This is a genomic window from Blastococcus sp. SYSU DS0510 (genome assembly GCF_054050835.1).
In genome coordinates, this window is record NZ_JBJHAC010000031.1 from 1 (window position 1) to 47,850 (window position 47,850).

The following is a 47,850-nucleotide window of genomic DNA, read 5'->3' on the forward strand; positions in this document are numbered from 1 at the left end:
GCGAGCTGACACTCGCGATATCAATCAACCAAAGGAATCCCAGCCACGACCACAAGAATCGCGGCACGGGGTATTACTTGGCACTGACTTTCGGCACGCTGTTGAGTTCTCAAGGAGCGGACGCGCAAGGAGTCCGGCCAATTTCTTGGCCCTCGTCCTAGGCGGTTTCTCCACTGTACACCGAGTTCCGCAGCAGCTCGCCCTCAGGGGCTCCGCCGGCGGTTTCCCAGGCCTCGCGGCCCGGTCCGTTCTCGCTCGGTGCATGGAGAACGATACACGCTCTGGAGGGGGGTCTGCAGGGGGGGTCCCTCGGTCGCCTCCGGGGCTCCCGGAGCCCCGTCGTTCCGGGCCTTCCGGGGTTCAGGCGACGCCGCGGGGGCGGAACTGGACGCTGACCCGGGGACCGACCGGCTTCGTCGTCTTCGGGATGCAGTGCTCCCACGTGCGCTGGCACGAGCCGCCCATGACGACCAGGTCGCCGTGGCCCAAGGGGAAGCGCAGCGACTCCCCGCCACCGACCGGGCGCAGCAGCAACGGGCGCGGTGAGCCGAAGGAGACGATGGCGACCATCGTGTCCGCCGACCGGCCGCGGCCGATGCGGTCGCCGTGCCAGGCCACGCTGTCCCGCCCGTCCCGGTAGAGGCACATGCCGGCGGTGACGAAGGGCTCGCCCAGTTCCGGCAGGTAGTGGCGGTTCAGCAGGTCGCGGGCGTCGGTGAGCAGCGGGTGCGGCAGCGGCTCGTGCCCGGAGTACCACCGGAGGAGCCGCGGAACGGCGACCTCTCGCTCGTACATCTGGCGGCGGTCCGCCCGCCAGCCGATGTCCCCCAGCAGCACCTCGAGCACCTCGTCCGAGCCGGTCACCCAACCCGGGAGATGGTCGACCCAGGCGCCGGCAGACAGCCGGTGCCGGACGACGTGCCCGGCGAGGGGCGCGACCGCGGCCTCTTCGGCGAGGTCCCACATCGAGGGCTGATGCGCCACGTGCATGCCGGCACGCTACCCCGACTTTTCGCACATGTGTGCGAAAACCTGTGGAGAACTCAGGCGGTGAGAGCCAGGGCGAACGGGAGCACGGCGACCGCACCCGCCCGGCGCAGCTCCCGGCCGGCGACCGTCATGGTCCAGCGCGAGTCGGCCAGGTCGTCGACGAGCAGGACCGGCCCGGTCACCTCCGCCAGCCGGGCGCGCAGCTCCGGGCCCACGGCGATGCGGTCCCAGACCGCGGCCAGCCGGAACGCGCTGTTGCCACCAGGCTGTCCCGTCGGCCCGCCGTGGGCGAGCGAGAGCTCCCCGAGGTAGGGCAGCCGCCCCATTCGGGCCAGGCCCTGCGCGACGCCGTCCACCAGTTGCGGGCGGCGTCGCGACGGCATCGCCACCACGGCCGCCGGGCGCTCCGCCCAGTCCCAGGCGGCGAGCACCCGGCCGCAGGCCCGCAGGAGCTCCTCGTCCGGCGGCACGTCGGAGACCGACCGGCGCACCGGGACGTCGAAGGCGGCGTCCGGGTCCTCCTCGATGCTCGGCGCCTCGAGGTCGAGCTCGACGACCCCGCCGACGCCGTCGTCACCGAGGAGGGAGCGCAGCCGTTGACCCCAGCCGAGGTCGGTGAGCCGGGCGACGGCGCGGCCGGTCTGCAGCTGCTCCCCGGGCGCGATCTTGCCCTTGACGTCGACACCGAGCCGGTCGGCGCCGGTCGGCCACATCGCGCGGGGCGCCAGCTCCACACCGGGCCGGTCGAGCGCGGCCGACGCCGCCTCGGACGCGGCCTCGGGCACGTCGGTCGCGTACCAGGGGCCCGCGCAGACGTCGCAGCGGCCACAGGGGGACGCCGTCGGGTCGTCGAGCGCGGACTGCAGGAAGGCCATGCGGCACTCGGCCTCGTCGACGGGCTTGGCGTAGGCGAGCATCGCCCGCTGCTCGGCCTCCCGGGTGCGGGTGACCCGGGCGTAGCGGTCGGCGTCGTAGACCCACGGCCGCCCGGTGGACCGCCACCCGCCCTGCACGCGCTCGACCGCGCCGTCGACGGCGAGCACCTTGAGCAGCAGCTCGAGCCGCGAGCGGCGGACGTCGGCGACCGTCTCCAGCCGCGCCACCGACCAGGCCTTGCCGTCCGCCATGGCGGTGAGCACCGCGGCCGCGTGGTCCTCCCGCGGCATGGAAGAAGTGGCGAACCACTGCCAGATGGCGATGTCCTCGGGCCCGGGCAGCAGCAGGACGTCGGCGTGCTCGACGGCGCGGCCCGCGCGGCCGACCTGCTGGTAGTAGCTGACCGGCGACGACGGCGCACCCAGGTGGACGACGAAGCCGAGATCGGGCTTGTCGAAGCCCATGCCGAGCGCGGAGGTGGCGACCAGCGCCTTCACCCGGTTCTCCCGCAGCGCCTCCTCGGCGTCCTTGCGGTCGGCGTCGTCGAGGCGGCCGGTGTAGGCGCGCACCTCGTGGCCGGCGTCGCGCAGCAGGTTCGCCGTCTCCTCCGCCGCCGCCACCGTGAGCGTGTAGACGATGCCGCTGCCCGGGAGGTCGCCGAGGTGCGCGGCGAGCCAGGCCAGGCGCGCGCGGTCCGACGGCAGGCGCAGCACCCCGAGCCGCAGGGAGTCCCGGGAGAGCGGGCCGCGGACCGTGGTCACCTCGACCCCGCCGGCGCCCAGCTGCTCGGCGACGTCCTCCACCACCCGCTCGTTGGCGGTCGCGGTGGTCGCCAGCACCGGCGTCCCCGTGGGCAGGGTGCCCAGCAGGTCGCGGATGCGGCGGTAGTCGGGCCGGAAGTCGTGCCCCCAGTCGGAGACGCAGTGCGCCTCGTCGACCACGACCAGGCCGCACCGGGCGACCAGGCCCGGCAGCTGCTCCTCGCGGAAGCGCGGGTTGGTCAGCCGCTCGGGGGAGACGAGCAGGACGTCGACGTCGTCGGCGGCCAGGCGGGCGGCGATGTCGTCCCACTCGGTCATGTTGGCGCTGGAGATCTCGACCGCCCGGATGCCGGCGCGGGCCGCCGCCGCCACCTGGTCGCGCATGAGCGCCAGCAGCGGCGACACCAGCAGCGTCGGCCCGGCACCGCGGCGGCGCAGGAGCGCGGTGGACACGAAGTACACCGCGGACTTGCCCCAGCCGGTGCGCTGGACGACCAGCGCCCGCTGGGAGCGCTCCACCAGCGCGGCGACCGCGGCGTCCTGGCCCTCGCGGAAGACGGCGTCGGGGCGCCCGGTGAGCTCCCGGAGGATCTCCAGGGCCTCGTCGGCGATCGAGGACGGCGGTGCGGCGGTGCTCATGCCGACGACAGTAGGCACGAGCAGGGACGGAACGGGTGGCCGCGCGCCACCTGGGGACGGCGGGGGAGAATCCACAGGCGATGGCACAGGACAGGGCACAGCGCGGGACGCACCAGGGGCAGCTGCCGCCGGACAACCACGTGCACACCCACTGGTCGTGGGACACCCCCGACTCGTCGACCATGCGCAGGGCCTGCGAGCGGGCGATCGCCCAGGGGTTGCCGGCGGTCGCGTTCACCGAGCACCTGGACTTCACCGTCTGGCACGACGAGGACCGGGCGACCGCCGAGGGGCTGGTCGACCGCCACCCGGCCCACCAGCTGCCGATCGACGTCGAGGGCTACGTCGCCGAGCTGGCCGAGGTGCGCGACCGGTTCCCGGAGCTGCGGATCTGGTCGGGCGTCGAGACCGGTGAGCCGCACCTCTTCGCCGCCAGCATCGCCCGCCACCTCGAGGACTCCCCCGTCGACCGGATCCTGGGCTCGCTGCACTCGCTCTCCGACGAAGGGCGGCTGGTCGGGGTGGGGCGGCTGCTGCACGTCGACGCCGACGCGACCATGCGCCGCTACCTCGGCGAGATGGTCGGGATGATCGAGAGCAGCGACGTCTTCCAGGTGCTCGCCCACGTGGACTTCCCGCGGCGCTACTGGCCCGGCGGCAGCCACCGGTACGTCGAGAAGGACTACGAGGAGGAGTACCGCGCGGTCTTCCGGGCCCTGGCCGGCAGCGGCCGCGCGCTGGAGATCAACACCAGCAGCCCGCTGGCGTCGGCCGACCAGGTGCGCTGGTTCCACGAGGCCGGCGGCGAGGCGGTCAGCTTCGGCAGCGACGCGCACGCGCCCGCCCCCGTCGGGCAGAAGTTCGACCTCGCCGTCGCCGTCGCGGAGGCCGCCGGCTTCCGGCCCGGGCGCGACCGCTTCGACTTCTGGCGCCGCTGAGGGGTCAGGCGACGGCCGGCGCCGGCCGGTACCAGGCCCAGAAGGCCAGGCCGACGACGAGCGACCAGAACGCCGATCCGATGCCGCCCACGGTGACGCCGCTGATCGCCACGAGGAAGGTGGCGACGACGGGGATCCGGTCCTCCGCCCGCGCGAGCGCCCCGCTCAGCGACGCCGCCAGCACCGGCCACAGGGCCAGCCCCGCGGCCGCCGCGACGAAGCCGGCGGGAGCCGTGACCACGAGCGCGGCGACGGCGGCCGAGACCAGCGCGAAGCCGACGTAGGCGAGGCCCGCGGTCCGCGCGGCCAGGTAGCGGCGCGCCGGGTCGGCGTCCGCCTCGGGGCCGGCGGCGAGGGCGGCGCTGATGGCGGCCAGGTTCACCGCGTGGCCGCCGAACGGGGCGCCGAGCACCGTCCCGGCGCCGGTCACCGCCATGGCCGACCGCCAGGGCGCCCGGTAGCCGTAGGCGGCCAGCACCGCCATGCCCGGCACGTTCTGCGAGGCCATGGTGACCAGGAACAGGGGCAGCGCCAGCCCGATCACGGCCGTGGAGGTGAAGTCCGGCGTCGTCCACTCCAGGGCCGGGACGAGCGCGGAGACCTCGACCCCGCCCTCGCGGTGGGCGAGCACCCCGATGATGCCGAGGGTGACGGCGAACGCGGCCGGCACCGCCCAGCGCGCGGAGAACCGCAGCAGCAGCGCCCAGACGAGGACGACGGGCACCACCAGCCACGGCATCTCCAGCGCGGACCGGACCGGCTCCAGGCACAGCGGGACGAGGACGCCCGCCAGCATCGCCTGGGCCAGCACCGGCGGGATGGCCGCGATCGCGCCGCCCAGCCGGGGCCACGCCGCGGTGAGCAGGACGAGCGCGCCGACGACCACGAAGGCGGCGACGGCCACCTCCCAGGAGGGCGCGGAGGCCGTCGCCAGCAGTGCGGCGCCGGGCGTGGACCAGGCCACGGTGATCGGCATGCGGGTCCGCTGGGCCAGCAGCACGGTGGCCAGCCCCATCGCGAGCGAGAGGACGACCAGGCCCGAGGCCGCCTGCCCCGGGGTGGCGCCGACCGCCCGGAGGCCGGTGAGCACGACCGCGAAGGAGCTGAGGAACCCGACGAGCGCCGTCACCAGCCCCGCGACGGTCGTCGACGAGGGGGCGGCGGGCACGGCGCGGGACGCTAGCCCAGCGGCCCCGGGCGCCCCGCCCACGGCGGGCCGAGGTGGCCGACCTCACGCCCGCGCGAGGACGCACCGGCCTTACGTTTGCCGATCATGGGCCTCGCTCCGACCGTCCGGGACGCCACCGTGGCCGACGCCGCGGCCTGCGCGGCGATCTACGCGCCCTACGTCACCGGCACGGCGATCACCTTCGAGACGGAGCCGCCGACGGCCGAGCAGATGGCCGGCCGGATCGCCGCGGCCCTGCGCACGCACGCCTGGCTGGTGCTCGAGGGCGACGGCGCCGTCGTCGGGTACGCCTACGCCGGGCCGTACAAGGAGCGCGCGGCCTACCGGTGGTCGTGCGAGGTCAGCGTCTACCTGGCCGAGGGCCGAGGACGGCGCGGGGGCGGGCGCGCGCTCTACGCCGCGCTCTTCGAGCGGCTCGCCCGGCGCGGCTACCGCACCGCGATCGCCGGCATGACCCTGCCGAACGAGCCCAGCGAGGGGCTGCACGCGGCGATGGGCTTCGAGCCGATCGGCACCTACCGGCGGATCGGGTGGAAGCACGGCCGGTGGCGGGACGTGCTGTGGGCGCAGCGGCCGCTGGGCCCCTACGACGAGGACCCGGCCGAGCCCACCTGACCGTGCTCAGACCCGGGCGGGGAGGCCGTCGAGCAGGGTCCGCAGCTGCGCCCGGCGAACCGGCTTGGTGAGCACGCCCTGCATCCCGGCCTGCAGGCAGGTGGCCCGCTCCTCCTCGGCGGTGGCGGCGGTGAGCGCGAGCAGCGTCGTCCCGGCCGCGGGGCCGGGCAGGCCGCGGATGGCGCGCGCCGCCTCCGGGCCCGACATGCGGGGCATCTGCATGTCCAGCAGGACGAGGTCGAAGTCCCCGAGCTCCACGGCCCGCACGGCCTCCTCGCCGTCCTCGACGGTGACGACGTCGGCGCCCTCGGCACGCAGCAGCGCCTCGGCGACGCGCAGGTCGATGTCGTTGTCGTCGGCGACCAGCACCCGGATCCCGCGGAGCGGGACGGCCGGGGTGGTGCCGGCGGGTGGGGCGGGGAGCTCCGGAGCGGGCGCCGGGGCGTCCGGCCGCGCGACCGCGGCGGGCAGGTCGACGACCAGGGTGGACAGCGAGCCGGCGCCGGGCCGGCTGACGACGTCGATCCGCCCGCCCATGCGCTCCCCCATCTGCCGGCTCAGGGCATCGGTGTCCGGGGACAGGTCCTTGAACACCTCCCCCACAACTACTTCACCGCTAAGGGAAATGCGGCTAAGGTCCCCGGGGTGACGTCGACGCGCGTGGTGATCGCCCTCGGCGGCAACGCCATGACCGGCGCCGACGGCTCCGCGACCCCGGATGCCCAGCGCGACGCGATCCGGGAGGCCGCCGGGCACGTCGCCGAGGTGGTCGCCGCCGGTGTCCAGGTGGTGCTCACGCACGGCAACGGGCCCCAGGTCGGCAACCTGCTCGTGAAGAACGAGCTGGCCGCGCACGAGGTGCCGCCCGTCCCGCTGGACTGGAACGTCGCACAGACCCAGGCCACGATCGGCTTCACCGTCGCCGACGAGCTCGACGCCGCCCTCGCCGCACGCGGCCTCGCCCAGCGCACCGCGGCACTGGTCACCCGCACCCTCGTCGACGCCGACGACCCGCACTTCGCCGAGCCCTCCAAGCCGGTCGGCCGCTTCCTGCCCCGCGAGCGGGCGGAACGGTTCGTCTCGCTCGGGCAGCGGTGGGAGGACCGCGGGGAGAAGGGCTGGCGGCGCGTCGTCGCCTCCCCCGAACCGCTGGCGGTCGTCGACTCCCCCGCCATCCACGCCCTGGCCGCGGCGGGGTTCGTCGTCGTCTGCGCCGGCGGTGGCGGCATCCCGGTGGTCGACGACCACGTGGACGGACACGCGCTGCGCGGCGTGGAGGCGGTCATCGACAAGGACCTGACCGCCGCGATCCTCGCCCGTGACGTCGACGCCGACACCCTGGTGATCGCCACCGACGTCCCGAACGTGATGGTCGACTTCGGGATGCCCGGCCAGCGCCCCCTGGGCCGGGTGACCGCCGCCGAGCTGCGGGAGCTCGCCGAGGCCGGGCAGTTCGCCCGCGGCTCGATGGGCCCCAAGGTCGAGGCGGCCCTACGTTTCGTGGAGGCAGGCGGAACGCGCGCCGTCATCACCTCGCTCGACCACATCGCCGACGCCGTCCGTGGCGACGACGCCGGCACCGTCCTCACCTCCTCCTGAAGGGAATGCGCATGCCCGCACCGATCGAGGTCCGCAAGGTCCCGCTGCACAACGTCAGCGACGCCTCCGAGCTCGCCAAGCTCATCGACGACGGCGTGATGGACGCCGACCGCGTCGTCGCCGTCATCGGCAAGACCGAGGGCAACGGCGGGATCAACGACTACACGCGGATCATCGCCGACCGCGCCTTCCGCGAGGTGCTGCTGGAGAAGGGCTCGCGGAGCAAGGAGGAGGTCGGTGACATCCCCATCGTGTGGTCCGGCGGCACCGACGGCGTCATCAGCCCGCACGCCACGATCTTCGCCACGCTGCCCGAGGACACCGTCGAGAAGACCGACGAGCCGCGGCTGACCGTCGGCTACGCGATGAGCGACGTCCTGCTGCCCGAGGACATCGGCCGCGTCGCGATGGTGGAGAAGGTCGCCGAGGGCGTGAAGAAGGCGATGGCGGCCGCCGGCATCACCGACCCGTCCGACGTCCACTACGTGCAGACGAAGACGCCGCTGCTGACGATCGACACGATCCGCGACGCCCACCAGCGCGGGGAGACGACGATCCTGGAGGAGCCGCACGGCTCGATGGACATCTCCAACGGCACGACGGCACTGGGGATCGCGGTGGCGCTCGGCGAGATCGAGATGCCGACGCAGGAGCAGATCATGCGCGACCTCTCCCTCTACTCCTCCGTCGCCTCGTGCTCGTCGGGCGTGGAGCTGGACCGGGCGCAGATCGTCGTCGTCGGCAACGCCCGCGGCCACGGCGGCAGCTACCGCGTGGGCCACTCGGTGATGGAGGACGCGCTGGACCAGGACGGCATCTGGGCCGCGATCCGCGACGCCGGTCTGGAGCTGCCCGAGCGGCCGCACCACACCGATCTGGGCGACCGGCTGGTCAACGTCTTCCTCAAGTGCGAGGCCTCGCCCGACGGCAAGGTGCGCGGGCGGCGCAACGCGATGCTCGACGACTCCGACGTCTCGTGGCACCGCCAGATCAAGGCGTGCGTCGGTGGCGTGACGGCGTCGGTGACCGGCGACCCGGCGGTCTTCGTCTCGGTGGCCGCGGTGCACCAGGGCCCGTCCGGCGGCGGTCCGGTCGCCGCGATCGTCAAGGCGTGACGACAGCCCCGGGAGCCTCGCAGCGAGGAACGAGCGAGGAGCGGACCGGGGCGCGGAGTCACCCCACGAGCAAGGCGTGACGACAGCCCCGGGAGCCTCGCAGCGAGGAACGAGCGAGGAGCGGACCGGGGCGCGGCGTCGCGCCACGAGCAGGGCGTAAGAGAGCCCACAGCACGACTTCGGGGGAGCGGGGGTCCGGACGGCGGTCCGGGGCCCTGCTCCCCCGAAGTCGTCCCCGGGGGCGGTCCTCCCCACCCGGCGCGCCTTCCCGGGCCCGGCGACCAGCGACCTACGGTTCCGGGACGGCCCGTCCGCGGGCCGGTCCGCCGGTCGACCGCAGGGAGGAACGGGTCGTGCGCTCGTCCACGTCGTCAGGCTCCGCGCCGCTCCCCCCGGCGGTCGCCCCGGCACCCCCGACGCCGCGGCGCGCGCCCGAGCGCGACACCAGCATGGAGGACGCGGCGCGGCAGGCAGGCGTCCTCGCCCAGGCCTCGCGCGAGGTCTCCGACACGTCCGCGGAGGCCGCCGCGACGCTCGCCGAGCTGCGCGCCGCGATCGGCGACATCTCCACGAGCACCGGCCGGGCCTCCGCCATCGCCGAGGAGGCGGTGCGGGACGCGCGCGCCGTCGACGAGCGGATCGCCGCCCTGCAGACCGCCAGCGAGTCGATCACCCAGTTCGTCCGCCTGATCGGCGCGATCAGCCAGCAGAGCCGCTTCCTCGCGCTCAACGCCTCGGTCGAGGCCGCCCGGGCCGGCGACCTCGGCCGCGGCTTCGCCGTCGTGGCCGACGAGGTCAAGGAGCTCGCCGACCGCACCGCCCAGGCCGCCCACGACATCGCCGCCCAGATCACGGCGGTGCAGCGGGAGACGCAGCAGGCCGTCGAAGCGGTGCAGCGGATCACCGGGACGCTCGCCTCCATCGCCGAGGCGCAGGACACGATCGCCGCCGCCGTCGAGCAGCAGCGGGCGGCCACCGACCGCGTCGTCGAGAACGTCGAACGCGCCGCCGGTGGCTCCGCGCGGATCAGCGACGCCGTCGGGCAGCTGGCCGAGAGCCAGCGGGTGGTCTACGTCCGCCGGGCGCTCGCGGTCGCCGAGCAGCACCTGGCCGACCTGGGCGGCGCGGGCCTCGGCGAGGGCCGCACCTCCCTGACCGTGCGCGACCAGACCACCGGCGCGACGCACACCGCCGCGCTCCCCGACCTCCTGATCGGCGGGCGGCCGCTGGAGCGCAGCGACGACCCCCGCCGGCCGGCCCCGCTCGTCGACGACGTGGTGCGCCAGGTCGGGGGCAGCTGCACGCTGTTCCAGCGCCTGGACGGCGACGGCGGCATGGTCCGGGTCGCGACGACCGTCCTCACCCCGGCCGGGCGGCGCAACGTGGGCACCGCCATCGGGCGCACCGGCCCCGACGGCCGCCCGAACCCGGTGCTCGCGGCGGTCCTCGCCGGCGAGACCTACACCGGAGCCGCGACGGTGGCCGACCGGCCCTACTTCACCGCATACACCGGACTGCGAGCCCAGGACGGCGCCCTGATCGGCATGCTCTACGTCGGGCTGCCGATGGACGCGATGCCCGGCACCGCCCCGTGACGACGTCCTCCGTCTAGGTTGTCCACCGGACGCGCCGCGTCGCTGGGCGAGCACGAGGGGGATGCGGTGAAGCGGTCACGTCGCGTGAACGCCGCGCTCCCGGCCCTGGTGCTGCTGCTCGTCGTGATCGCCGAGGTCGTCAGCGGCCGCGGGCAGGTGGTCCTGGGGCTCAGCGTCATCGCCCCGCTCGCCTCGGCCACCTTCCTCGGCCGCCGGACCACGGTGCTCTACGCGGCGGCCGCGTTCGTCGTCGCCACCCTGCTGGGCCTCTACAGCCAGCAGTACACCGCCGAGACGGCGGTGGCCCAGACGATCCGCCTGGTCGCCGTCGCCCTCGGCGGCGCTCTCGCCGTGGTCACCTGCGAGCTGCGGCTGCGCCGGGAGGCCCACGTCGCCCGGCTCGGCGCGGAGGCCGCCGCGACGCGGGCCGCCGTCCGGACCGGGGAGACGCTGCAGCGGGCGCTGCTGGGCGAGATCCCCACCGTGCCGGGGCTGGAGACGGCCGCGCGCTACCTCCCCGGTGCCCGCGACGCGCAGGTGGGCGGGGACTGGTACGACGCCTTCCCGCTGGCGGACGGGCGGACGATGCTGGTCATAGGCGACGTCGCCGGCCACGATGCCCCCGCCGCGGCGACCATGGCGCAGACGCGCGGCATGCTCCGGGCTCTGGCCCGCGTCGGGCACGGCTCCCCCGCCGCCGCCCTGACCGTGCTGGACGACGTCCTGGCGGGCCTGGGCCTGGAGACGCTGGTGACCGTCGCCGTCGCCACGATCGACCCGGAGGGCGTCCCCGCGGGCTCGGTGCCGCTGCAGTGGTCCAACGCGGGTCACCCCCCGCCGGTGGTCGTGCGGGCCGACGGCCGCGTCGAGGTGCTGGAGCGGATGCCCGACCGGCTGCTCGGCGCCGGCCCGGGCGACGGCCCGGCGCGCACCGACCACGACCTGGTGCTGCACCGGGGAGACACGCTGCTGCTCTACACCGACGGGCTGGTCGAGCGCCGCGGCATGACCCTCGACGACGGCACGACCTGGCTGGTGCGGACGCTGCGGGAGCTCGGCCGGGAGCCGCTGGACCGCATGTGCGACGGGCTGCTCAGCGCCCTGGGCAGCCGCGGCGACGACGACATCGCGCTGCTGGCGGTCCGCCTCCCCGCCTGACCGGCGGGCGCGGGTGCCGCGGCGGCCACCATGCCGCACGATGGGTGCCACCGCCGGACACGGACGGTCACCCGCCCGGGACGGCGATGCCGGCATCCCCACGTCAGGAGCCCTCATGCGATCAGCCCGCGTGCCCGCCGCCCTGCTCACCGCCGCCCTGCTGACCGCGTGCGGCGGCGACGACCCCGGACCTGGAGGAGGGGACGCGGCCGGCTTCCCCACGGAGAGCATCCGCCTGCTGGTCCCCTACACCGCAGGCGGGCCGACCGACATCGCGGCGCGGGCCCTGGCGGCGCACATGGAGGAGGAGCTCGGCGAGACCGTCGTCGTGGAGAACCTCCCGGGGGCCTCGGGCGCCACCGCGTACCAGCAGCTGATCCAGTCCGAGGCCGACGGCCACACCCTGTCCATGACGGCGCTGCCGACGGCGGTCCTCAACTACCTGACCAACGACGTCGGCTACACCCGTGAGGACTTCACCCCGATCGGCGTCGTCACGCGCGTGCCGTCGGGCATCGTGGTGCCGGCCGACTCGCCGCACCAGGACCTGGCCTCGCTGTTCGGGGCCGCGCAGTCGGATCCCGACTCGGTCACCGTCGGCACCCCCGGCGCCACCAACACGCACGCCGCCGAGACGCGGCGGATCACCCAGCTCTACGACGTGCCGCTGACGGTCGTCCCGTTCGACGGCAACTCCGAGGTGCAGACGGCGCTGCTGGGCGAGAACGTGACCGCCGGCTTCCTCAACCTCTCGCAGGACGTGCTGCCGGCGATCGAGTCCGGCGACCTCCGCGTCCTCGCCGTCGGCAGCGAGGAGCCGCTGCCGTACGTGGACGCCCCCACCTTCGTCGAGGAGGGGTACCCCGAGCTGGTCCAGAGCACGACCACCTTCGGGGTCATCGCCCCCGCCGGCCTCCCCGACGACGTGCGGCAGACCCTGGAGGACACGCTGCGCAGCGCCGGGGAGGAGCCGGCCGTGGTGGAGACGCTCGACGAGCGCTACGTCCCCGAGGAGTTCATCGGCAGCGCCGGGCTGGAGGAGCTGTTCGCCGAGACCGAGGAGACGTTCCGCGGCGTCCTGGACGACTGAGCCGGTCACCCTCCTCCGTCGGGGCCACCGCCCACCACGGTCAGGTACCGCTGGGGGACGTCGTCCACCAGCCACACGCCGTTGGCGGAACGGCGGAAGGCGAACCCGTCCGCGGCCATGCCGGCCGCGTCCACCCGGAGCACCACCGCGCGGCCCCGTCGTCCCCCGACGGCCCGGGCGGTGGCGACGTCGGCCGAGAGGTGCACCGCGTGCCGGCGGCCCGGCCGCAGCCCCTCGGCCAGGATGGCCGGGAGGAACCGCTCGACCGTGCCGTGGAACAGCTCCTCCGGCGGCGGCTCGGGCAGGTAGCCGAGCTCGACCGGGACGCTGTGCCCCTGGCTCGCCCGGATCCGGGTGCCCGTGTCGTCGAAGGCGAACCTGCGCTTGTCGTTCGCGGCCACGACGTGCTCGAGCTCCTCCCGCGAGATGCCCAGCGCCGCGAGCAGCCGGTCGACGTCGGCCCAGCCGGCCGCGTCCAGGGTGAGGCCCGCCGCGTCGGGGCGGTGGCGCAGCAGGAACGACAGCCGCTTGCTCGTCCGCACGACGTCCACCCCCGCTCCGCCCGCCTCAGCCCCGGCGGAGGATGACGAAGGCGACGTCGTCGTCCGGGGCGTCGCCCAGCAGCCGCTCGGTGAGCAGGGTCTTCAGCTCCGCGGGGCCCAGGTGGCGGCCCTCCACGAGCGCCGCCGTGGCCCGGTCGATCCCCTCGTCGAGCACCTCGTCCCGCCGCTCCACCAGGCCGTCGGTGTAGAGCAGGAGCGTCGAGCCGGCGGGCAGCGGCCGCTCCGCCTCCGGGCGGGCGCCGTCCACCACGGCGAGCGGGAGGCCGCGCGCGTCCTCCAGCAGCAGGCTGGTGCCGTCCTCCTGGACCAGCACCGCCGGCAGGTGCCCCGCGCTGCTGTAGCAGAGGGTGCCGGCGTGGACGTCGATGACGGCGCAGAACATGGTGCTGACGGCGGCGCCGGGCACCATGGCGGCGAACCGGTCCAGCGCCTCGAGCACGTGAGAGGGCGACCGGCTCTCGAGCAGCAGCGCCCGCCCGGCGCTGCGCAGCTGACCCATCACCGCGGCGGCGGGCAACCCGCGACCGACCACGTCGCCCACCACCACGCCGTAGCCGCCGTCGGGCAGGTCCACCACGTCGTACCAGTCGCCGCCCACCTCGAGGGTCCCGGTGGCCGGCTCGTAGTGGACGGCGAACCCCTCGGGCAGCACGGTGGGGCCGAGGACCGCCCGCTGCAGGGTGACGGCGACGTCGGTGAAGAACTGCGCCCGCACCCGCTCGGAGCGCGCCCGTTCCTCGGCCCGCCGGCGCTCGGCCGCGACCGCCTCGGCATCGCCGACCGCCGCGGCGACCTGGCCAGCGGCCAGAGTCATGAAGATGCGGTAGTCGTCGTCGAGGGGGAGGTGAGGGCTGGCACCCAGGACCAGCGCGCCGATCGGCCGCTCGGCGCCGGCCGCGGTGAGCGGCAGGACGACGGCGGTGTCGACGTCGGCCTGGCCGGCGGGGCTCGCACCGGCGCTGGACAGTCCGGGCAGCCGCGCGGCGAGCCCGGTCACCGTCTGCGCTTCCCCGGTCGCCACGGCCCGGCGCACCCGCTCGGGAATCGCGCTGGCGGCGAGCTCGCCGTCCACGGCGAGGCCCTGGCCGGCGACGAACCGCGGGGCACCGTCGCCCCCGTCCGACAGGTAGACCAGCCCGAACGGGCAGTCGGCCCGGGCGTCGGCCAGCACCCCGAGGGCCGTGGACACCGCCTCGGTCATGTCCCCGTGCGCGGCCCGGGGGAGGCTGCCGAGCCGCTGGAGGACCTCGAGCCGGCGGGCGGCGAGCACGCGGTGGGTGGTCTCCACGACGGTGTCGAGCAGGCCGACCACCGTGCCGCCCGGCTCCACCACCGGGCTGAACGAGAAGGAGAAGTAGGTCTCCTCCTCGAACCCGTTGCGCGTCATGACGAGGGGCAGGTCCTCGGAGTAGGTGGCCCGTCCGGCCATCACCTCCTCGACCATGGGGTCGAGGGCGCTCCAGATGTCCGACCAGACCTCCCGCGCCGAGCGACCCAGGGCGGCGGGGTGGCGGGCCCCCAGCATCGGGGCGTAGGCGTCGTTGTAGATCATGACGAGCTCCGGGCCCCACATGAGCAGGAACGGGAAGCGCGAGTTCAGCGCGCTGCTCAGTGCGGTCCGGAGCGTCGAGGACCACTCTGCCTGCGGCCCCAGGGGGGTGGTCGACCAGTCGTGCTCGAGGACCATGCGCTGGAGCTCCGACCGCGGACCGCCGGGGATCAACTCCGCCAGATGCCTGTTCAGCGCTCCGCTCCCCGCCCGCCCGGGCACGCCTCGCGCCGCCGTGCCGGCGGCCGTTCGCTCGTGCTGCCGGGCATCTTCGCACTTGCGACCGCAGCCGGCGTATTGGGTGCGATCAGAAGCCACCCCGCCGGGTTGCCGCCTCGGCCCGGGCGGGGTCGCCGCACCGGCCCCGCCGAACGGGCGACCGAGGCCGGTGCGCAGGTCTCGCATCGGTCAGCGGGAGTAGTACTCCACCACGAGCTGCTCCTCGCAGACGACGGGCACCTCCTCGCGGGTGGGGGTCCGCTCGTAGCGGCAGACCAGGTCGGCGAGGCGCACCGCGAGGTACGTCGGCGCCTCGGCGTGCGCCCCGGAGGCGGCGACGACGAACGGGTCCTTGGCACGCGACTTCTCGGCGATCTGCACGAAGTCGCCCGGCTCGAGCCGGTAGGAGGGGCGGTCGACGCGCTTGCCGTTGACCAGCACGTGCTGGTGGGTGACGAACTGGCGGGCCTGGTAGATGGTGCGGGCGAAGCCGGCGCGCAGCACGGTCGCGTCCAGGCGCGACTCGAGGTCCTGGATCAGCGCCTCGCCGGTCTTGCCGCCGGCGCGCTTGGCGCGGTCGAAGGCGGCTCGCAGCTGGGTCTCGCTGATGTCGTACTGCGCCCGGAGCCGCTGCTTCTCCTTGAGGCGGGTGGAGTAGTCGCTGTCCTTGCGACGCTTCCGCCCGTGCTCGCCCGGCGGGTAGGGGCGGCGCTCGAAGTACGGGATGCACTTCGGGGTGAGCGGGATGCCCAGCGCGCGGCTGAGCCGGACCTTGGGACGGGGGGTGTTCACTGGGGACCTCCGGTTTGGTTAGGCTCACCTTACTACTCGTCCACGAGCTCCCCGAGGTGGTCCATGACGGCCGGCCCGACCCACTCGCCCACGGCCGTCGACCGGCAGCCGCCCGCCGCCGAGCGCGCCCGAACCGTCGCGATCCGCCCGGCCGCCACGCTCCACGTGGCGGGGGTCGGCTCCTGCCAGGTGCGCGCGGCGACCACGACCGCCGGCGGCGACGTCCTGCTCGTCGTCCCCACCGACGGCGGCGCGATGGCGGCGCTGCGCCACTCGCCGCTGGGCGACGCCCCCGCCCGGCTCACCGTCGCCGACCGCGCCCCCTTCCCGCTGCGCTCCCCCGTCCGGGGGCTGGTGCAGCTGACGGGCTGGCTCACGCCGGTGGCCGAGCCGGAGGTTCCGCGGCTGCTGCTCGACTTCGCCGAGTCCAGGCCGGCGGACGCGCTGTTCGAGGTGGGTCTCGGTGCGGCGCTGGTGCGGCTGGACCTGGCCGAGGTGGCGCTCGAGGAGTCCGGCACCCGCGCCGCGGTGGACCCCGACGACTTCCGCGCCGCCCGGCCCGACGCGGTCAGCGGCGCGGAGACCGAGCTGATGCCTGCCCACCGGGAGCCGCTGGGCCGGCTCTGCGCGCGCGTGCAGGCCTGGGCCGGGCGGCACGACGACGTGCGGCTGCTCGGGCTGGACCGGTTCGGCGTCCGGTTCCGGGTGCAGGGCCGCAGCGGCTGCTACGACCTGCGGGTCCCCTTCACCGGGGCTCTGGACGACGTCGACGGGTTCGCCGCCGCCGTCGACCACCTGCTCACCTGCGGCCCCGCCTGACCGCGCTCAGCCTTCCCGGTCGCTGATCGCGACGACACGCCGAGACGGGCGTTCGCCGTCAATGCAGCCCGATGCCCTGCTCGCCCCACTAGCCTGCGCGCGATCCAAGACGCGTCCGTTCTAGAAGAAGGAGGGGCCAGGGATGCTGGAGAACCCGGGGGTGGACTACCCCGAGGCGCGCACCGTCGTCGACCTGCTCGCCACGAGCAGGGGCGACGTGCTGATCAGCCTCGTCGAGTCCTCGGACCCCACCGAGATCGTCGTGTCCATCGGCGAGGACCGCACGCGACGGCGGGTCCGCCTGGACGTCGGCGAGCACGTCGAGGTGCTCTGGCGCGGACCCGAGGAGCTCCGGTCCCTCCCCACCGAACTGGTCGCCGCGGAGCTCCACCCGGCGCAGTGGCGGCTGCGCCCCGTCGGCCCGTCCACCCGGGGTCAGCGGCGGTCCGCGGTCCGCGCGCCGCTGAGCCTGCAGGTGCAGATGACGGTCGGACCGGATGTCCTGAACGGCCTCACCGTGGACATCAGCGAGGGCGGCATCCGGGCGCTCTTCTCGCCGCCCGACCCGGCGCGCGCGTCCGCGTCGCAGCCCGCGGCCGAGCAGCCCCCGGCCGAGCAGCCCGCGGCCGAGCAGCCGGTGGCCGACGACGCACCCCCCGCGGAGACGGAGAGCCCGCTGCGCCTCGGGGCGGTGCTCCCGCTGGTCGTCTGCCTCGAGGACGGCGAGCAGCTGCCCTGCCGCGGTGAGGTGATCCGGCGGATCCCGCGGCAGGATCGCGGCATCGAGCTGAGCCTGCGGTTCGTCGGCATGCCGGAGAAGACCCAGGACCTGGTCCGCCGGCACGTCTTCGCCGGGCTGCGGTCGCTGCGGGCCCGCGGCCTGCTCTGATCCGGCCCCCGTCCGGCGGCACCGGCCGCCCCTGACCCGACGCTCCCCCGAGTGCGACGAACCCGTGGTCATCAGCCCTGCCCATGGCCACGGATTCGTCGCATGGGGGGGCTCAGGCGGTGCGGGCCTCCTCGGCCAGCGCCGCCAGCGCCTGCTCGAAGCACTGCTGCGGAGGCTGCACCAGCCCGGCGCCCACCTGGCCGGTCCCTGCGACCCGCCCCGCCATCCCGGTGTTGATCTGCGGCAGCCAGCCGGTGCGGGCGACCTTCAGCACGTCGATCCCGGTGGGCGAGCCGCGGAAGCCCATGATCGGGATCTGCATCGCCGGGTTCTCCGCGAGCGTCAGCTGGTACATGCGCTCGGTCGTCGCCAGCGCGTCCGGCACCGTGCCACCGACGAACCGGACGATCGCCGGCGCCGCGGCCATGGCAAAGCCGCCGATGCCGTAGGTCTCCATGATCGCGGAGTCGCCGATGTCGGGGTTGGCGTCGTCCGGGCCGTAGTCGCCGAGGAACAGGCCGACCGGGGTGTTCGCCGGGCCGGTGAACCAGCGGTCGCCGGTGCCCGAGGTCTGGATGCCGAACTCGGTGCCGTTGCGCGACATGACGGTGAGCATCGTGGAGCCCGGGATGTTCCTGGCCGCGTCCAGCGCGAGCTTCGCCGTCGGCATGCCGAGGTTGAGGAAGAAGTGCTCGTTGCCGCCGATGAAGCGCAGCACGTCGGCGATGTCGGACGAGGGGGCGCCGCTGGCCACGATCGACGGCGAGAGCTCGCGCAGCGCCATCAGTGAGCCGGCGCGGTTGCGGTTGTGCCCCTCGTCGCCCATCTGCAGCATCTGGGCGAGCACGCCCTTGACGTCCAGCGGGTCGTTGCCGGCGTCGATCGAGCCGCGCACGGCCTTGGACAGCACCGGGCCGAGGACGTCGCGCATCCACCGCAGCCGGATCTGGACCTCCTCGTTGAAGGCACCCATGCGCAGCACCTTGCCGAGGCCCTCGTTGAGGTTGCAGAACGCCTGGCCGCCGGTGACCGGGTCCTCCAGGCACCACATCCACATCGACGGGCTGGTCACGCCGGCCATCGGCCCGACGGTGCGGTGGTGGTGGCAGGGTTCCAGGGTCACCGCACCGGTGGAGAGGAGGATCTCGGCCTCCTCGACGTCGTCGGCCCAGCCCTCGAACAGGCAGGCCCCGACCAGCGCGCCGCGCATGGGGCCCGAGGCGTTCTCCCACTCCAGTGGCGGGCCGGAGTGCAGGAGCGTGCGGTCGGTGAGGCCGATGACCTCGCGCGCGGGGCGGACGTCCACCAGCAGCGAGCCCGCGGCCATCAGCCGCTCGACGGCGGTGCGGTTCGCGGTGGCGCGGCGGGCGTCGAGCGCGAGCGCGGCGAGGTCGGCCGCGTCGCCGAAGCCCGGCGGGCGCCAGTCGACGTCCTGGACGTCGGCGCCCTGCGCGCGCAGCGCATCGGAGAAGACGTCGACGCCGGCGGCGACGATCGCCGGCGGGCCGGAGAGCAGGTTTCCGAGGCTCATGCGGTGGCTCCCAGCAGGTCGAGGGCGTACCGCGTGGCCGCGGCGTTGGACGAGAAGACCGCGGCTCCCGCGGTGGCGAGCGCGTCGGCCTGCCGGGACCAGCCCTGCGGGTCGCCCTCGGTGCCGATCAGCGCGACGACGACCGGCAGCGCGCGCCGCTCGCGGGCGGCGGTGAGCGCGGGCACGAGCGCGCCGGCGGGGTCGGGGTCGGCGCCGTACCCGAGGACGACGTCGAGCAGCAGGACGGCGGGCTCGTCGGAGGCGGCCAGCGCCTCGATCGCCTCCAGCCGCAGCGTCGGGTCGATCATCGGGTGCGCGCGGCCCACCGTGAGGGCGTCGTCGCCGAAGTCGACGACCAGGTGGCCGGTGGCGGACAGGTCCGTACCCAGGTCGAGATCGGGCCGCAGCGGGATGTTGGAGCGGATGCCGCCCAGCGCCGGGGAGGCCAGCAGCATCGCCTCGTCGGCGAGCGTGCCGCCGGAGTAGAGCCCCTTGAGCGCCGCGCCCGGGACGGCGGCCTCGGCGGGGCCCGGGCGCGACGGCCACACCGGCACGTCGAGCCCCATGTCGGCGAGGAGCGCCTCGACGGCGGCGGTCAGGTCGGGGGTCTCGGGCGAGAGGACGGCGGAGCGCACCGGCACGGAGAGCTGCCCGGCGGCGTCGGTCACCGCGGCGGCGACCGAGGGCGCGGGCGGCTTGGAGACCAGCAGCACCCGCTCGGTGGCGGGGTCGGCGTCGAGGGCGGCGAGCGCGTCGAGGGTGGCCAGCCCGCCGACCTCCTCCTTGAGGTCGCGCCCGCCCACGCCGAGCACGTGCGAGACGCCGACCCCGGCCATGTCCAGCAGGCAGGACACCTGCTGCGCACCGGTCCCGCTCGCCGCGACCAGGCCCACCGGGCCGGGGCGGACGACGTTGGCGAACCCCAGGGCGACGCCGGAGACGATCGCCGTCCCGCAGTCGGGCCCCATGACCAGCACGCCGGCCTGGTGCGCGGCGCGCTTGAGCGCGACCTCGTGCTCGACCGGGACGCCGTCGGAGAAGACGAGCACGCTGCGCCCCGCGGCGATCGCGTCGGCGGCCTCGGCGACGGCGTACTGCCCGGGCACGCTGACGATCGCCAGGGCGGGCGACTCGGGGGAGAGCTCGTCGAGCCCCGCGCCGATGGTGCGGTGCGGGACCGCGGCGGCGCTGCCGGTGGAGCGCTCGCGCTCGGCCAGCGCGGCGTCGACGTCGGCGAGCGCGGCGGCGAGCGTCTCGTCGTCGGCGGCACGGACGGCGACCAGCAGCTGCTCGGGGCTCGTCGGCTCCTCGGGCGCCAGGCCCATGCCGGCGGCGAGCTCGAGGTTGAGCGGGGTGGCCATGGCGACGAGGACGGCGGAGACGCCCTCGCGCGCGCCGATCCGGCGGCTCACCTGCATGAGCTTCACCGAGTCGGCGTAGACGCCGGATCGCAACTGCACCGAGACCGCGGCGTCTCCACCGGAGGGGGTTGAGGGGCTCATCCTCGGAACCGTACCGATGGATCTCTCAGCGGTGAAGTATCGGCATCTCAGTGCAACAACGATTTAGCACTGAGGTACTTCCGCGACACCTGGGAGCCGTGCCACATTGGCGCCTCCCGGTGCGGGCACACCCCCGTCGACCAGCACCGGACCACATCGCAAGTGCACGTCGAGGAGGCACTCATGTCGTTCGGGTGGAAGCTCTACGGGGACGGTAAGACGCCCCCACTGGGAGAGGCCGTCGCCCCCGACGAACGCCTTTCCTGGCCGCGCACCGCCGGGATCGGCGCGCAGCACGTCGTCGCGATGTTCGGGGCGACCTTCGTCTTCCCGATCATCATGGGCCTGGACCCCAACCTCGCCATCATGATGAGCGGCGTCGCCACGATCATCTTCCTGCTGATCGTGAAGAACCGGGTACCGAGCTACCTGGGCACCAGCGCCGCCTTCGTCGGCGGTGTGGCGGCGATCCGGGCCAACGGCGGTGACTCCAGCGACGTCGTCGGCGCGCTGCTGATCGCCGGCATCGTCCTGGCCCTCGTCGGTGTGCTCATCCACTTCGCCGGGCTCGGGCTGATCAACAAGGTGCTGCCCCCGGCCGTCACCGGCGCCGTCGTCATGCTGATCGGCTTCAACCTCGCCCCGGTCGCCGCGGGCATCTACTGGCCGCAGGACCAGTGGGTCGCCCTGGCCACGATGACGTTCGTGATCGTCGCCTCGCTGGCGCTGCGCGGCTTCCTCGCCCGCATCTCGATCCTGCTGGGCCTGATCTTCGGCTACCTGCTCTCGGTGCTGCTGGACGTCACGGCCGGCCCGATCACCTCGCCCGACGGCACCGGCGCCGAGTCCACCCGCGACCGGATCAACTTCGACTCGGTCGCCGACGCCGACTGGTTCGGCCTCCCCGACTTCACCGGGCCGACCTTCTCGCTGAACTTCAGCCTGCTGGTCATCCCCGCGGTGATCGCCCTGGTGGCGGAGAACGCCGGCCACGTCAAGGCGGTCGCGGAGATGACCAAGCGCGACCTCGACCCGTACATGGGCCGCGCGGTCGCGGCCGACGGCATCGCGACCGTCGTCGCCACCTCGGTCGGCGGTTCCCCCACCACCACCTACGCCGAGAACATCGGCGTCATGGCGGCCACCCGGGTCTACTCGACGGCGGCCTACTACGTCGCGGCGCTGGTGGCGATCCTGCTGGGCCTGATCCCCAAGTTCGGCGCGCTCATCAGCATCGTCCCCGGTGGGGTGCTCGGCGGGATCACCGTCGTCCTCTACGGGATGATCGGCCTGCTCGGCGCCAAGATCTGGAAGGAGAACCGGGTCGACTTCGCCAACCCGATCAACCTGGTGCCGCTGGCCGCCGGGATCATCATCGGCATCGGCAACGTGACCCTGGTCTTCTCCGACGAGTTCTCGCTGACCGGCATCGCCCTCGGGTCGATCGTCGCGGTCGTCGCCTGGCACGTCGCGCGGGCGCTGGCGCCGGCGGACATGAAGGCCGCCCTGCTCCGCGAGGGCGCGCACCCGGCCGCGGGCAGCACCTTCGGCCACGACGCCGGCGACGAGGTCAGCTCCGACCCGTCGTCGGTCGACGAGGTGGGCCGCCCCGGCGTGCTGGGTGGCAACACCCCCGGGACGGACACCCGCAACCGCTGATCCGCTCTCCTCGCCGCCCCCGGCGCCCGGACCTCGCCGTCCGGGTGCCGGGGGCGGCGTGCGTCTGCGGACGGGCGTCGGCCACCGGCGCCACCGCCCGGAACCGTCCGCGACGGAAACTCGCAACGAAGTTTTAGCGCTGAGGTACTTTCGCCCACCCTCCCGCCGGTGACAGAGTGACGTCTCGCAGCGAGCACGGAGGTGACCGGAGCCGGTGAAGCCCGCCCCCTTCCGCTACGCCGATCCCAGCACTCTGGGAGAGGCCCTGGCGGTCCTGTCCGACGAGGGCGCCAAGGTGCTCGCCGGTGGCCAGTCCCTGCTGCCGCTGCTCTCCATGCGCCTGGCGGCGCCGGCCACGCTGGTCGACATCAACCGGATCCCCGGTCTGGACGCCGTCGAGGTGACCGACGACGGCGTGACGGTGGGGGCGCTCGTCCGCCACGGCGCACTGCTCCGGCACGAGGGCGCCGCCGGGGTGCAGCCGCTGCTGGGCCGGGCCACCGCCAACGTCGCCCACCCGGCGATCCGCAACCGGGGCACCACCGTGGGCTCGATCGCCCACGCCGACCCCTCGGGGGAGATGACCTCGGTGCTGGCGCTGACCGACGGCTCGGTCACCGTGGCGACGACGGCCGGCACCGAGCAGGTCGGCTGGCGCGACTTCTTCGTCGGGCCGCTGGAGACCTCGATCGCCCCCGGCGCCGTCGTCACCGCGGCCACCTTCCCCGCGCTGCCGCCGCGCTCGGGCACCGCCTTCGCGGAGGTCGCGCGGCGCAAGGGCGACTACGCGGTCTGCGGCGCCGGCGTCGTCGTCACCCTCTCCGAGGACCGGCGGGTGGAGCGCGTGCTGGCCTCCTACGTCTCGGTGGGGCTGACCCCCGAGGTGCACGACCTGACCGAGGCCGTCGCCGGGGTTCCGGTGGAGAAGGCCGACTGGGCCGCCGCCGGGGCGCTCGCGCGGACCCTGGTCGACCCGGACACCGACATCCACGCCAGCGCCGACTACCGGCGCCTGCTGGTGGGGGTGCTCACCGAGCGAACGCTGACCTCGGCGGCTGCCGAGGCCGGGGAGAAGGTGGCATGACCAGCATCGACACCGAGCGGACCATCACCGTCACCGTGAACGGTGTTCCACGCGAGGCGACCGTGCCGGTGCGCCGGCTGCTCTCCGACGCGCTGCGCCACGACCTCGGGCTGACCGGCACGCACGTCGGCTGCGAGCACGGCGTCTGCGGGGCCTGCACGGTGGTCGTGGACGGGGCCCCGGTGCGCTCGTGCCTGATGCTCGCCGTGCAGGTGGACGGCGCGGAGGTGCGCACGGTCGAGGGGCTGGCGCGCGAGGACGACCAGGGCGGGCAGGTGCTGCACCCGGTGCAGGAGGCCTTCCGCGAGTGCCACGCGCTGCAGTGCGGCTTCTGCACGCCGGGCTTCCTCATGACGATCGCAGCCGGGCTCGAGGGGCGCGACAACTCCGAGGAGCTCACCGAGGAGGAGGTCGACGACATGGTCGGCGGCAACCTCTGCCGGTGCACCGGCTACGCCAACATCAAGAAGGCCGTGCACCACGCGGCCGCCGCGATGCGGGACGGCGACGCATGACCACCAAGCTCTTCGGCGAGCCGGTCCGCCGGCGCGAGGACCAGCGGCTGATCACCGGCAAGGGCCGCTACCTGGACGACATCGGGCACAACGCCCTGGCCGCCGCCTTCGTGCGCTCACCGCACGCGCACGCCCGGATCGTCTCGATCGACGTGGACGAGGCGCTGGACGTGGAGGGCCTGGTGGCGATCTACACCTACGAGGACCTCACCGGCCCGATGGCCGAGCCGCTGCCGGTCCTCATCCCGCACCCCCAGCTGCACTCACCCCGCACGGGGTTCCCGCTGGCGAACGGCGAGGTCAACCACGTCGGCGAGCCGGTGGTCATGGTGGTGGCCACCGACCGGTACGTCGCCGAGGACGCCTGCGACCGCATCGTCGTCACCTACGAGGAGCTGCCCGTCGTCGTCGGGGTGGACGCCGCGCGCGCCGCGGAGCACGTGGTGCACGAGGAGATCCCCGACAACGTCGCGGCCCGGCACCACCAGGAGACCGGCGACGTCGAGCCGGTGCTGGCCTCCTCGCCGCGGACGCTCTCCTTCACCCAGTACATCGAGCGCAGCGCCTGCATGCCCATGGAGGGCAAGGGCGTGCACGCGAAGTGGGACGCCGACGACGACTCGCTGCGGGTGTACACGAGCACCCAGGCGTCGACGTCGGTGCGCGCGGCGATCGCGGCGAAGCTGCAGCTCTCGCTGGACAAGGTCGAGGTGATCGCCCCCGACGTCGGCGGCGGCTTCGGCGTCAAGATCATGCACCCGTGGCCGGAAGAGCTGCTGATCCCGATGGCGGCGATCGCGCTCGGCCAGGAGGTGAAGTGGGCGGAGGACCGCCGCGAGCACTTCATCGGCTCGGCGCACGAGCGCCAGCAGCGGCAGGAGATCACGGTCGGCTACGACGACGACGGCCGGATCACCGCGCTCGACGTGCACATCTGGCACGACAACGGCGCCTACACGCCCTACGGGATCATCGTGCCGATCGTGACGGCGACCCAGCTGGTCGGGCCGTACGCGATCCCGGTGTACCGGGTGATCGTGGAGTCGGTGTTCACCAACACCGTCATCGTGACGCCGTACCGCGGCGCCGGGCGGCCGCAGGGCTGCTACGCGATGGAGCGGACGATGGACCGCATCGCCGACGAGCTGGGGCTCGACCGCGCGCTGGTCCGGGAGCGGAACCTGATCCAGCCCGACCAGTTCCCCTACGACCACCACCTGACGTTCCAGGACGGCCGGCCGGTCATCTACGACTCGGGCGACTTCCCGGGCCTGCTGGACAAGCTCCGGACGCTGGTCGGCTGGTCGGCGGCCGACCGGCTCCGGGACGAGGCCGCCGAGCGGGGCAAGCTGCTCGGCGTCGGCATGGCGCTGTACGTCGAGGGCACCGGGCCCGGGCCGTACGAGGGCGGGCACGTGCAGGTCCTCGGCAGCGGCAAGGTGCTGGTCTCGACCGGGCTGACGTCGCAGGGCCAAGGCCACGAGACGGCGTTCGCGCAGATCGTGGCCAGCGAGCTCGGGGTGCCGATCGAGGACGTCGAGGTGACCACCGGCGACACCCGGCGCTTCGGCTACGCCGTCGGCACGTTCGCCTCGCGGGCCGCGGTGATGAGCGGCAACGCGATCGCGCTGGCCGCCCGCGGTGTGAAGGAGAAGGCGCTGCGGATCGCGGCCGAGGCGCTGGAGGCCGCGCCGGAGGACCTCGAGATCGAGGAGGGCGTGGTGCAGGTGAAGGGCGTGCCCGGCACCTCCATCCCGCTGCGCACGGTGGCGGTGCTGTCGAACCCGCTGCGGTACGCGTTCGACGATGCGGCCAAGCAGGCGACGCAGTTCGCCGGGGCGGGCGACGACTCGAAGCCGCCGGTGGCCGTGGGCGACGCGCCGGGGCTGGAGCACCGCGACTACTACTCGCCGATCCGGTCGACGTTCGCCTCCGGCGCGCACGCGGCGATCGTGGAGATCGACCCGGCGACGTGGGAGATCGACGTCGTGAAGTACGCCGTCGTGCACGACTGCGGCAACGTGGTGAACCCGATGATCGTCGAGGGGCAGGTGCACGGTGGCGTCGCCCAGGGCATCGGCGGCGCGCTGTACGAGCGGATGGCCTACGACGCCGACGGGCAGCTGCAGAACGCCTCGTTCATGGACTTCCTGATGCCGTACGCCTCCGAGGTGCCCGACATCGACATCGACCACCAGCAGACGCCCTCGCCGCTGAACCCGCTGGGGATCAAGGGCGCCGGCGAGGCCGGTGTGATCCCGGGGACGGCAGCGCTCGCCTCGGCGATCGAGGACGCGGTGGGCCGGCGGATCGCCTCGATGCCGATCTCCCCGACCGAGCTGTACGACCTGGTGCGTTCCCCTGATTCGGAGATGACCGCCACGGCCGGGCGCCGGGCGGGGACTGGAGTGATGGCGTGAAGCTCGACGGCTCTGCGGTGCTGCACGGCGACCCCGAGAAGGTGTGGGCCGTCATCACCGACCCGGCGGTGCTGGCGCGCACGATCCCCGGCTGCGAGACCCTGGAGCAGGTCGGGGACGACGAGTACAAGATGAACGTCTCCGTCGGCGTGGGGGCGATCAAGGGGACGTACGCGGGCGAGGTGCGCCTGTCGGACCAGCAGCGGCCGTCCTCCTACGTGATGCACGCATCCGGCGCGGGCGCCCCGGGGAACGCGCGGGCGACGGTGCGGATCGACCTGTCCCCCGCCGAGGACGGCGCGACGAACCTGACCTACTCCGCGGACGCCGTCATCGGCGGCCCCGTGGCGGGCGTGGGGCAGCGGATGATCACCGGCGTCGCCAAGCGGATGGCCGGGCAGTTCTTCAAGGCGATCGACGCGGAGCTGACCGGTGCCGCGGTGCCGGCGGTGGCGGTGCCGTCCGCGGCCGCGGTGAGCTCGACGGCGGAGGCGGACACGGCAGGCAAGCACCCCGCCCCGGCGGCCGAGGCCGCGCCGGCGGTGTTCGCCGGCCGCGCTGCCGCTCCGGCCGGTGTGGGCGGCGACGTGCAGACCCTGGCGCTCGGCGCCGTGGGTGGCGCGGTGCTGACGCTGATCGGCATCCTGGTCGGCTACCGCCTCGGTCGCCGCTGAGCCCGGGGCGCGGGTGCCCCGGCCGGGCCCTCCTGGTCGCGGCGCCGTCGCAGCACTGCCCGGACCAGTCGCCCTCTGCCCACCAGGAGTGGGCAGAGGGCGACCGTCCGAGCCGACGGGCGGCGGTGGGGGACCCGGGCCCCGCTACTGGCGGTGCGGCGGGTGCTCGGCCCGCCACTCGTCGAAGGCGGCGAGGAACGAGTCGGCCATCCGGTGCTCGGTGAGCAGTTGCTCGCGGTCGCGCTCGTCGACCATCCGCTCCGCCAGCGCGCCCGTGTTCATCTTGATCGCACGGAAGTACGGGATGAACGACTGCGGCTTGAAGGCCCGTTCCGTGGGCTGCGGCTCGACGTCCGGCTCCCAGGGCGGGACCGACACCGGGTCGAGGCCCAGCGACTCGAGGGCGGAGAGGACCGGCTCGTCGTCCGGGCGGTCGGTGAAGTCGCGCGACAGCTCGCGGAACACCTCCCGACCGTCCGGCGCCACCGCGACGACGAGCGGCTTGAAGATCTCGCGATCCGGGTTCCACGCGTCCAGCGGCTTCGCCAGCCGCGAGCCGTCCGGATCGCTCACCCAGCGGAACGGCAGGTGCCAGGTGCGGTTCATCGCCGCCTGCACCTCGGGCGGGTCGGTGGAGGCGAGCACCACCTCGGTGCCGGCGTCGGCGAGGCGGGAGGTCGACCGGGCCAGGCGGACCGCCTGGGCGCAGCAGTACGGCTACCAGTCGCCCCGCAGGCCGATCAGGAGCAGGGCGGCGCGCTCGTCGGAGCGCAGGGCGAGCAGGTCGGCGGGTTCCATCGCCCGAGCCTAGGGAGGGCGGCCCCCGGCCCGCCTCCCGACGCAGCCCAGGTTTCCGAGGTGCCCGCGCCGGAACAGGACGGGGGACGCACGCGCTGACGACGGCGGACCCCCGACGAAGGAGACACCCGCATGGCCAAGACCTGGTTCGTCACCGGCGCATCCCGCGGCTTCGGCCGCGAGTGGTCGATCGCCGCCCTCGAGCGCGGTGACAACGTGGCCGCCACCGCCCGCGACACGGCGAGCCTCGAAGGGCTGGTGCAGCAGTTCGGCGACCGGGTGCTGCCGATCCGGCTCGACGTCGACGACCGGGACGCCGTCTTCGCGGCCGTGCAGCAGGCGCGTGAGCACTTCGGCGGGCTCGACGTCGTCGTCAACAACGCCGGCTACGGCCAGTTCGGCATGGTGGAGGAGGTCAGCGAGGCCGAGGCACGCGCCCAGTTCGACACCAACGTCTTCGGGGCCCTGTTCGTCACCCAGGCGGCGCTGCCCCACCTGCGCGCCCAGGGGTCGGGCCACATCCTGCAGGTGAGCAGCATCGGCGGGATCAGCGCCTTCCCGAACATCGGCATCTACAACGCCTCCAAGTGGGCGCTGGAGGGTTTCAGCCAGTCACTGGCCGCGGAGGTCGCCGGCTTCGGCATCAAGGTCACGATCATCGAGCCCGGCGCCTACGCCACCGACTGGGCCGGATCCTCGGCACGGCACGCCGCCCCGGACCCCGCCTACGACGACTTCCGGGTGCAGGCGGCGGAGGCGCGCGAGGCCCGCGCCGGCAACCCCGGTGACCCGCTGGCCACCCGCGAGGCCGTGCTCCAGCTGGTCGACATGGAGAACCCGCCGCTGCGCGTCTTCTTCGGCGACGGCCCGCTGTCGATCGCCACCCGAGACTACGAGTCCCGGCTGGCCGAGTGGCGCGCCTGGGAGCCGCTGTCCAAGGCTGCGCACGGCACGAAGCGCTGACGTGGCAGGGCCCCTCCCGCGCGGGAGGGGCCCTGCTCGCTCGGTTCCTATCCCGCGTGCTGGGGCGCGCGCGACCGGGTCGCCTCGTCGTCCGATCCCGGCGTGCCGGTGCCCGTGGTGATGCGGCGCCGCAGGCTCTCCGCGGCGTAGCGGTCCCAGGACGCCGAGCAGACGTCGAAGCACTCGTCGGCCGGGGTCAGCCCGGCGTGGGTGAACCGGAGCTCCGTCCCCCCGTCCACGGCGGAGACGTCGAACCGGATCGCGGTGTCCTTCCACTCCCGCTGGTCCTGGACGAACCCGAACCAGTTGTGGACCACCCGCCAGACGACCGTCCGGCCGGGCACGAGCTCCTCCACCCTCATGCGCACGCGGTGCACGCCCTCCACCTCGTACCCGAACTCGTCCCCGACCGCCCCGGCGCTGCCCTGGACCTGGGCCATCCACCAGCTGCGGACGTCGGCGACGGCCTCGGTCACCTCCTCCGGCGTGCGGTCGACCGTGAAGCTCGTGCGGTAGCTCGTCTCGTCCATGGCGCTCCGTTCAGGGAGGGGCTTGCATGACGCAAGTCACTCTAGAGAGCTTCGCTTTCATCACGCAAGTAGCTGGGTACCCTGGTCGGCATGCTGGGCAGGACGTACGACGCCGAGGTGTGCTCCATCGCGCGGGCGCTCGAGGTGGTCGGTGAGCGCTGGAGCGTGCTGATCGTCCGGAACGCGCTGTTCGCCGGGTCGACGCGGTTCGGCGACTTCCAGCGGAGCCTGGGCATCGCGACCAACGTCCTGGCGTCGCGGCTGGACGGCTTCGTGGCCGCCGGCATCATGGAGCGGCGCCGCTACTCGGAGCAGCCCGAGGCCCACGAGTACCTCCTCACGGCCAAGGGCCGCGACCTCGCCCCGGCGCTCATCGCGCTCACCGAGTGGGGCGACCGCTGGGCGGCCCCCGACGGCCCGCCGGTCCTCTACCGCCACGCGACCTGCGGATCGGCCGTCACCCACGAGGTGGTCTGCGCGACCTGCGGCCCGGTCGACGAGCCGGCCGAGGTGCGGGCGCTGCCCGGGCCTGGCATGCCTGCCGACCGCCGGCAGCGCATGGAGCAGCGCGCCGCCGGCCGGTAGGTGCAGCGCGCCCGGGCACGCGAACGCCCCCCGCCCGACCGGGCGCGGGGGCCGTTCGCGGCCGGTCACTGCACCGCGCGCCGCGAGGTGAGGACCCAGCCCGCCACCGCGGAGACGATGACCCAGCCGGCGAGCACGAGCACCGACTGCGCCACCAGTCCTCCCTGGGCGAGCTCCAGCGTTGCCTGGGCCGGGTCGAGCTTCTCCCCCAGCTCGGGCTTGCCGATGCGCACCAGCGGCAGCACGCCGAGGATCAGCAGGTAGAGCACGGTCAGCGCCGCCGGCGTGTTGGCCAGCGCCGCGCCCACGCCGGCCCCTGTGACCGCGAACGCCGCCCCGGCACCGACCACGGCCAGCAGCGCCCGCCCGGTCCCGTCCCAGTCGATGCCCTCGGTCCCGACGACGGCGATCACCGCCACCGACAGCGCCGCCGACGCCGCCGCGAACGCCGCCCCGAGCAGCGCAACCGCCGCCGCCTTCGCCGCCAGCACCCGCCCGCGGGAGGGCACCAGGAGGTAGGTCGTCTGCACGCTCCCGTTCGTCCACTCCGACGCGGTGGACACCACGCCCAGCGAGAGCAGCACCATCCCGGTCAGCATCCCGGCGACCCCGATCGGTCCCGCGGCCCAGCCGATCTCGGCCTCCAGCGCGGCGACGGCGATCCCCACGGGGCCGAACAGCCCGGCCGCTCCGGCGAACGCCGTGCCCGAGCGGTGGGACGTCGACTTGTGCATCTCGAGGCCGATCAGCGCCGGGAGGGAGGGACCGGTCCGTCGCACCGGGACGTCGGATCGCGGTGGGGTGAGGGTCAGTGTCTCGGTCATGGCATGACTCCTCAGGAGGTCGTGGTGAGCTGGAAGAAGAGGTCCTCGAGGCCGCGTTCGAGCGGGCGCAGGCCGACGAGGACGTGACCGCCCTCGGCGGCCACCGCCCCGACGTCGGCCGGTGCGGCACCGGGGATGACGAGCGCGCCGTCGTCCGCCCGTTCCACGTGGAACCCGGCCTGCTCCAGCGCCACGGCGAGCGCGGCCGGGTCCACCGCCCGCACGGCGACGGCGTCGGCACCCAGCAGCGCCGCCACCGGGCCGTCCGCGACGACCCGGCCGTCGCCGATCACCAGCAGCCGGTCCACCGTGTGCTCCACCTCGCCCAGCAGGTGCGAGGAGAGCAGCACCGTCCCACCGCGGGCGGCGTGGCCACGCAGCAGGTCGCGCATCCAGCGGATGCCCTCGGGGTCCAGGCCGTTGACCGGCTCGTCGAACACCAGCACCGGCGGGTCGGCCAGCAGCGCCCCGGCGATCCCCAGCCGCTGCCGCATGCCGAGCGAGTAGCCGCCGATCCGCCGTCCGGCGGCGTCGACCAGCCCGACGAGCGACAGCACCTCCTCGACGCGGGCGGCCGGGACGCCGATGACCGAGGCCAGCAGCCGCAGGTGCGTCCGCCCGCTCCGGCCGGGGTGCACGGCGCCGGCGTCGAGCAGGGTGCCGACGACGGCGCCGGGGTTGGGCAGGTCGGCGTAGGGCCGCCCGTCCACGGTGGCGGTGCCCGACGACGGCGGGACCAGGCCGGTCATCATCCGCATCGTGGTGGTCTTGCCCGCTCCGTTCGGGCCGAGGAAGCCGGTGACCGTGCCCGGCTCGAGGGTGAACGAGACGTCGTCGACGACGGTCCGGTCGCCGTAGCGCTTGGTCAGTCCGCTGACCGTGATCATGGGGGCCTCCGCAGCTCGCCGGGTGGTGGCGACGAATCTGCCGGGAGAGCCCGTGCCGGCGCGTCGGCCACCGGGCGCGGATCCCGGTCGCCGGACGGCCGTGGCGCGTCATCCGAAAGGTGACCCGGGAGACCACCTCGCGGGCGACCCGCGCACGGCGCTCGCGGAAATACGCTCCGGCGCATGAGCCTCCGCGACCGCCTGTGGCCGGGGCTGACCCCGCGCGGGATCGGGCTCGAGCTGCACGTGGCGGTGACGTGCTCCGCGGTCGTCGCCTTCGAGGTGGCCGCCCTGAACCCCGGCCCCCTGGGCTCGACGCTGCTCGTGCTCGTCGGCGTCGTCCTGGGCCTGCTCCTGCTCTTCCTGCGCCGGCGGGCCCCGGTGGTCCCCTTCGCGCTCGGCGCGGCGCTGAGCGCGATCGACATCTCCACCGGCCTGCTGGTCTCCGCCTACGCCGTCGCGCGGTACGTCGCCTCCTGGCGCACCCGGGCCGTCGCGGGGGCTGTCGGCGTGGTCCTGGCACTGCAGCCCTGGGAGCACGCCACCCGCAGCGAGTGGATCGGCGGCATCGGCACGGCCGCGCTGCTCGTCGTGCTCCCCGGCGCCCTCGGCGTCTGGCAGCGGACCCGCGCCGAGCTGCTGGCCGCGCTCCGCGACCGCGCCGAGAGGGCCGAGGCCGAGCGGGAGCTGCTCGCGCGGGAGGCGGTGGTCGGCGAGCGCACCCGCATCGCCCGCGAGATGCACGACGCCGTCGGCCACCGGGTGAGCCTCATGGTGCTGCAGGCCGGCGCGATCGAGATGGCCGCGCGGGACGCCGACCGCGTCGCCCAGCTCGCCGGGCATGTGCAGGCCGCCGGGCGGCGGGCCCTGGAGGAGCTTCGCCAGATGGTCGGCGTGCTCCGCGCCGGGGACCTCGACGAGGCGGCGCCACTGGGCCCGCAACCGGGGCTGGAGGACCTGCCGCGGCTGGTCGACTCCGCCCGCGAGGCGGGGATGCACGTCCAGCTCGCGCTGGACGGGCACGCCACCGTGGAGCCCGCCGTCGGGCGCGCGGCCTACCGGATCGCCCAGGAGGCGCTCACCAACGCCGGCAAGCACGCCCCCGGGGCCCCGGTCACCGTCAGCGTCGATCGGACGGCCGACGCGCTCGCCGTGCGGGTGGTCAACGGCCCCCCGGAGCACGTTCCCGCGGGAACGTCGGGCGAGGGCTACGGCCTGGTGGGGTTGGGTGAGCGGGTGCGCACCCTCGGCGGCCGGCTGACGGCCGAGCCACGGATGGACGGCGGCTTCTGCGTGGAGGCGGTGCTGCCGTGCTGACGGTGCTGCTGGTCGACGACGAGGAGCTCGTGCGGTTCGGGCTGCGCACGGTGCTGGAGTCCGTCGGCGGGTTCGCCGTGGTCGGCGAGGCGGGCGACGGCGCCACAGGGGTGCGCGCGGCCCGCGAGCTGCGGCCCGACGTCGTGCTGATCGACATCCGGATGCCGGACATGGACGGGCTGACCGCGACCCGCCAGATCCTGGCGCTGCCGGAGCCGCCGAAGGTCGCCGTCCTCACCACCTTCCACGTCGACGAGTACGTGCACGCGGCGCTGGCCGCCGGCGCCGGCGGCTTCCTGCTCAAGGACACCCCGCCGCGCGAGATCGCCGCCGCGGTGCGGGCGGTGGCCGACGGGACCGCGACCCTGTCCCCAGCGGTCACCGCCGCGCTCATCGAGTCCTACGTGGACAAGCGGGCCGCCCCGCGCAGGGCCCGGGCGTTGCAGCGGATCGCCGGGCTCTCCGAGCGGGAGCGCGAGGTGCTGGCGCTGCTGGGCACCGGCGAGCCGAACGCCGAGCTGGCGAGGCGGATGTCCGTCAGCGAGGCGACGGTGAAGACCTACGTCTCGCGGCTGCTCACCAAGCTGGACCTGACCAACCGGACGCAGGCGGCGATCCTCGCCCACGAGGCCGGGCTGCTGGACGGCGGCTGAGCCCTGACCCGGGCGAACGCACACCGGTGGCTCAGCCGCCGAGCAGCCGCCGGGTCTGCCGGCCCAGGGCGACCAGCGCGCCGTCCTCCGCGCGCAGCACCACGTCGTCGACCGCCACGTCGTCGTCGCACCACACGGTCCGCTGGTCCACCCGCGCCCACGCCCCCGTCGCCGGCACCGGCCCGGCCAGGTGCGCGGTCAGCTCCACGGTCGGCATGGCCGCGGGCAGGGTGCGGACGGCGAACAGCGACGGCGGGAGCGCGTCGAGCAGCACCCCCAGTTGGACCAGGGGCGCCAGCTCCGCGCCCCGGATGCGCACCCACGCGTGCAGCCGCGGCTCGACGCCACCCGCCAGCGGGCGCGGGGCCCCCAGCGCCCGGATCTCGGTGTGCTCGGCCACCGGCACGTACTCGCGCGGCAGCTCGAACGGGACGCCGTCGACCACCCGGGGCTGCTCCGCCGGCGCTCCGTGCTCGATGCCCGGCGACGCCGGCCGGGCCAGCGTGAGGACCTGCGCGACCGCTCTCAGCTCACCGCCCTGCCGCAGCTCGGCGCGCACGCTGCCCGTGCGGCCGGCCCGATCGGCGACGGCGACCACCTCGGCCTCGAGATCGGCGGCGACCCCGCCGGTCAGGTGGGCGGTCACCGCGCGCGGCGCGGCTCCCGCGAGCTCGCCGGCCGCGGCCAGCAGGTGGCCGACGACCAGTCCACCCTGCGTGCTGGTGAACGACCGCCAGGTGGGGTCGAACGAGAGCCGGCGTCCGGCGGTGGTCACGGCGGTCATGGGGCTTCCTCTCGGGCAGCGGGACGGAGATCGGGGTGCTGGGCACGGCCGATGGCCAGCGCCAGCGCGCTGGCCCCGGCGGCGAGGACGACGACGAGCAGCCAGCCGCGGTCGGCGCCGGGGAGCTCGCCACCGCTGCGGGCGACCGCGGCCAGCAGCAGGGCGACGCCGAGGGTCGCGCCGAGCTGCCGGGCGGCGCCGAAGGTGGCGGTCCCGGTGGCCAGGGCGCCCGGGGGCAGGGCGGACGACGCCGCCGCCGACAGGTTGGTCAGCGTGAGCCCGACGCCCAGCCCGGCGAGCAGCTGCCCGGGCAGGAAGGCGGCCAGGTACTCGGCCTCGGTGCCCACCTCGGCGAGCCACCACAGCGACCCGAGCGCGAACAGCGCCGTTCCGGCCGCCGCCACCACTCCGCAGCCCACCCGAGCCCCCAGCCGCCCGGCCGGCACCGCCGCCAGCGCGGCCAGCAGCGGCACCAGCGCGAAGCCGGCCTCGACCGCGGTGTAGCCCCAGCCGCCGGTCAGCCAGAGGACGTTCCCCAGCAGCATCGCGGCGAAGGCGGCCATGAAGGCGGCGATCGACAGGCAGGCCAGCGAGAACGCCCGCGCCCGGAACAGCGGCAGCGGCAGCACCGGCACCGTTCCCGCCGGGGCCCGGGCCGCCCGGACGACGACCAGCACGGCCCCGACCACGCCCGCGGCGAACGACCCGATCACGACGGCGTCGTCCCAGCCCCGCTCGGGGGCGTCGACCAGGGCGTAGGCCAGCAGGCCGACGGCGAGCACCAGCAGGGTGGTGCCGACGACGTCCGGGCGGCGGGTCTCGGACCCGTCCCGCGACTCGGGCAGCACCCGCAGGCCCACGACCAGCGCCGCGACGACGACGGGCAGGTTCACCAGGAACACACACCGCCAGGAGGCCTCGACCAGCAGCCCGCCGATCGGCGGCCCCAGCGCGGCGGCGACCCCGCCGACGGCGGACCAGACCGCGATCGCCTGCGCCCGCCGGGCCGGCGGGAAGGTGTGCAGCAGCAGGGCGAGCGACGTCGCCGTCACCAGGGCGGCACCGGTGGACTGGACGACGCGGAAGGCGACCAGGCTGCCGACGTCCCAGGCCAGGGCGCAGCCCAGCGACCCGGCGCCGAAGGTCGCGAGCCCGGTGAGGAAGACCCGTCGCCGGCCGATGCGGTCGGCGACCCGGCCCGCCGGGGCGAGCAGAGCGGCGAAGCCGATCGTGTAGCCGTTGAGCACCCAGGACAGCGCCGTGGTGGAGGCGTCCAGCGACCGGCTCAACGCCGGGAACGCCACGTTGACGATGAACAGGTCGAGGCTGGCCAGGAAGACCGCCGCCGACACGACGAGCAGGACCAGCCCCGGCCGGGTGGCCCGCCCTGCCTGTGGTTCCGCCGTCGTGCTCATGCGCGCCCCCGCACCGAGGTGGTTCGACTTCCGAACCAACTGCGCCGGGACGTTACACGAGTCGGTTCGACATGCGAACCTGGTGGCATGACGACGCGACTCGACGGGCTCCCGGGCCGGCGGTGCTCCATCGCGGGCGCGCTGGACGTCGTCGGCGACCGGTGGGCGCTGCTGATCGTCCGCGAGGTGTCGCTGGGCGCGCACCGGTTCAGCGAGATCCTGCGCGGCACCGGTGCGCCGCGGGAGCGGCTGGCGGTCCGCCTCGGCGCGCTCGTGGACGCCGGGGTCCTGGAGCGCCGGGAGTACAGCCAGAGCCCGCCGCGGGCCGACTACCACCTGACGAAGTCCGGCCGCGACCTGCTGCCCGTGCTCCAGGCGCTCATGCAGTGGGGCGACCGCTACGTCGCGGACACCCCTCCGGTCGAGCTGCACCACCACGGGCACCGCATCGCCGCCTCGTGGGTGTGCGACGTCTGCGGGGAGCGGGTGGGCCGCGGCACCGAGCGGCGGGTCGCCGACGCGGCGGAGCCGGGGCGCGGCCCGCTCCCCCGCTGACCCCGACGTCCGGGAGACCGGATCCGGCGGCCTCCCCGGGCCCCCATCTCGCGGAACCCGCGGCCCCCCAGCGGGTCAGGCCGGCGGCACCTCCAGCGAGATGCCGGTCTCCCGCGCCGACACCTCCCACAGGACGTCGATCTGCTCCTGCAGGCCGCGCCGGCGCAGGACCGGCCGCCGCACCGCCGGGCCGTGGGAGCCGAACCGGGGCGCGTACAGCTCCCCGCCCCGGGCCTGCGGATCGGTCGCCGCGCGCAACTGCGGCCGGGCGCCCTCGAACGGCGTCATCCCCGACCGGGCCGTCAGCGCCTCGAAGAGCGCGCCCACCCACCCGGCGCCGCCCTCCCGCACCGAGCGCGCCTGCAGATCGGTGTTCGACAGGCCCGGGTGCGCCACGAGGCTCTGCGCCGCCACCCCCGCCCGGGAGAACCGCTGGTGCAGGCCCAGCCCGAAGTGCAGGTTGGCCATCTTGGACCGGGCGTAGGAGGCCCACGCCCCGTAGCCCTGCCGCAGGTGCGGGTCGGCCGGGTCCAGCCGCCGGGCCCGGTGGCGCGCCGTGCTCGTCACCGTCACCACGCGTGCCGCCGGTGCCGCCAGCAGCGCCGGGAGCAGGTGCGCGGTGAGCGCCCAGTGCCCGAGGTGGTTCACCCCGAACTGCAGCTCGAACCCGTCGGTGGTGGTGCGCTGCGGCATCGCCATCACGCCGGCGTTGTTCACGAGGAGGTCGACGCGCGGGTGGGCCGAGACCACCCGCTGCGCCGCCGTCCGCACCGCGGAGAGGTCCCCCAGGTCCAGGGGCACGACCTCGAGCGACGCGGCCGGGTACCGCTCGGCGATCCGCGCGACCGCGGCGTCGGTCTTCCGCGGCTCGCGCGCGGCGAGGACCACGTGCGCGCCGGCGCCGGCGAGCGCCAGCGACGTCTGCAGGCCCAGGCCGCCGTTCGCGCCGGTCACCACCGCGGTGCGCCCGCCCAGGTCGGGGATGTCGGCCTCGGTCCACGCCATGGGCGGATCCTCCACGACGGGCCCGGGCGATGGGTTCCGCGGGCGGCTCAGTCTCAGGGCAGGCGGCCGGTGGCCTTGAGCTCGACCGCCGTCAGCACCTCCCAGCGGACCGCGGAGCTGCCCGGCCGGATCAGCCGCCAGTAGCGGTCGAACCGGCGCCGGGTGGCCGCGTCGGTGGCCATGACGCGGGTCTCCGAGCTCAGCTCCGTCCCGCTGCCGCGGGGGGTGAGCCGGAAGTCGATCGCCGCCTTGACCCAGCCGCGCTGGGTGAACCGGCGGAACCCGTCGGCGTCGAGCACCGGCCCGTCGTCGCCGCCGTCGAGCCGCCAGGCCTGCAGGGGGCCGCCGAACACCACGGACGACGGCGCCTCGGCGTCCAGCAGCGGCACCGGGAGGGCGTCGAGGAACGGCCGGTCGTGGAGCTGCCCGAGCCCCCGGCCGGAGAGCACCACCGGCAGGAAGCGGGCGGCACCGAGCACGAGCGTCACCGGCAGCCGGGAGAGCCGGACGGCGTGCAGCGCGTCCCAGACGACCGCCGGCTCCGCCGCGATCCAGCGCGCTTGCCGGGTGACGTGCTCCGGCCGCGGCAGGACGTCGTCGAGCTCCATCAGCCGAGCGCGTCGTACACGGCCCGGACGTAGGCCTCGCTGCGGGGCGAGCCGATCAGCCCGCCGCCCATCCGGTTCATCATGTAGGTGATCGTCAGCCGCCGGTCCAGGTCCATCACCGCCAGCGAACCGCCCCAGCCGCCCCAGAAGAAGGTCCGGCCCTCGGGCACGTAGGGCACCGTCGGCGAGCCCAGGCAGAAGCCCGTCCCCCAGCGGAACGGTGCGCCGAGCACCAGGTCGACGCCGTCGGCCTGCACCTCGAAGACCTTCTCGACGGTCTCCGGCGAGAGCAGCCGCACCCCGCCGGCCTCACCGCCGAGCGAGAGCGTCCGCAGCACCCGCATCACGCCGCGGGCGTTCGAGTGGCCGTTCAGCGCCCCCAGGTCCGCGGCCCGCCACTGCGGGGTGTTCGCCGCCTTCGCCGACGCGGTGGGGCCCGTGAAGGTCTTCACGGCCACCGACTCGGGGTCCAGCGTGCGCGGGTCGACGTCCGGGGGCGGCGGCGCCACCACCGGCGCGATGCGGGACACCTCCGACTCGCGCGCCCCGATCTGGAAGTCCGCGCCCAGCGGGTCGGCGATGCGGTCGGCGACGAACTTCTTGAACGTCGTGTTGGTGATCCGCCGGATGACCTCGCCGACCAGGTGCCCCTGGTTGTTGGCGTGGTAGCCCGACGCCGTCCCCGGCTCCCACCAGGGCGGCTGCTGGGCCAGCCGCTCGACGGCCGAGGTCCAGTCGTACATGTCGCGGATGGAGAAGGGCTGCTCCCAGCCGGAGACGCCGGAGGTGTGCGACAGCAACTGCCGCACCCGCACGTCCTTCTTGCCCTTCGCGCAGAACTCCGGCCAGTAGTCCCCCACCGGGGCGTCGAGGTCCAGCTCGCCGCGGTCGACGAGCATCAGCGCGGCCAGCGCCACCACGCACTTCGTCGTCGACCAGACGTTGACGATCGTGTGCTCGGACCACGGGAGGGTGCGGGCCTCGTCGCGGTGACCACCCCAGAGGTCGACGACGGTCTCGCCGTCGAGGTCCACGGCGACCGATGCGCCGAGCTCCTCGCCGTCCAGCTGCTGCGCCAGCGCCTCGCGCACCCCCGCGAACCGCTCGTCGCACCTGCCGTGGACCTCCGCCATGGACCCTCCTCGCTCACCCGCGACCCCGTCGTCGCGCCCCGAACCGATCATGGGCCACACTCCCCGGCCCGGGCCTGCCGCGCCACCCGTCCGGGGTCCACGACCGCGCGCGGCCGGCCCACCAGGTGCCCGCTCACAGCCGCCGCCGGTCCCCGGGCCGTCCCCGCTCCCGCACGACACCGCGCGTGCCCTGCCGGCCGCCGGACCTGGGCCGGGCGGCGGGTTCCACGTGGAACCCGCCGGCTCACTCGGGCAGGCTGAAGTCCCCGGTCTGCAGCTCTCCCACCCGCTGGTAGGCCGCCATGACCGCGCCCGTGGAGGTCACCTCCGACGACGCCAGCCGCCAGGTGCGTGCCGCGGCGCCCTCGGTGAAGAGACGCTTCCCGCGGCCCACGACGACCGGGAAGGTGATCACCCGGAGCTCGTCGACGAGGTCCTCGCGCAGCAGCGTCTGCACCAGCCCCGCCGAGCCGTGGACCTGCAGCTCGCCGCCGTCCTGCTCCTTCAGCGCCCGCACCGCCGTGGGCACGTCGCCCTCGAGCAGCCGCGCGGTGTCCCACTCCAGCGGCCCGGTGAGGGTGCGGGACGCCACGTGCTTGGTCTTGGTGTTGAGCGCGGTGCCGACCGGGTCCCCCTCCGTCGGCGCCTTCGGCCAGTGCGCGGCGAAGATCTCGTACGTCCCGCGGCCCAGCAGGAAGTCCTCCGCGGGGGCGAACCACGACTCCATCCGGGCGCCCATGGCCTCGTCGAAAAACGGGACGAGCCACCCGCCGTGGCCGAACCCGCCGGAGGTGTCCTCCTCCGGTCCGCCGGGTGCCTGCATGACCCCGTCGAGGGTCAGGAACGTGGTGACGACGAGCGGGCGCACGGGGCTCTCCTTCGCGCGGGGACTGGTGTCGCGGGGTAGACGGCCGCGCTTCCCCGAACTCATCGCCGCCGGCTCAGGGCAGCCGCCGCGCCCGCCGCCGCTGGGTGCTCTTGGCCCCGTACATCGCGCGGTCCGCCCGGGCGATGACGTCGTCGGCGGGCTCGCCCGAGCGCCCGATGGTCGCCCCGACGCTCACCCCGATCACCAGCGGCTCCTCCGGCCCCGGGAAGGGCGTGCCCAGCCGGGCGACCACGCGCCGCGCGAGGTCGGCCAGCGCCGCCTCGTTCGCCTCGCTGCTGAGGATCACGAACTCGTCGCCCCCGAAGCGCGCCACCACGTGGTCCGGCCCGGCCACCTCGACCAGCCGCGTGGCCGCCTCGGCGAGCAGGCGGTCGCCCACCCCGTGCCCGTACTCGTCGTTGACCGCCTTGAACTCGTCGAGGTCGCAGAAGAGCAGCCCGCACCCGCTGGTCTGCAGCCGCCGGGTGAGCTCGTCGAACAGCGCCCCGCGGTTGGCGACGCCGGTGAGCGGGTCGGTGCGGGTCTGCTCGTGCAGCCGGGCCTCCCGGGCCCGCTCCTCGGTGACGTCGAGGCCCACGCAGGCGACCGCGTAGGGCCGCCCGTCGTCCTCCAGCAGGACGGTGTTGCGCATGGTGATCCGCCGCAGCTCGCCGTGGGCGGCGACCCAGTCGGCCTCCAGCGGGTAGGCCTCGCCGCTCTGCATCGCCGACCGCAGGGCCTCCTCGGCGTGGGGGACGTCGGCGGGGAGCACCCACACGTCGACGAACCGCCGGCCGAGCAGCGCGTCGCGGTCCAGCCCGGTGAAGCGCTGCATGGCGGGGTTGGCGAGCACGACCCGGCCGTCCGCGTCGACGATGCACAGCAGCGCGTCCACCGCCTCCACGAAGGCGTGCGCGAGCCGGATGTCCGGAGCAGCGGGGCTCGGGCCGCACGGGGGGGCCGGGCCTTCCTGCGCGGACATGGGGGCACGCTCCTGGCACTCGTCGGACGGCTCGGTACCGCGCCCGGGGCGTGACCATACGGCGCGGGGTCCCCCTCGGAAACCGTTCCGGATCTGCCCCGCCACCCCGCGTTGCCTAACGTGGCCGGGGTACGGGGAGACCGAGGGCGAAGGAGTCCGCATGCTGTCCGACAGGTCCGCACCAGTGATCCAGGCCACGCTGCCGGTCGTCGCGGAGAACATCCAGGAGATCGCGCGGCGGTTCTACGAGCACCTGTTCGGGGAGCACCCCGAGCTGCTCGACGGCACGTTCAACCGCGGCAACCAGGCCGAGGGGACCCAGCAGGTGGCGCTCGCCGGCTCGGTCGCGGTGTTCGCCAGCGCGCTGGTCAACCACCCGGACCGGCTGCCCGAGCACCTGATGAACCGCATCGCGCACAAGCACGCCTCGCTGGGCATCACGCCGGCGCAGTACCAGGTGGTGCACGACAACCTGTTCTGGGCGATCGTCGACGTCCTCGGCGACGCGGTCACGCCCGAGGTGGCCGCCGCCTGGGACGAGGTCTACTGGCTGATGGCCAACGCGCTGATCAACCAGGAGCGCGGCCTCTACAGCGCCCGCGGCGTCCGGCCCGAGACGGTCTGGCGGGAGTGGGAGGTCACCGAGAAGACCCCCGAGACCGACGACGTCGTCACCTTCAAGGTCAAGCGGGTCGACGACCGGCTGGTGAAGACCTCGCTGCCCGGCCAGTACGTGACGGTGCGCCCGGTCATGCCCGACGGCGTCCGGCAGCCGCGGCAGTACAGCCTCACCCGCGCCGACGACGGCGAGCACCGCCAGTTCTCGGTCAAGCGGGTCCAGGGGAACGGCAAGCCCGACGGCGAGGTGTCGAACCTCCTGCACGACGCGGTGGGCGTGGGCGACCGGCTGGAGCTCTCGGTGCCCTTCGGCGACGTCGTCCTCGACGACTCCGGGCGCCCGGTGATCTTCGTCAGCGCCGGCATCGGCATCACCCCGATGGCCGGGATGCTCTCCCACCTGGCGCACGCCGGCTCGGGTCTGGACGTCCGGCTGTGGCACGCCGATGTGGACGAGTCGTCGTGGGCGCTGCGGCAGCAGGTCGTCGACGACGTGCAGAAGCTGCCCAACGCCTCGGTGCACGTCTGGTTCGAGCAGGGTGCCGACTGCTCGCTGCCGGTCGCGGGCGTGCACGCCGGTCAGATGGACCTCTCGCAGGTCGACCTGCCGTCGGGCGCCGTCTACTACCTCTGCGGCCCGCTGCCGTTCATGCAGGCGGTGCGCAGCACGCTCATCGACCGCGGCGTCCCGGCCAAGGACATCCAGTACGAGGTCTTCGGCCCCGACCTGTGGCAGGCCGACCTGGACTGAGCTGAGCTGAGCGCGACGGGGGCCGGGCGGCGCTCCGCCCGGCCCCCCCTGCTCAGCGCCCCGCCGCAGCCAGCGTCGGGTAGTCGGTGTAGCCCTCCGGGCCCGAGGTGTAGAAGGTCCGCGGGTCGGGGTCGTTCTCCGGGTGTTCCCCGGCCCACCGCTCGACCAGATCGGGGTTCGCGAGCACCGGCCGGCCCACGGCGACGGCCTCGGCGTGCGCGGCGTCGATCAGCCGCACGGCCTCCTGGCGGGTGGTGACCGTGCCGAAGCCGCTGTTGGCGATCAACGGCCCACCGAAGCGGCGGCGCAGCTCCTGCACCAGGTCACCGGCGGGCTCGGCGTGCAGCACGCTGAGGTAGGCCAGGCCCAGCGGCCGCAGCCCGTCCACCAGGGCGCCGTAGGTGGCCAGCACGTCGGCGCGGTCGGTCTCCAGGGCCCCCTGGATGTTGTGCTCCGGGGAGATGCGCAGGCTCACGCGCCCGGCGCCCACCTCCTCGGCGACGGCGGTCGCGAGCTCCAGCACGAACCTGGCCCGGTTCTCCGGGCTGCCGCCGTAGACGTCGTCCCGCCGGTTGGACGCCGGCGACAGGAACTCGTGCAGCAGGTAGCCGTTGGCGCCGTGCAGCTCCACGCCGTCCAGGCCGGCGTCCACGGCGCGGCGGGAGGCGGCGACGAAGTCGGCGATCGTCGCGCGCGCCTCCTGGGTGGTCAGCGCATGCGGGACGGGGAAGGGCTTCTTGACCCCGCCGCCGACGTGCACCTGGCCGTCGATCGCGATCGCGCTGGGGGCGACGACGCGCGTACCGGTCAGCTCGGGGTGCGAGACACGCCCGCCGTGCATGACCTGCATGACGATCAGGCCGCCGCGGGCGTGGACGGCGTCGGCCACCCGTCGCCAGCCGGCGGCCTGTTCGTCGGTGACGATGCCGGGCTGCCCGGCGAAGGCGCGGGACTCGTCGTTCGGGAAGGTCCCCTCCGTGATGATCAGGCCGACCCCGGCGCGCTGCTCGTAGTGCTCGACGACGACGTCGCGGGGGATCGCGGCGCGGCCGGAGCGCATGCGGGTGAGCGGGGCCATGACGACGCGGTTGGCGAGCTCGAGCTCGCCCAGCCGCACGGGGGAGAACAGGTCCATGTGCCGCGCAACCGGCGGGCGCGCGCACGTGATTCCGCGGTGCGTCGTTCGTCACCCCCTGCCGGACGCGCGCGGGTCAGCCGGCGGCGTTACGCTCCACCGACGCCAGGGCGGCGGTGAACGCCGGCCGGTCGGCCCCCGGCAGGTCCGCGAGCAGCCGGTCGAGGGTCGCCACGTGGTCGGTGACCGCCTCGTCGACCAGCGCCTTCCCCGCCGCGGTCAGCTCGACGACCCCGTAGCGGCCGTCCTCGGGGTCGGGCCGGCGGACGACGAGGCCGCGCTCCTCGAGCCGCTGCAGCCGGTTGGTCATGGCCGCGGGAGAGAGCACGAGGGCGCGGGCGAGGTCCCCCGGCGACAGGCGGTAGGGCGCCGACGACCGCCGCAGGGAGGCGAGCACGTCGAACTCACCCCGGTTGAGGCCGTGGCCGCCCAGCGTCGCCTCGATCGCCCGCGACGCCGCCACGTGCGCCCGCGTCAGACGGGCGAAGACCGCCATCGACGAGGGGTCGACGTCGGGCCGCTCCGCCCGCCACTGCGCCACCATCTGGTCCACCGCGTCGCCTGCTCCATCCCGCACACAAAGAGTTTGACATCGAAATGATGAGCGAGCATGCTTTCGACGTCGAAACGATCCGTCGTTTCCGACACCGACCGGCACGGGGGACGACTCCCTGGAGGACGAGATGGCATCACCCCTGACGCGGTGGTACGACGCCCTGGCCGCGGGCGACCTGGCCCGCGCCGCCGAGAACCTGACCGAGGACACCGTGCTGCACGTGCCCGGCCGCAGCACCAACACCGGCACCTACACCGGCCGCGACGCCGTCCTGGCGTTCGTCGGCCACGCGGCGGAGGTGACCGGCGGGACGCTGCGGCTCACCGTCCACCGCGTCCTCGACGACGGCGAGTGGGGCGTGGCCCTGGCCACCTACACCGCCACCCGACCCGACCGCGACCGACCGCTGGAGAACAACCTGGCCCACGTCGCCCGGCTGCGCGACGGGCGGATCGCGGAGTCCTGGCTGCACAGCCGCGACCAGTACGCCGTCGACGAGTTCTGGGGCGACCCGGTGGCGCAGGAGGTGGCGTCGTGAGCCGCACCGCGGAGCGCCGCCGGCTGACCTGGCCGGCCGGCGAGGCCGCCGCGCTGGTGCTGGACTGGTCGCGGGACGGCGAGTGGCGCGCGGCGGTGACCCGGATGGAGGTCGAGCCGCCGGGCCGGGCCCGCGTCGGTCAGCGGATCACGGAGTGGCTGCGGTTCGGCGGCCGCACCTTCATCACCCCGACCACGATCACCGCCGTGGAGGAGTGGTCGGCGTCCTTCGCCGGCGGCAACGCCCAGGTCGCGGTGGAGGGGCGGCGCACCGTCGTCCCCGAGCCGGACGGGGGCTGCACCGTCGTCCTGGAGGTCGACGTCCGGTTGACCGGCGTGCTCGCCCTGCTGAACCCGGTCCTGGCGCCGGGGTACCGCCGCCGGCTGGCGAGCGAGGCCGACGCGCTGGTGGCGATGCAGCCGGTGGCCGGGTGACGGCCTCGACCGCGCGGTACGGCCGCCATCCTCGCGCTGTGCGGCGAGGACGGCGGTCGCGCGGCGAGGACCGCCTACCCCGTCAGCCGGCGAGGACGGCGTCCCGCTGCGCGATCCCGGCCAGCCGTGCGTACCGGCCACCGAGCGCCAGGAGCTCCTCGTGGGTGCCCTGCTCGACGACCCGGCCGGCGTCGAGCACCACGATGCGGTCGGCGTCGCGCACGGTCGAGAGCCGGTGCGCGATCGTGATCGTCGTCCGGCCGCGCGCCGCCTCGTCGAGGGCGGCCTGCACGGCGCGCTCGGTCTCGTTGTCCAGCGCGCTGGTCGCCTCGTCGAGCACCAGCACCCGCGGGTCGCGGAGCAGCGTGCGGGCGATCGCCAGGCGCTGCTTCTCCCCGCCGGAGAAGCGGTGCCCGCGCGCCCCGACCACGGTGTCGTAGCCGTCGGGCAGCGCGGCGATGACGTGGTGCACCTGCGCGCGGAGGGCGGCGTCGACGATCTCGGCATCGGTGGCGTCGGGACGGGCGTGCAGCAGGTTCTCGCGCACGGTGCCGTGCAGGAGGTAGGTCTCCTGGGAGACGACGCCGACGACCTGGGCGAGGTCGGCCAGCCGCTGGTCGCGGATGTCGACGCCGTCGATCAGCACCCGCCCGGTGGTGGGGTCGTTGAGGCGGGCCACCAGCGAGGCGAGCGTGCTCTTGCCCGAACCGGTCTCGCCCACCAGTGCCAGGGTGGAGCCCGCGGGCACGGTGACGTCGACGTCGTCGAGCGCGGGGCGGACGCCGTCGGGGTAGCGGAAGCCGACGTGGTCGACACGCACCTCGCCGCGCACCGCCGCCGGGTCGACCGGCACGGGGGAGGCGGGGTCGTCGATGTCGACGGGCAGGTCGAGGTACTCGAACACCCGGCTGAACAGGGCCATCGAGGCGGTCAGCGAGACGCCGATGTCGAGCAGCTGCATGAGCGGGCGGAACAGCGCGCCCTGCAGGGTGGTGAAGGCGACCAGGGTGCCGATGGTCATGCCGCCCGACGTCGCCGGCAGGCCCGCGGCCAGGTAGATCAGCGCCGGGATGCCGGCGAAGACGACGCTCATCGTGGCCATCCGCCAGCGGCCGGCGAGCTGCGAGCGCACCTCGAGGTCGACCAGGAACTCCGAGGTGCCCGCGAAGCGCTGCGACTGCGCCGGCCCGGCGCCGAGGGTCTTGCCGAGCAGGACGCCGCTGACGCTCAGCCCCTCCTCCACCTGGGAGTGCAGGTCGGCCAGGTGCCGCTGCCGCTGGGCGGTGAGGGTGCGGCGCATGCGGGCGACCCGGCGGGTCAGCCAGACGGCCGGCGGCAGCACGATCAGCGAGAGCAGCGACAGCCGCCAGCTGAGCACCACCATGGCCGCGACGGTGCCGATGACGGTGGTCGCGCTGGAGGCGAAGGAGGTGGCGGTCGAGGTGACCACCGACTGCATGCTGCCGACGTCGTTCATCAGCCGCGACTGCACCTCGCCGCCCTTGGTGCGGGTGAAGAAGCCCAGCGACTGGCGCTGCAGATGGGTGAAGACCGCCGTCCGCAGACCGTGCATGACCCGCTGGCCGACGGTCGTGCTCATCCAGGTCTGGACGACCCCCAAGACCGCGGTCACCACGGTGACGGCGAGCATCCCGCCGACGGCCCACAGCAGCAGGGGCACGTCCTGGCCGGGGATCGCCTCGTCGATGACCAGGCGGATGAGGAACGGGGTGGCCAGCGCCACGGCCGAGGACGCCACGATCAGCACGACGACGACGGCGAGCTGCCAGCGGTACGGGCGGAACAGCGCGGCCACCCGGGTCCAGCGCACCGGCGACCGCTCGAGCTGCGCGAGGTCGGCCGGATCGGGCCTCCGTCCGGAGCCGCCACCACCGCCACCACCGCCGCCGCCGCGGCCACCGCCGCCGGTCATCATCTCGCTGATGTCGCCACCTCCGTTGCTGAGGTTACCTCACTGTCCGGCAACCGCCGCACCGCCGCTACGATTCCCCCGTGGCGGACGACGGGACCGGTGAGCTCGGCGACCTGCTGATGCGCGTCGCCCGCACCCAGCGCCGCCGCTGGCGGGACGCGCTCGCCCCCTGGGAACTCTCTCCCCACCAGGCGCGGGCGCTGCGGGTGGTCTGCGAACGCGACGGCGTGCGGCTCTCCGACCTCGCGGAGGCGCTGCACATCGCGCCCCGCTCGGCGACCGAGGTGGCCGACGGGCTCCAGGAGCGCGGGCTGGTCGAGCGGACGGCCGACCCGGGCGACCGGCGGGCGGTGCTGCTGCGCGCCACCGACGAGGGCCGGCGGGTGCGTGGGGAGGTGGGGCGGGCGCGCGCCGCCGACTCCGCGGAGCTGTTCGCCCGGCTCGGCCCCGAGGACCGCGCCGCGCTGGCCCGGATCCTGCGAACCCTCGCCGAGTGAGGGATCGACCGAATGGCGTGACGCGTCGATCCGGGGGCCCATTCCGCCCCGCCGGAAAGGCGCTGACCGAGGGGATCGGCGACAGCGCAGCGAGCGTCCCAGCAGGGCGTATCCCGCGTCACATCGACGAGGAATGGTGTGCCATCTCACCATTCCTCCGATTCGAGCGTGCGGCGGATCACTTCGGAATCGGTGAACGGAATGCGATGGCGCGCCGATACTCGAGGAGAGCGGCGCCGAGGGGCGCCGGAGCAGGAAAGAGGATCGACACAGCATGACGACGTCCATCGCCCGGCACGGCGACCGCACCGCCGACGCCCCTGCCGCGGCGCGCGCGGGGGAGCGCTTCGTCCGCTCGCTCGTCTCCGTCGGCGCCATCGTGGTCGACGCCATCGAGGCCACCCGAGGGATGACCTCGGCGCACACGGGCGCCGACCGGCGTGCCGTGCTCGACCGCTTCGCCGCCGACATCGCGCGGGACGGCAACCGCTCCGCCGCCTGAGCGCCCGTCCCACCGCGACGACGCCCGCGGGCCGGTCCCCTGAGGGGACCGGCCCGTTCCTGTCTCAGCTCAGCCTGAATCCACCGACGTTGAGTCGGTGATCGGTGTGGCAACGGGAAGAGGGTGCTTCTGAGCTGGACGATCACGGTTACCAGGCCAAGATCGTCGCAGGAATCAGGAGCACCCTCTTGGTGCGAG

The 47,850-nt window shown here is 74.6% G+C and carries 46 protein-coding genes and 1 pseudogene; 24 read left to right on the plus strand and 23 right to left on the minus strand.

Going from position 1 to position 47,850, the window contains the following annotated elements; all coding sequences use genetic code 11:
- Positions 1–360 precede the first annotated feature (360 nt).
- A complete protein-coding gene (locus ACI79P_RS19735) occupies positions 361–990 on the minus strand; it encodes an alpha-ketoglutarate-dependent dioxygenase AlkB (protein WP_456582761.1) in 630 nt (209 codons plus the stop codon).
- A gap of 53 nt (positions 991–1,043) precedes the next feature.
- Entirely contained in the window at positions 1,044–3,266 is a 2,223-nt protein-coding gene (locus tag ACI79P_RS19740; protein ID WP_456582762.1) for a DEAD/DEAH box helicase, read from the minus strand.
- A gap of 80 nt (positions 3,267–3,346) precedes the next feature.
- Here ACI79P_RS19740 and ACI79P_RS19745 point away from each other — a divergent pair, with 80 nt between their 5' ends.
- On the plus strand, positions 3,347–4,204 hold the full coding sequence (locus ACI79P_RS19745) for a PHP domain-containing protein (protein ID WP_456582763.1): 858 nt from the start codon (positions 3,347–3,349) through the stop codon (positions 4,202–4,204).
- Positions 4,205–4,208: 4 nt separating this feature from the next.
- On the opposite strand, the gene ACI79P_RS19750 is transcribed toward ACI79P_RS19745, so the two are convergent.
- Positions 4,209–5,372: a benzoate/H(+) symporter BenE family transporter gene (locus ACI79P_RS19750; protein ID WP_456582764.1), complete on the minus strand. Its 1,164-nt coding sequence runs from the start codon at positions 5,370–5,372 to the stop codon at positions 4,209–4,211.
- 105 nt (positions 5,373–5,477) lie between these two features.
- On the opposite strand from ACI79P_RS19750, the gene ACI79P_RS19755 reads away from it, so the two are divergent.
- The gene (locus tag ACI79P_RS19755; protein WP_456582765.1) at positions 5,478–6,008 is read left to right on the plus strand and encodes an N-acetyltransferase family protein; all 531 of its coding nucleotides are present in this window, start codon (positions 5,478–5,480) and stop codon (positions 6,006–6,008) included.
- A gap of 6 nt (positions 6,009–6,014) precedes the next feature.
- Here the strand turns inward: ACI79P_RS19755 and ACI79P_RS19760 are convergent, their stop codons facing one another.
- On the minus strand, positions 6,015–6,602 hold the full coding sequence (locus tag ACI79P_RS19760; RefSeq protein WP_456582766.1) for an ATP-binding response regulator: 588 nt from the start codon (positions 6,600–6,602) through the stop codon (positions 6,015–6,017).
- A 51-nt stretch (positions 6,603–6,653) separates the two neighbouring features.
- Between ACI79P_RS19760 and ACI79P_RS19765 the strand changes: the two genes are divergently transcribed.
- The 5 genes from ACI79P_RS19765 to ACI79P_RS19785 all read left to right on the plus strand — a co-directional run bounded on the left by ACI79P_RS19765 (position 6,654) and on the right by ACI79P_RS19785 (position 12,565).
- The gene (locus tag ACI79P_RS19765) at positions 6,654–7,607 is read left to right on the plus strand and encodes a carbamate kinase (protein WP_456582767.1); all 954 of its coding nucleotides are present in this window, start codon (positions 6,654–6,656) and stop codon (positions 7,605–7,607) included.
- An 11-nt stretch (positions 7,608–7,618) separates the two neighbouring features.
- Positions 7,619–8,722, plus strand: a complete 1,104-nt coding sequence (gene bar, locus ACI79P_RS19770; protein ID WP_456582768.1) for a barbiturase — start codon at positions 7,619–7,621, stop codon at positions 8,720–8,722.
- A 353-nt stretch (positions 8,723–9,075) separates the two neighbouring features.
- The gene (locus ACI79P_RS19775; RefSeq protein WP_456582769.1) at positions 9,076–10,317 is read left to right on the plus strand and encodes a Cache 3/Cache 2 fusion domain-containing protein; all 1,242 of its coding nucleotides are present in this window, start codon (positions 9,076–9,078) and stop codon (positions 10,315–10,317) included.
- A gap of 66 nt (positions 10,318–10,383) precedes the next feature.
- Complete coding sequence (locus ACI79P_RS19780) at positions 10,384–11,475, plus strand: PP2C family protein-serine/threonine phosphatase (RefSeq protein WP_456582770.1); 1,092 nt, start codon at positions 10,384–10,386, stop codon at positions 11,473–11,475.
- Positions 11,476–11,590: 115 nt separating this feature from the next.
- Positions 11,591–12,565, plus strand: a complete 975-nt coding sequence (locus tag ACI79P_RS19785) for a tripartite tricarboxylate transporter substrate binding protein (RefSeq protein WP_456582771.1) — start codon at positions 11,591–11,593, stop codon at positions 12,563–12,565.
- A 5-nt stretch (positions 12,566–12,570) separates the two neighbouring features.
- On the opposite strand, the gene ACI79P_RS19790 is transcribed toward ACI79P_RS19785, so the two are convergent.
- From ACI79P_RS19790 to rpsD, 3 genes are all read right to left on the minus strand, one after another.
- The gene (locus tag ACI79P_RS19790; RefSeq protein WP_456582772.1) at positions 12,571–13,116 is read right to left on the minus strand and encodes an RNA 2'-phosphotransferase; all 546 of its coding nucleotides are present in this window, start codon (positions 13,114–13,116) and stop codon (positions 12,571–12,573) included.
- A 16-nt stretch (positions 13,117–13,132) separates the two neighbouring features.
- Positions 13,133–14,815: a SpoIIE family protein phosphatase gene (locus ACI79P_RS19795; protein WP_456582773.1), complete on the minus strand. Its 1,683-nt coding sequence runs from the start codon at positions 14,813–14,815 to the stop codon at positions 13,133–13,135.
- 270 nt (positions 14,816–15,085) lie between these two features.
- Positions 15,086–15,688, minus strand: a complete 603-nt coding sequence (rpsD, locus tag ACI79P_RS19800; RefSeq protein ID WP_456582774.1) for a 30S ribosomal protein S4 — start codon at positions 15,686–15,688, stop codon at positions 15,086–15,088.
- A gap of 63 nt (positions 15,689–15,751) precedes the next feature.
- Here rpsD and ACI79P_RS19805 point away from each other — a divergent pair, with 63 nt between their 5' ends.
- Together ACI79P_RS19805 and ACI79P_RS19810 are read left to right on the plus strand one after the other, a co-directional pair.
- Positions 15,752–16,507 (plus strand): DUF2470 domain-containing protein, encoded by a 756-nt coding sequence (locus ACI79P_RS19805; protein WP_456582775.1) that lies wholly within the window; start codon positions 15,752–15,754, stop codon positions 16,505–16,507.
- 142 nt (positions 16,508–16,649) lie between these two features.
- Positions 16,650–17,396, plus strand: a complete 747-nt coding sequence (locus ACI79P_RS19810; protein ID WP_456582776.1) for a PilZ domain-containing protein — start codon at positions 16,650–16,652, stop codon at positions 17,394–17,396.
- Positions 17,397–17,508: 112 nt separating this feature from the next.
- Here the strand turns inward: ACI79P_RS19810 and ACI79P_RS19815 are convergent, their stop codons facing one another.
- On the minus strand, positions 17,509–18,927 hold the full coding sequence (locus ACI79P_RS19815; RefSeq protein ID WP_456582777.1) for a DUF1116 domain-containing protein: 1,419 nt from the start codon (positions 18,925–18,927) through the stop codon (positions 17,509–17,511).
- A complete protein-coding gene (locus ACI79P_RS19820; RefSeq protein ID WP_456582778.1) occupies positions 18,924–20,429 on the minus strand; it encodes an FdrA family protein in 1,506 nt (501 codons plus the stop codon). Before ACI79P_RS19820 ends, ACI79P_RS19815 begins: the two co-directional genes overlap by 4 nt.
- A 183-nt stretch (positions 20,430–20,612) precedes the next feature.
- On the opposite strand from ACI79P_RS19820, the gene ACI79P_RS19825 reads away from it, so the two are divergent.
- From ACI79P_RS19825 to ACI79P_RS19845, 5 genes are all read left to right on the plus strand, one after another.
- Complete coding sequence (locus ACI79P_RS19825; RefSeq protein WP_456582779.1) at positions 20,613–22,088, plus strand: uracil-xanthine permease family protein; 1,476 nt, start codon at positions 20,613–20,615, stop codon at positions 22,086–22,088.
- A 214-nt stretch (positions 22,089–22,302) separates the two neighbouring features.
- Entirely contained in the window at positions 22,303–23,172 is an 870-nt protein-coding gene (locus ACI79P_RS19830) for an FAD binding domain-containing protein (RefSeq protein ID WP_456582780.1), read from the plus strand.
- Complete coding sequence (locus ACI79P_RS19835) at positions 23,169–23,687, plus strand: (2Fe-2S)-binding protein (protein WP_456582781.1); 519 nt, start codon at positions 23,169–23,171, stop codon at positions 23,685–23,687. Before ACI79P_RS19830 ends, ACI79P_RS19835 begins: the two co-directional genes overlap by 4 nt.
- Positions 23,684–26,107, plus strand: coding sequence for an aerobic carbon-monoxide dehydrogenase large subunit (gene cutA / locus ACI79P_RS19840; RefSeq protein ID WP_456582782.1), 2,424 nt, complete (start codon positions 23,684–23,686; stop codon positions 26,105–26,107). The genes ACI79P_RS19835 and cutA overlap by 4 nt, the downstream gene beginning before the upstream one ends.
- A complete protein-coding gene (locus tag ACI79P_RS19845) occupies positions 26,104–26,781 on the plus strand; it encodes an SRPBCC family protein (RefSeq protein ID WP_456582783.1) in 678 nt (225 codons plus the stop codon). The genes cutA and ACI79P_RS19845 overlap by 4 nt, the downstream gene beginning before the upstream one ends.
- Positions 26,782–26,925: 144 nt before the next feature.
- Here the strand turns inward: ACI79P_RS19845 and ACI79P_RS19850 are convergent.
- Positions 26,926–27,486: pseudogene (locus ACI79P_RS19850) on the minus strand (peroxiredoxin family protein); the annotation flags it as partial.
- 225 nt (positions 27,487–27,711) lie between these two features.
- Between ACI79P_RS19850 and ACI79P_RS19855 the strand changes: the two are divergent.
- On the plus strand, positions 27,712–28,542 hold the full coding sequence (locus tag ACI79P_RS19855) for an SDR family oxidoreductase (RefSeq protein WP_456582784.1): 831 nt from the start codon (positions 27,712–27,714) through the stop codon (positions 28,540–28,542).
- A gap of 47 nt (positions 28,543–28,589) precedes the next feature.
- Here the strand turns inward: ACI79P_RS19855 and ACI79P_RS19860 are convergent, their stop codons facing one another.
- On the minus strand, positions 28,590–29,072 hold the full coding sequence (locus ACI79P_RS19860; protein WP_456582785.1) for an SRPBCC family protein: 483 nt from the start codon (positions 29,070–29,072) through the stop codon (positions 28,590–28,592).
- Between the two features lie 90 nt (positions 29,073–29,162).
- Between ACI79P_RS19860 and ACI79P_RS19865 the strand changes: the two genes are divergently transcribed.
- On the plus strand, positions 29,163–29,657 hold the full coding sequence (locus ACI79P_RS19865) for a winged helix-turn-helix transcriptional regulator (RefSeq protein WP_456582786.1): 495 nt from the start codon (positions 29,163–29,165) through the stop codon (positions 29,655–29,657).
- Between the two features lie 65 nt (positions 29,658–29,722).
- Here ACI79P_RS19865 and ACI79P_RS19870 read toward each other — a convergent pair whose 3' ends face one another.
- Both ACI79P_RS19870 and ACI79P_RS19875 read right to left on the minus strand, forming a co-directional pair.
- Positions 29,723–30,481, minus strand: a complete 759-nt coding sequence (locus ACI79P_RS19870; protein WP_456582787.1) for a hypothetical protein — start codon at positions 30,479–30,481, stop codon at positions 29,723–29,725.
- An 11-nt stretch (positions 30,482–30,492) separates the two neighbouring features.
- Positions 30,493–31,368, minus strand: coding sequence for an ABC transporter ATP-binding protein (locus ACI79P_RS19875; RefSeq protein WP_456582788.1), 876 nt, complete (start codon positions 31,366–31,368; stop codon positions 30,493–30,495).
- A 183-nt stretch (positions 31,369–31,551) separates the two neighbouring features.
- Here ACI79P_RS19875 and ACI79P_RS19880 point away from each other — a divergent pair, with 183 nt between their 5' ends.
- Both ACI79P_RS19880 and ACI79P_RS19885 read left to right on the plus strand, forming a co-directional pair.
- Entirely contained in the window at positions 31,552–32,685 is a 1,134-nt protein-coding gene (locus ACI79P_RS19880) for a sensor histidine kinase (protein ID WP_456582789.1), read from the plus strand.
- On the plus strand, positions 32,679–33,338 hold the full coding sequence (locus tag ACI79P_RS19885; RefSeq protein WP_456582790.1) for a response regulator transcription factor: 660 nt from the start codon (positions 32,679–32,681) through the stop codon (positions 33,336–33,338). Before ACI79P_RS19880 ends, ACI79P_RS19885 begins: the two co-directional genes overlap by 7 nt.
- 31 nt (positions 33,339–33,369) lie before the next feature.
- On the opposite strand, the gene ACI79P_RS19890 is transcribed toward ACI79P_RS19885, so the two are convergent.
- Both ACI79P_RS19890 and ACI79P_RS19895 read right to left on the minus strand, forming a co-directional pair.
- Complete coding sequence (locus ACI79P_RS19890) at positions 33,370–34,122, minus strand: hypothetical protein (protein ID WP_456582791.1); 753 nt, start codon at positions 34,120–34,122, stop codon at positions 33,370–33,372.
- Positions 34,119–35,537: an MFS transporter gene (locus ACI79P_RS19895; RefSeq protein WP_456582792.1), complete on the minus strand. Its 1,419-nt coding sequence runs from the start codon at positions 35,535–35,537 to the stop codon at positions 34,119–34,121. Before ACI79P_RS19895 ends, ACI79P_RS19890 begins: the two co-directional genes overlap by 4 nt.
- 87 nt (positions 35,538–35,624) lie before the next feature.
- On the opposite strand from ACI79P_RS19895, the gene ACI79P_RS19900 reads away from it, so the two are divergent.
- The gene (locus ACI79P_RS19900; protein ID WP_456582793.1) at positions 35,625–36,092 is read left to right on the plus strand and encodes a winged helix-turn-helix transcriptional regulator; all 468 of its coding nucleotides are present in this window, start codon (positions 35,625–35,627) and stop codon (positions 36,090–36,092) included.
- Between the two features lie 75 nt (positions 36,093–36,167).
- Here ACI79P_RS19900 and ACI79P_RS19905 read toward each other — a convergent pair whose 3' ends face one another.
- From ACI79P_RS19905 to ACI79P_RS19925, 5 genes are all read right to left on the minus strand, one after another.
- Positions 36,168–37,097, minus strand: a complete 930-nt coding sequence (locus ACI79P_RS19905; protein ID WP_456582794.1) for an oxidoreductase — start codon at positions 37,095–37,097, stop codon at positions 36,168–36,170.
- Positions 37,098–37,150: 53 nt separating this feature from the next.
- Positions 37,151–37,705 carry a hypothetical protein gene (locus ACI79P_RS19910; protein WP_456582795.1) on the minus strand — a complete coding sequence of 185 codons (555 nt, stop codon included), beginning with the start codon at positions 37,703–37,705 and terminating at the stop codon, positions 37,151–37,153.
- On the minus strand, positions 37,705–38,838 hold the full coding sequence (locus ACI79P_RS19915) for a serine hydrolase domain-containing protein (RefSeq protein ID WP_456582796.1): 1,134 nt from the start codon (positions 38,836–38,838) through the stop codon (positions 37,705–37,707). Before ACI79P_RS19915 ends, ACI79P_RS19910 begins: the two co-directional genes overlap by 1 nt.
- Positions 38,839–39,082: 244 nt before the next feature.
- Positions 39,083–39,706 (minus strand): dihydrofolate reductase family protein, encoded by a 624-nt coding sequence (locus tag ACI79P_RS19920; RefSeq protein WP_456582797.1) that lies wholly within the window; start codon positions 39,704–39,706, stop codon positions 39,083–39,085.
- A gap of 73 nt (positions 39,707–39,779) precedes the next feature.
- A complete protein-coding gene (locus ACI79P_RS19925; RefSeq protein WP_456582798.1) occupies positions 39,780–40,688 on the minus strand; it encodes a GGDEF domain-containing protein in 909 nt (302 codons plus the stop codon).
- Between the two features lie 160 nt (positions 40,689–40,848).
- Between ACI79P_RS19925 and ACI79P_RS19930 the strand changes: the two genes are divergently transcribed.
- A complete protein-coding gene (locus ACI79P_RS19930; protein WP_456582799.1) occupies positions 40,849–42,057 on the plus strand; it encodes a globin domain-containing protein in 1,209 nt (402 codons plus the stop codon).
- Between the two features lie 52 nt (positions 42,058–42,109).
- Here ACI79P_RS19930 and ACI79P_RS19935 read toward each other — a convergent pair whose 3' ends face one another.
- Positions 42,110–43,192 (minus strand): alkene reductase, encoded by a 1,083-nt coding sequence (locus ACI79P_RS19935; RefSeq protein WP_456582800.1) that lies wholly within the window; start codon positions 43,190–43,192, stop codon positions 42,110–42,112.
- A 76-nt stretch (positions 43,193–43,268) separates the two neighbouring features.
- The gene (locus tag ACI79P_RS19940; RefSeq protein ID WP_456582801.1) at positions 43,269–43,769 is read right to left on the minus strand and encodes a MarR family winged helix-turn-helix transcriptional regulator; all 501 of its coding nucleotides are present in this window, start codon (positions 43,767–43,769) and stop codon (positions 43,269–43,271) included.
- Positions 43,770–43,875: 106 nt separating this feature from the next.
- Here ACI79P_RS19940 and ACI79P_RS19945 point away from each other — a divergent pair, with 106 nt between their 5' ends.
- Both ACI79P_RS19945 and ACI79P_RS19950 read left to right on the plus strand, forming a co-directional pair.
- Positions 43,876–44,286, plus strand: coding sequence for a nuclear transport factor 2 family protein (locus ACI79P_RS19945; RefSeq protein WP_456582802.1), 411 nt, complete (start codon positions 43,876–43,878; stop codon positions 44,284–44,286).
- Complete coding sequence (locus tag ACI79P_RS19950) at positions 44,283–44,720, plus strand: SRPBCC family protein (RefSeq protein ID WP_456582803.1); 438 nt, start codon at positions 44,283–44,285, stop codon at positions 44,718–44,720. Before ACI79P_RS19945 ends, ACI79P_RS19950 begins: the two co-directional genes overlap by 4 nt.
- A gap of 82 nt (positions 44,721–44,802) precedes the next feature.
- On the opposite strand, the gene ACI79P_RS19955 is transcribed toward ACI79P_RS19950, so the two are convergent.
- On the minus strand, positions 44,803–46,656 hold the full coding sequence (locus ACI79P_RS19955) for an ABC transporter ATP-binding protein (protein ID WP_456582804.1): 1,854 nt from the start codon (positions 46,654–46,656) through the stop codon (positions 44,803–44,805).
- A 77-nt stretch (positions 46,657–46,733) separates the two neighbouring features.
- On the opposite strand from ACI79P_RS19955, the gene ACI79P_RS19960 reads away from it, so the two are divergent.
- Together ACI79P_RS19960 and ACI79P_RS19965 are read left to right on the plus strand one after the other, a co-directional pair.
- Positions 46,734–47,150, plus strand: a complete 417-nt coding sequence (locus ACI79P_RS19960) for a MarR family winged helix-turn-helix transcriptional regulator (RefSeq protein WP_456582805.1) — start codon at positions 46,734–46,736, stop codon at positions 47,148–47,150.
- Between the two features lie 274 nt (positions 47,151–47,424).
- Entirely contained in the window at positions 47,425–47,652 is a 228-nt protein-coding gene (locus tag ACI79P_RS19965) for a hypothetical protein (RefSeq protein ID WP_456582806.1), read from the plus strand.
- Positions 47,653–47,850 lie beyond the last annotated feature (198 nt).

What these genes read in the sequence shown, in the direction of transcription:
- ACI79P_RS19860 (WP_456582785.1), bottom strand. Translation starts at nt 29,072, where the DNA reads ATGGACGAGACGAGCTACCGCACGAGCTTCACGGTCGACCGCACGCCG.
- ACI79P_RS19820 (WP_456582778.1), bottom strand. Translation starts at nt 20,429, where the DNA reads ATGAGCCCCTCAACCCCCTCCGGTGGAGACGCCGCGGTCTCGGTGCAG.
- ACI79P_RS19785 (WP_456582771.1), top strand. Translation starts at nt 11,591, where the DNA reads ATGCGATCAGCCCGCGTGCCCGCCGCCCTGCTCACCGCCGCCCTGCTG.
- ACI79P_RS19870 (WP_456582787.1), bottom strand. Translation starts at nt 30,481, where the DNA reads ATGACCGAGACACTGACCCTCACCCCACCGCGATCCGACGTCCCGGTG.
- ACI79P_RS19755 (WP_456582765.1), top strand. Translation starts at nt 5,478, where the DNA reads ATGGGCCTCGCTCCGACCGTCCGGGACGCCACCGTGGCCGACGCCGCG.
- ACI79P_RS19805 (WP_456582775.1), top strand. Translation starts at nt 15,752, where the DNA reads ATGACGGCCGGCCCGACCCACTCGCCCACGGCCGTCGACCGGCAGCCG.
- ACI79P_RS19825 (WP_456582779.1), top strand. Translation starts at nt 20,613, where the DNA reads ATGTCGTTCGGGTGGAAGCTCTACGGGGACGGTAAGACGCCCCCACTG.
- ACI79P_RS19955 (WP_456582804.1), bottom strand. Translation starts at nt 46,656, where the DNA reads ATGATGACCGGCGGCGGTGGCCGCGGCGGCGGCGGTGGTGGCGGTGGT.
- ACI79P_RS19735 (WP_456582761.1), bottom strand. Translation starts at nt 990, where the DNA reads ATGCACGTGGCGCATCAGCCCTCGATGTGGGACCTCGCCGAAGAGGCC.
- ACI79P_RS19810 (WP_456582776.1), top strand. Translation starts at nt 16,650, where the DNA reads ATGCTGGAGAACCCGGGGGTGGACTACCCCGAGGCGCGCACCGTCGTC.
- ACI79P_RS19740 (WP_456582762.1), bottom strand. Translation starts at nt 3,266, where the DNA reads ATGAGCACCGCCGCACCGCCGTCCTCGATCGCCGACGAGGCCCTGGAG.
- ACI79P_RS19925 (WP_456582798.1), bottom strand. Translation starts at nt 40,688, where the DNA reads ATGTCCGCGCAGGAAGGCCCGGCCCCCCCGTGCGGCCCGAGCCCCGCT.
- ACI79P_RS19900 (WP_456582793.1), top strand. Translation starts at nt 35,625, where the DNA reads ATGACGACGCGACTCGACGGGCTCCCGGGCCGGCGGTGCTCCATCGCG.
- ACI79P_RS19880 (WP_456582789.1), top strand. Translation starts at nt 31,552, where the DNA reads ATGAGCCTCCGCGACCGCCTGTGGCCGGGGCTGACCCCGCGCGGGATC.
- ACI79P_RS19865 (WP_456582786.1), top strand. Translation starts at nt 29,163, where the DNA reads ATGCTGGGCAGGACGTACGACGCCGAGGTGTGCTCCATCGCGCGGGCG.
- bar (WP_456582768.1), top strand. Translation starts at nt 7,619, where the DNA reads ATGCCCGCACCGATCGAGGTCCGCAAGGTCCCGCTGCACAACGTCAGC.
- ACI79P_RS19915 (WP_456582796.1), bottom strand. Translation starts at nt 38,838, where the DNA reads ATGGCGGAGGTCCACGGCAGGTGCGACGAGCGGTTCGCGGGGGTGCGC.
- ACI79P_RS19965 (WP_456582806.1), top strand. Translation starts at nt 47,425, where the DNA reads ATGACGACGTCCATCGCCCGGCACGGCGACCGCACCGCCGACGCCCCT.
- ACI79P_RS19745 (WP_456582763.1), top strand. Translation starts at nt 3,347, where the DNA reads ATGGCACAGGACAGGGCACAGCGCGGGACGCACCAGGGGCAGCTGCCG.
- cutA (WP_456582782.1), top strand. Translation starts at nt 23,684, where the DNA reads ATGACCACCAAGCTCTTCGGCGAGCCGGTCCGCCGGCGCGAGGACCAG.
- ACI79P_RS19905 (WP_456582794.1), bottom strand. Translation starts at nt 37,097, where the DNA reads ATGGCGTGGACCGAGGCCGACATCCCCGACCTGGGCGGGCGCACCGCG.
- ACI79P_RS19935 (WP_456582800.1), bottom strand. Translation starts at nt 43,192, where the DNA reads ATGGACCTGTTCTCCCCCGTGCGGCTGGGCGAGCTCGAGCTCGCCAAC.
- ACI79P_RS19890 (WP_456582791.1), bottom strand. Translation starts at nt 34,122, where the DNA reads ATGACCGCCGTGACCACCGCCGGACGCCGGCTCTCGTTCGACCCCACC.
- ACI79P_RS19815 (WP_456582777.1), bottom strand. Translation starts at nt 18,927, where the DNA reads ATGAGCCTCGGAAACCTGCTCTCCGGCCCGCCGGCGATCGTCGCCGCC.
- ACI79P_RS19855 (WP_456582784.1), top strand. Translation starts at nt 27,712, where the DNA reads ATGGCCAAGACCTGGTTCGTCACCGGCGCATCCCGCGGCTTCGGCCGC.
- ACI79P_RS19910 (WP_456582795.1), bottom strand. Translation starts at nt 37,705, where the DNA reads ATGGAGCTCGACGACGTCCTGCCGCGGCCGGAGCACGTCACCCGGCAA.
- ACI79P_RS19945 (WP_456582802.1), top strand. Translation starts at nt 43,876, where the DNA reads ATGGCATCACCCCTGACGCGGTGGTACGACGCCCTGGCCGCGGGCGAC.
- ACI79P_RS19795 (WP_456582773.1), bottom strand. Translation starts at nt 14,815, where the DNA reads ATGGTCCTCGAGCACGACTGGTCGACCACCCCCCTGGGGCCGCAGGCA.
- ACI79P_RS19895 (WP_456582792.1), bottom strand. Translation starts at nt 35,537, where the DNA reads ATGAGCACGACGGCGGAACCACAGGCAGGGCGGGCCACCCGGCCGGGG.
- ACI79P_RS19835 (WP_456582781.1), top strand. Translation starts at nt 23,169, where the DNA reads ATGACCAGCATCGACACCGAGCGGACCATCACCGTCACCGTGAACGGT.
- ACI79P_RS19930 (WP_456582799.1), top strand. Translation starts at nt 40,849, where the DNA reads ATGCTGTCCGACAGGTCCGCACCAGTGATCCAGGCCACGCTGCCGGTC.
- ACI79P_RS19875 (WP_456582788.1), bottom strand. Translation starts at nt 31,368, where the DNA reads ATGATCACGGTCAGCGGACTGACCAAGCGCTACGGCGACCGGACCGTC.